Origin of the sequence: Bradyrhizobium sp. LB14.3, assembly GCF_040547985.1 — a bacterium.
Classification (GTDB): Bacteria; Pseudomonadota; Alphaproteobacteria; order Rhizobiales; family Xanthobacteraceae; genus Bradyrhizobium.
The window spans coordinates 443,372-499,335 of sequence record NZ_JBEPQT010000003.1 but is presented as its reverse complement, the minus strand read 5'-3'; the positions used below and the strand labels follow the sequence as shown (position 1 = coordinate 499,335).

Here is a 55,964-nt window from a genome sequence, read left to right as displayed (position 1 = left end):
TTGCGGATCGCCTCAGGCACTTCGCGCGCCTTGCCGTGACCGAAGCCGGCGCGGCCCTTCTGATCGCCGATCACGACCAGCGCTGCGAAACCGAAGCGCTTGCCGCCCTTGACGACCTTGGCGACGCGGTTGATGTGGACGAGCTTGTCGACGAACTCGCTGTCGCGCTCTTCCCTGCGTTCACGTCCGCCGCCGCGTTGATCGCGTCCACCACGTTGTTCGCGTTCTGCCATGGTTTTTCCAGTCCTTCAGAGGCTTACGCCTCAATCCTCAAATTCTGTTAGAAGCTCAGCCCGCTCTCACGCGCCGCGTCGGCAAGAGCCTTGACGCGCCCGTGATAGAGATAGCTGCCGCGATCGAACACGACTTCCTTGACACCCTTCTCGGCGGCGCGCTCGGCCAGCAGCTTGCCGACCGCCTTCGCCGCATCGATATCGGCGCCGGTCTTGCCGCCATCGCGCATCGACTTCTCGAGCGAGGAGGCAGAGGCCAGCGTCTCGCCCTTCAGGTCGTCGATGACCTGGGCGTAGATGTGCTTGGACGAGCGGAACACCGACAGGCGCGGACGGCCGCCACCGGAGCGGCGAAGCTTCAGCCGTACACTGCGCTTGCGCCGGGCATTCGTAACCTTGGCTTTCGACATGACCGGCTCCGTTACTTCTTCTTGCCTTCCTTGCGGAAGATGAATTCGCCAACATACTTCACGCCCTTGCCCTTGTAGGGCTCCGGCGGACGATAGGAGCGAATCTCGGCGGCGACCTGGCCGACGCGCTGGATATCGCTGCCCGTCACCGTGATCTCGGTCGGCTTCGGCACGGTGATCGTGATCCCTTCCGGGATCGCGTAGACCACGTCGTGGCTGTAGCCGAGCGCGAGCTGCAGGTTCTTGCCCTGCAGCGCGGCGCGGTAACCGACGCCGGTGATTTCGAGCTTCTTCTCGAAGCCCTTGGTAACGCCTTCGACCAGATTCGCGACCTGAGCGCGAGCGGTCCCGTACAGGGCCCGTGCGCGGTTGGTCTCGACCCGCGGGTTCACCTTGACCTGGCCGTCCTCGAGCTTCACCTCGACGTCGCTATGGACGACGAATTGAAGCTGGCCCTTCGGCCCCTTCATCTTGACGGTCTGCCCGTCGACGGCCGCGGTCACACCCGACGGCACCGCTACCGGCCTTTTGCCAACTCGTGACATGGATCAAAAATCCTTCTCAGAACACCGTGAAGAGAACTTCGCCGCCCACATTCGCTTCGCGCGCACTGTGGTCAGCCATGATCCCCTTCGGCGTCGACAACACCGAAATGCCGAGCCCGTTGTTGACCCGCGGCAGAGCCTTCACCGAGGCGTAGACACGACGCCCGGGCTTGGAGACTCGTTCGATCTCGCGGATGACGGGCTCGCCGTCGAAATACTTCAGCTCGATCTCGATCTCGCTGCGGCCCGAGGAGTGCTCGAGCGTGGCGTAACCGCGGATGTAGCCCTCGGTCTTGAGAACCTCGAGCACGTTCTCGCGCATCTTCGAACCAGGCGTGGAGACCTTGCTCTTGGAACGCATCTGAGCGTTGCGGATACGAGTGATCAGATCGCTGATTGGATCGTGCGTAGACATCTAAACGACCCTCCTTACCAGCTGGACTTCACGAGGCCCGGGACCATGCCCCTGGAGCCAAGGTCCCGCATTGCGATGCGGGACAGTTTGGTCAAGCGATAATTCGAGCGCGAACGGCCCGACAGCTCGCAACGCAGACGGATGCGGGTGGCCGACGAATTACGCGGCATTTCCGCAAGCTTCAGGGTCGCGGCGAACCGCTCCTCCATCGGCAGCGTCTTGTCGGCGATGATCGCCTTCAACCGCGCGCGCTTCGGGGCGGCGTTCTTCGTCATCCGCTTGCGCCGGTTGTTCTTCTCGACTGAACTCTTCTTTGCCATGCTTGGCTCCTGGGTATCCGCGTTTGAGAGGCTTTACGTCAGCGTCTCACTGCCGGAACGGGAAATTGAAAGCGGTCAACAAGGCCCTCGCCTCGTCGTCGGTCTTGGCCGTGGTGCAGACGGTGATGTCCATACCGCGCGATTCCGTGACCTTGTCGAAGTCGATCTCGGGGAAAATGATGTGTTCCTTGAGGCCGAGCGAATAGTTGCCGCGACCGTCGAAGCTCTTCGGATTCAGGCCACGGAAATCTCGGACGCGCGGCAGCGCGACCGTCACCAGGCGATCGATGAACTCGTACATGCGGGCCTTGCGCAGCGTGACCTTGCAGCCAATCGGCTGGTTCTCACGCAACTTGAAGGTCGCGATCGCGACGCGCGAATAGGTCACGATCGCCTTCTGGCCGGCGATCTGGGTCAATTCGGCAGCGGCGTTCTCGGCCTTCTTCCGGTCGTTGACGGAATCGCCAACGCCCATGTTCAGCACGACCTTGTCGAGACGCGGAACCTGCATGACGTTATCATAACCGAACTTCTCGGTCATTTCCGTCCGGATCTTCGCGTCGAATTCCGCGCGCAGGCGCGGCGTGTAAGCGGCCTCAGCCATCGATCTCAGCTCCCGAGCTCTTGGCGATGCGGACCTTCTTGCCGTCCGCCAGAATCTTGAATCCGACGCGGGTCGGCTTTCCGTCCTTGCCGACATACGCGATGTTGGACAGTTGGATCGGCGACTCTTTCGAGATGATGCCGCCCTCCTGGGCCTGCGTCTGCTTCTGGTGACGCTTGACCATGTTGACGCCACGCACGAGCGCGGTGCCGGCATCGGGGCGCACTTCGAACACCTCGCCGGTGCGACCCTTATCGCGGCCGGTCAGCACGATGACCTTGTCGCCTTTGCGGATTTTCGCGGCCATCACAGCACCTCCGGCGCGAGCGAGATGATCTTCATGTGGTTCTTGGCGCGCAGCTCGCGCGGCACGGGCCCGAAGATACGGGTGCCGACCGGCTCGGACTGATTGTTGATCAGAACGGCAGCGTTCCGGTCGAAGCGGATGACCGAACCGTCAGCGCGGCGGATGTCCTTGCGGACGCGCACCACGACGGCCTTCATCACGTCGCCCTTCTTCACCTTGCCACGCGGAATTGCTTCCTTGATCGAGACGACGATGATGTCGCCGATCGTGGCGTAGCGGCGCTTGGAGCCTCCGAGCACCTTGATACACATGACACGGCGTGCGCCAGAATTGTCGGCCACGTCGAGGTTGGTCTGCATCTGAATCATTGATGCACCTCGTCCTCTTCTCTTTGCGCCAGCCCAGCCGGCGCTCAACATTTCCCTGAAGTCAGTCGGCTAAAGCCAACAGATCAGGCGCTTTTCTTGTGTTCGCCCCGGATCACGACCCAGCGCTTCAACTTCGAAACCGGCTTCGATTCCTCGATCCACACCATGTCGCCCGGCTTGAACTCGTTGCTCTCGTCGTGCGCGTGGTAGTTCTTCGAACGGCGGATCGTCTTCTTGTAGATCGGGTGTGTGAAGCGGCGATCGACGCGCACCACGATGGTCTTGGCTTGCTTGTCGCTGACGACCACGCCCTGCAAAGTACGTTTCGGCATCTTCGTTAGCCTCTTACTTCTTCTTCGCGCGCGTCTGCGCGGCGACGGTCTTGATCCGGGCGATGTCACGGCGGGCCTCGCGCAGGCGCGAGGTGTTCTCGAGCTGCCCGGTGGCGCGCTGGAAGCGCAGGTTGAAACGCTCCTTCTTCAGGTTCAGGATGGCGTCATCCTGCTGATCGGGGCTCAACGCGCGGATGTCTTCGATCTTCATCTGGGCCATGGCCATTACTCCGCAATGCGCTCGACGAAGCGCGTCTTGATCGGCAGCTTGGCTGCCGCCAGGGTCAGCGCTTCACGCGCGGTCTGGGTGTTGACGCCGTCGATCTCGAACAGCACCCGGCCCGGCTTGACGCGCGCGACCCACAGTTCCGGCGCGCCCTTGCCGGAGCCCATGCGGACTTCGGCGGGCTTCTTCGACACGGGAACGTCGGGGAACACGCGGATCCAGACGCGGCCGGCGCGCTTCATGTGGCGGGTCAGCGCGCGGCGAGCGGCTTCGATCTGGCGCGCGGTGACGCGCTCAGGCTCGGTCGCCTTCAGGCCGAACTGGCCGAAGGCCAACGTCGCGCCCGAAGACGCAACGCCGTGGATACGGCCTTTATGCGCCTTCCGGAACTTCGTCTTCTTAGGTTGCATCATGGCTTCAAGCCCTCAAATTCTCTGTGCTGGCCTCAGGCCGCGTTGTCTCGGCGCTGCCGGCCGCCGCGATCGCCGCCGCCACCAGTCTCGCCTTCGGCCATTCTCTTGTCCTGGGCCATCGGATCGTGCTCGAGGATCTCGCCCTTGAAGATCCAGACCTTGACGCCGCAGGTGCCGAAGGTCGTGAACGCGGTCGCAACGCCGTAGTCGATATCGGCGCGCAGCGTGTGCAGCGGCACGCGACCTTCGCGATACCACTCCATGCGCGCGATTTCCGCGCCGCCGAGACGCCCCGAGCAGTTGATGCGGATGCCTTCCGCGCCGAGACGCATCGCCGACTGAACGGCGCGCTTCATGGCGCGGCGGAACGCCACGCGGCGCTCCAGCTGCTGCGCGATCGATTCCGCCACCAGCGTCGCATCGAGCTCCGGCTTGCGGATTTCGACGATGTTGATGACGACGTCGGACGAAGTGATGTCCGCGACCTTCTTGCGCAGCTTGTCGATGTCGGCGCCCTTCTTGCCGATCACCACGCCCGGACGAGCCGAGTGGATGGTGACGCGGCACTTCTTGTGCGGACGCTCGATCACGATGCGGGCGACAGCCGCCTGCTTGAGCTCCTTGTGCAGGATCTCGCGGATCTTGACGTCCTCGTGCAACAGCTTGCCGTATTCCTGCTTGCCGGCGAACCAGCGGGAATCCCAGGTCCGGTTGATGCCGAGACGCAGACCGATCGGATTGATCTTTTGACCCATCGTGTGCTCCTGCGTCCCTTAAGCCGCTGCTTCGGCTTCGACCTGACGAACGATGATCGTCAGCTGCGAAAATGGTTTGTAGACACGGCCCGAGCGGCCACGGCCGCGGGCGGCAAAGCGCTTCATCACCAGGCCGTTGCCGACGAAGGCCTGCGCCACGACGAGATCGTCGACGTCGAGGTCGTGGTTGTTCTCGGCATTCGCGATAGCCGATTCCAGGCACTTCTTCACGTCAACCGCGATCCGCTTGCGCGAAAACTGCAGGTCGGCAAGAGCAGAAGCCGCCTTCCGGCCGCGAATGAGCTGGGCGACCAGGTTGAGCTTCTGCGGGCTCACCCGAAGCATCCGGGCGACCGCCTTGGCCTCGTTCTCGGCGAGGCTCCGTTCGCGCTTAGGTTTGCTCATCGTTTAATCCTCAAGCCCTCTTGGCTTTCTTGTCGCCGGAGTGGCCATGGAAGGTCCGGGTCGGCGAGAACTCGCCGAACTTGTGACCGACCATTTCCTCGTTGACGGCCACCGGCACGTGCTTCTGACCGTTGTAAACGCCGAAGGTCAGGCCTACGAATTGCGGCAGGATCGTCGAGCGACGGCTCCAGATCTTGATGACGTCGTGACGGCCGGACGCGCGCGCGGCATCTGCCTTCTTGAGCAGAGAACCCTCGACGAACGGGCCTTTCCAGACTGAACGAACCATGTCCGGCGATCCTTACTTCTTCCGCTTGTGGCGGCTTAGGAGAATGAATTTGTTGGTCGACTTGTTGGAGCGGGTCTTCTTGCCCTTGGTCGGCTTGCCCCACGGCGTGACCGGGTGGCGACCGCCCGAGGTCCGACCTTCACCACCGCCGTGCGGATGGTCGATCGGGTTCATCGAAACGCCGCGGTTGTGCGGCTTGCGGCCCAGCCAGCGGTTGCGGCCGGCCTTGCCGATCGAGGTGTTCATGTGATCCGGGTTCGACACCGCGCCGATCGTGCCGCGGCAACGGCCGTGCACCAGGCGCTGCTCGCCCGAATTCAGACGGATGATCACGTAGTCCTGGTCGCGACCGACGAGCTGGGCATAGGTACCCGCGGAACGGGCGAGCTGGCCGCCCTTCCCGATCTTGAGCTCGATATTGTGGATGATCGTGCCGACCGGCATGTTGCCGAGCGGCATGACGTTGCCCGGCTTCACGTCAACGTAGTTGCCGGCGATGATGGTGTCGCCCACGGCCAGGCGCTGCGGCGCCAGGATGTAGGCCTGCTCGCCGTCCTGATATTTGATCAGCGCAATGAAGCCGCTGCGGTTCGGATCGTATTCCAGCCGCTCGACGGTCGCGGGAACGTCGATCTTCTCACGCTTGAAATCGACGGTGCGCAGCGTCCGCTTGTGACCACCGCCACGGAAGCGCACGGTGATGCGACCGGTGTTGTTGCGGCCGCCAGAGGAATGCTTGCCTTCGGTGAGCGCCTTGACCGGCTTGCCCTTGTAGAGAGCCGAACGATCGACCATGACCAGCTGGCGCTGGCCCGGCGTCGTGGGATTGAATGTCTTCAGTGCCATCGTCGTGCGACCTTACAGACCGGTGGTCACGTCGATCCGGTGACCCTCTTCGAGAGTCACGATCGCGCGCTTGGAGTTCGACTGCGAGCCGAGATTGCCGCGGAAGATCTTGGTCTTGCCCTTGCGGACCAGCGTGTTGACGCTCTTGACCTTGACGTCGAACAGCTTCTCGATCGCTTCCTTGATCTGCGGCTTGGTCGCCTTCGCGGCCACCTTGAACAGCACCTTGTTGTGCTCCGAGGCGATCGTCGCTTTTTCGGTCACGACCGGCGACAGGATCACGTCGTAATGGCGAGGCTCGATGTTCTTCGTCATTTGAAGCGCGCCTCCAGCGCATCGATGGCGGCCTTGGTCAGAACAAGCTTCCGACGGCGCAGGATGTCATAGACGTTGATGCCCTGGATCGGCAGCACGTCCATGTTTGGGATGTTGCGGGCAGCAGCGGCAAAGCCGTTGTTGAGCTCGGCACCATCGATGATCAGCGCGTTGGTCAAGCCCAAGCCGGAGAAGTGGCCCAGCAGCGCCTTGGTCTTGGCAGCTTCAAGCGCGGCCTTGTCGATCACGACGAGATCGCCGTCCTTGGCCTTGGCCGAGAGCGCATGCTTGAGAGCGAGCGCACGGACCTTCTTCGGCAGGTCGGTGGCGTGCGAACGCACCACCGGACCGAAGGCACGACCGCCGCCGCGGAACTGCGGCACACGGGCCGAACCGTGACGAGCACCGCCGGTGCCCTTCTGCTTGTACATCTTCTTGCCGGTGCGCCAGATCTCGGCGCGGCCCTTGGTCTTGTGCGTACCGGCCTGGCGCTTGTTGAGCTGCCACTGCACGCAACGTGCAATGATATCCTGGCGCGGCTCGAGGCCGAAAATGGTGTCGGAAAGCTGGACCGAGCCGGCTTCCTTACCTTCGAGGGTCGTGACCTTCAATTCCATCTCACGCCTCCTGCGCAGCCGGAGCAGCGTCCGCTTCGCCAGCAACCTTGAACTTGCCGGGCTTCGGAGCTTCCTTCGGCAGCGGCTTCTTGACAGCGTCGCGCACGCGGATCCAACCGCCCTTGGAGCCGGGAACGGCGCCTTCGACGAGGATCAGACCGCGCTCGACATCGAGTTGGACAACTCGAAGGTTGAGCGTGGTGATGCGGTCGACACCCATGTGGCCGGCCATCTTCTTGTTCTTCCAGGTCTTGCCGGGGTCCTGACGGCCACCGGTCGAACCGATCGAACGGTGCGAGACCGACACGCCGTGGGTGGCGCGCAGACCGCCGAAGTTCCAGCGCTTCATACCGCCGGCAAAACCCTTACCGACCGAAGTACCGGTGACGTCGACGAACTGACCGACGACAAAGTGGTCGGCCAGGATCTCGGCACCGACGGGGATCATCTGATCCGCGGAGACGCGGAATTCCTCGACTTGCCGCTTCGGCTCGACCTTGGCGACCGCGAACTGGCCGCGCTCCGCCTTGGGCATGTAAACGGTCTTGCGGCTGCCAGAACCAAGCTGGAGAGCGACATAACCGTTCTTCTCTTCAGTGCGGTGGCCTAAGACCTGGCAATTGCCGAGCTTCAGCACGGTCACGGGGATATGTTCGCCGGCCTCTGTAAAGACCCGCGTCATCCCGACCTTTTGTGCGATCACTCCGGAGCGCATCGGCGTGCTTCCTGTTCTTTCTGTCCGCTAGGTGCGAACGTGATCCAAAAATCTTAGAGCTTGATCTCGACGTCGACACCGGCGGCCAGGTCGAGCTTCATCAAAGCATCAACGGTCTGCGGGGTCGGATCGACGATGTCGAGCAGGCGCTTGTGGGTGCGCATCTCGAACTGCTCGCGGCTCTTCTTGTCGACGTGCGGCGAACGGTTGACGGTGAACTTCTCGATGCGGGTAGGCAGCGGAATGGGTCCGCGGACCTGCGCGCCGGTGCGCTTCGCCGTGTTCACGATCTCGCGGGTCGACGTATCGAGGATACGATGGTCGAACGCCTTGAGACGGATACGAATGTTTTGGCCGTTCATTGCCGTGGTCTCTCTTCAGTGGGGTGGCGAATAGCGAATAGCGAATGTCACATTCGCTATTCGCCGATCCCTATTCTCGTAATTACTCGATGATCGAGGCGACGACGCCGGCGCCGACGGTGCGGCCGCCTTCGCGGATCGCGAAGCGAAGCTTCTCTTCCATCGCGATCGGCACGATCAGGTGCACTTCCATCGCGATGTTGTCGCCCGGCATCACCATCTCGGTACCTTCCGGCAGATGCACGACACCGGTCACGTCGGTGGTGCGGAAGTAGAACTGCGGACGGTAGTTGGTGAAGAACGGAGTGTGGCGACCGCCCTCTTCCTTGGTGAGGATGTAGGCCTCAGCCTTGAACTTGGTGTGCGGCTTGACCGAACCCGGCTTGCACAGCACCTGGCCGCGCTCGACGTCCTCGCGCTTGGTACCGCGAAGCAGCGCGCCGATGTTGTCGCCGGCCTGGCCCTGATCGAGCAGCTTGCGGAACATTTCGACGCCGGTGACGGTCGTCTTCTGCGTGGCGCGCAGACCGACGATCTCGATTTCCTCGCCGACCTTGACGATACCGCGCTCGACACGGCCGGTCACGACGGTGCCGCGGCCCGAGATCGAGAACACGTCTTCAACCGGCATCAGGAACGGCAGGTCGACCGGACGCTCCGGCTGCGGGATGTACTCGTCGACGGCCTTCATCAGCTCGAGGATGGCCTCGTGGCCGAGCTTCTTGTCGGAATCTTCGAGAGCAGCGAGCGCCGAGCCCTTGATGATCGGAATCTTGTCGCCCGGGAAGTCGTACTTCGAGAGCAACTCGCGGACTTCGAGCTCGACGAGCTCGAGCAGCTCCGGATCGTCGACCATATCGCACTTGTTGAGGAACACGACAAGCGCAGGCACGCCGACTTGGCGGGCGAGCAGGATGTGCTCGCGGGTCTGCGGCATCGGGCCGTCAGCAGCCGACACAACCAGGATTCCGCCATCCATCTGGGCGGCGCCGGTGATCATGTTCTTCACGTAGTCGGCGTGGCCGGGGCAGTCGACGTGCGCGTAATGGCGGTTCTTGGTCTCGTACTCGACGTGCGCCGTCGAGATCGTGATGCCGCGCGCCTTCTCTTCCGGCGCCTTGTCGATCTGGTCGTACGCCGTGAACGTCGCACCACCCGCTTCGGCGAGGACCTTGGTGATCGCCGCGGTCAGCGACGTCTTGCCATGGTCGACGTGACCGATGGTGCCGATATTACAGTGCGGCTTGTTACGTTCAAACTTTGCTTTGGCCATTTGACTCTCCGTTCAATCGTCAGTTCGAGACCGACGACAATCAGGCAAACTTCTTCTGGACTTCTGCCGACACGTTGGCCGGCGCTTCTGCGTAGTGGTCGAACTGCATGGTGAAGGTCGCGCGACCCTGGCTCATCGAGCGCAGGTTATTCACGTAACCGAACATGTTCATGAGCGGCACCATCGCGTTGATGACGTTGGCGTTGCCGCGCATGTCCTGACCCTGGATCTGACCGCGCCGGGAATTCAGGTCGCCGATGACCGAGCCGGTGTAGTCTTCCGGGGTCACCACTTCGACCTTCATGATCGGCTCGAGCAGGACGGACTTGCCCTTCTGCAAGGCCTCGCGAAATGCAGCACGCGAAGCGATTTCGAAGGCGAGCGCCGACGAGTCGACGTCGTGATACTTGCCGTCGACCAGCGTCACCTTGACGTCCACGACCGGGAAGCCGGCGACCACGCCCGAACCCATCACGCTGTTGAGGCCCTTTTCGACGCCGGGGATGTATTCCTTCGGCACCGAACCGCCAACGACCTTGGATTCGAACTCGTAGCCCTTGCCGGGCTCGTTCGGCTCGACCACGATCGACACTTCGGCGAACTGGCCGGTACCGCCGGTCTGCTTCTTGTGGGTGTACTTGACTTCGGCCTTCTTGGTGACGCGCTCACGGAACGCCACCTGCGGCGCACCGATGTTCGCGTCGACCTTGTAGGTACGACGGAGGATGTCGACCTTGATGTCGAGATGCAGTTCGCCCATGCCCTTGAGGATGGTCTGGCCGGACTCCTGGTCGGTCGACACGCGGAAGGACGGATCCTCCGCGGCGAGCTTCGCCAGCGCCACGCCCAGCTTTTCCTGGTCGGCCTTCGACTTCGGCTCGATCGCGATCTCGATGACCGGCTCGGGGAATTCCATCTTTTCGAGGATCACCGACTTGTCGGGATCGCACAGCGTGTCACCGGTGCGCGCTTCCTTCAGGCCAGCCAGCGCGACGATGTCGCCGGCATAGGCTTCCTTGATGTCTTCGCGGTTGTTCGCATGCATCAGCAACATGCGGCCGATGCGCTCCTTGCGGTCGCGCGTCGAATTGATGACGCCGGTACCCGACAGCAGCGTGCCGGAATAGATGCGGCAGAAGGTGATGGTGCCGACGAACGGGTCGTCCATGATCTTGAACGCCAACAGAGCCAGCGGCTCCTTGTCGTCCGGCAGACGAACGATCTCGTTGCCGTCTTCATCGACGCCCTTGATGGCGGGCACGTCGACCGGCGACGGCAGGTAATCCACGACCGCGTCGAGCAAGGGCTGCACGCCCTTGTTCTTGAACGCCGAGCCGCACAATACCGGGAAGAACGCGCCAGTCAGCACGGCCTTGCGGATCAAGCGCTTCAACGTCGCCTCTTCGGGCTCCTTGCCATCGAGGTAAGCGGCAAGAACTTCGTCGTCGAGTTCGACGGCGGCTTCCAACAGCTTCTCGCGATATTCCTTGGCCTTCTCAACCATGTCCTCGGGAATATCGATGTCGACGAACTTGGCGTCGAGCTTCTCTTCTTCCCAGACCACGCCCTTCATACGAACGAGATCGACCAGGCCCTTGAAGTTGTTCTCGGAGCCGATCGGAAGTTGGATCGCGATCGGCTTTGCGCCGAGACGATCGATAATGTCCTGCATGCACTTGTAGAAGTCGGCGCCGGTCTTATCCATCTTGTTGGCGAAGACGATGCGCGGAACCTTGTACTTGTCACCCTGACGCCAGACGGTCTCGGTCTGGGGCTCGACGCCCTGGTTGGAGTCGAGCACGCACACGGCGCCGTCGAGCACGCGCAAGCTGCGCTCGACTTCAATGGTGAAGTCGACGTGGCCGGGCGTGTCGATGATGTTGAGACGCTTGCCTTCCCAGAACGCGGTGGTCGCGGCCGACGTAATCGTGATGCCGCGCTCCTGCTCCTGCTCCATCCAGTCCATCGTCGCGGCACCTTCGTGCACTTCGCCGATCTTGTGGCTCTTGCCGGTGTAATAGAGGATGCGCTCGGTAGTCGTGGTCTTGCCGGCATCGATATGTGCCATGATACCGAAGTTGCGGTAATTCTCTATGGCATGAACGCGGGGCATGGAGTGTTCCTTAGATTCCGTGTGTCGCCGTTACCAGCGATAGTGCGAGAAGGCGCGGTTGGCTTCCGCCATCCGGTGCACGTCTTCGCGCTTCTTGACGGCGTTACCCCGGTTGTTCGACGCGTCCAGGAGCTCCGCAGAGAGCCGCTCGGTCATCGTCTTCTCGTTGCGATCGCGCGCAGCCGAGATCAGCCAACGAATGCCCAGCGCCTGACGGCGCACCGTGCGAACTTCGACCGGAACCTGGTAGGTCGCGCCACCGACGCGGCGGGAGCGCACTTCGATCGTCGGCATGACGTTCTCGAGTGCCTGCTCGAACACGCCGAGCGGGCTCAGCTTGGTCTTGCTTTCGATGAGGCCGAACGCACCGTAAACGATGCCCTCAGCGACCGACTTCTTGCCGGCGTACATCACCGAGTTCATGAACTTCGTGACGATGATGTTCCCGAACTTCGGATCGGGAAGGACTTCACGCTTTTCAGCAGAATGGCGACGAGACATGGACTTGGTTCCCGCTTACTTCGGACGCTTGGCGCCGTACTTCGAACGACGCTGCTTACGGTTCTTGACGCCCTGGGTATCCAGAACGCCGCGGAGGATGTGGTAGCGCACGCCGGGCAAGTCCTTGACGCGACCGCCGCGGATCATGACCACCGAATGCTCCTGGAGGTTATGGCCTTCACCGGGGATGTAGCCGATCACCTCGAAGCCGTTGGTCAGGCGCACCTTGGCGACCTTACGAAGCGCCGAGTTCGGCTTCTTCGGGGTCGTGGTGTAGACGCGCGTGCAAACGCCGCGCTTCTGCGGGGACTGCTGCAGCGCCGGCACCTTCTTACGCGACTTCTGCACTTCCCGCGGTTGAGCGATCAGCTGGTTGATCGTCGGCATCCTGGCCTTACCCTTTTGTGTTCGCCGCAGCCCCTTTCGGGTCCGCTGTCTTGCCGCGGCCCGTCACCGGGTCCGCAAATTCTCCGGACTACCCGCCCGAGGGGCCGCCTTCCGCGGACAAACCGCACAAAGCGAAATCGCGCCAACCACTCATCACTGAGCGGAAAGCGCTTCGACGCCACAGAGGACCGCGACATTTGGACCGGTCAGCTTAAAGCTGCGGCCCGCGCATCGAGGTCATGCATCCGAATTCGATCTCGAGAGAACATGCTCAAGAGACCTAAAATCGCACTGGCATTGCCTAGCTATGATCGACAGCGTTTGAGCGGCATTCGTCGAGGTTGGTGCCCGCCTTGGTAACCCCAGAGGGATCAAGTGGGTGGCCCGTTCCGACGCTGGCGATGCTCACCGCCTGTCGTTAAGTGGCCGCTTTCTATAAGTGGGTGTCGGTCAAGTCAAGACGAAACGACAGTCAGAAGCGCTTCCCGCGCCTGTCGAAAACGCTTTCTGGCCGCCTCGCTGCGTCCTCCCGATATGGGAACGAAGAGCATGCTCCGCTACTGGAACCTATTTACATCCGGGTCAAATATACTTTTATAACCCTCGCTAAGGCTTTTTTTTCTGTTGGAGCGTCAATGTGCCGCCTTCGGCAGAGATTTGCGCCATGCGGTACACGGACATTGCCATTATCGGCGAGGGATTGTCCGGCTCGACCGCCGCCGCGATGCTCGGCCGTAGCGGCATGTCGACCGTCTTGATTGATCCGCATGAGAGCTATTCGGCGGACTTTCGAGTCGAAAAAATCAGCGGTCACACGCAACTCGAGCGATTCTTGCGGACTGGAATCGCCGAATCGGTGCTGCGCCGCGCGACCTTCGTGGGCGAGAACTGGATCGCGCGATTCGGCCGCCTCCTCGACAAGGCGCCAAGCCGGCAGTTCAACATCCTCTACGATTCGCTCGTCAACGCCGTCCGCGACGAAATTCCTGCCGGCGTCGAGCGCATCTGCGCCAAGGCCGTTTCGGTCGAGACGAGCGCGGAGCGGCAGAAGATCACTCTCTCCAACGACGAGCTGATCTCCGCCCGGCTGGTCGTGCTCGCCAACGGCCTCAACGTCGGCCTGCGCCATCAGCTGGGAATCGCGCGGAAAATCGTTAGTGCCTGCCATTCGATTTCGATCGGGTTCGACGTGGTGCCCGCGGGACGGGATTCGTTCGACTTCCCGGCGCTGACCTATTTCTCGGAACGGCCGAGCGACCGCATCCCCTACCTCGCTGTTTCCGATCGGCACGCGGATGCGCGCCAATCTGTTCGTCTATCGTGGCTTCGACGATCCTTGGCTACGTGAGCTGCGCCGCGCGCCAGCCGAGACGCTGAACGTCGCGCTGCCACGGCTCAAGCGCATCACCGGCCCATTCGAAATTCCCGGTGAGCTGAAAATCCGCCCGGTCGATCTCTATGTGAACGATGCAAGCGGCCAGCCCGGCCTGGTGCTGGTGGGCGATGCCTTCTCGACCTCCTGCCCCGCCGCCGGCACCGGCTGCGACAAGGTCTTCACCGACGTCGAGCGGCTCTGCAACGTCTACATCCCGCAGTGGCTGGCCTCCGACGGGATGGATACAAGCAAGATCGCGGCCTTCTACGCAGATCCGGTCAAGCGGGAGTGCGATGAATGGTCGGCGGCGAAGGCGTTCGACTTCCGCTCGGTCTCGATTGCGACAAGCCCCTACTGGACGGCGCAGCGCTGGGCACGCTTCATTGCCTGGTCGGTTCAGGGGCTATTGCGGCCGCTTGGAGGCGCAGTTCATCTGGAGCCGAACTTCCTCGGTCACTCCTCGTCGTCGTCCTCATCATCCTCGTCGAGGTCGTCTCCATCCTCGTCGCTGTCCTCGTCGACGTGAGCCGCCGCGCCATGCGGCTGGTGGGTCTGGTCGTTCCACAGCTTGCGATAGGTGCCGTTCGTGGCCAGCAGCTCGGCATGCGAGCCGCGCTCGATCGCCCTGCCCCCTGAAATCACGATGATCTCGTCCATCTCGACCACCGAGGACAGGCGGTGGGTCGACCAGATCATGGTGCGGCCCTTGGCGACCTTCAGCAGCGTGCGGTTGATCGCGGCTTCCGTGGTCTGGTCGAGTGCCGAGGTGGCTTCGTCCAGCAGCAGCACGGAGGGATTACGGATGACCGCGCGCGCGATCGCGATACGCTGGCGCTGGCCGCCCGACAAGGTATCGCCGCGCTCGCCCACCGACGTGTCGTATCGCTGCGGCAGGCTCATGATGTAGCGGTGGATCTCGGCCTTCCTGGCCGCCTCCTCCACCTCCTCGTCGGTCGCGCCCTCCTTGCCGAGCCGGATGTTCTCGCGGATCGACATGTTGAACAGCATGTTCTCCTGGAACACCACCGCCATGCTCCGGCGCAGCGAATCCAGTGTCACCTTGCGGACGTCGACGCCGTCGATGGTGACGCGCCCCTCGTCCGGCACGTAGAGCCGCAGGATCAGGTTCAGCAGCGTGCTCTTGCCGGAGCCCGAGGGGCCGACGATGGCGATGCGCTTGCCGACATTGAGCTTGAGGCTGAGATTGTCCAGCACCGGCGTCTGGCTGCCTTGGTACTGGAACGACACGTGGTCGAAGGTGATGTCGTTGGTGATGCGCGGCAGGTCGGGCGCGCCAGCACGATCGGCGCTGCGCGTCGGCTCGTCGAGCAGCTCCTGCATGTGACGGATCGCGGCTGCCGAGGAGATCGACACGGGAATGAAATGCATCACATGGGCGATGTTGTAGGACACCTCCCAGAACGCGCTCTCGAAGGTGACGAAGGTGCCGATGGTGATCTGGCCCTTGGTCGCCAGATACGCACCGATCGCGAGCACGACGATATGCAAGAGCAGCACCGAGATGGTGACCGTCCGCTCCACCATGGTCGACAGGAACGCCGCCGAGGCCATCCTGTTTCGTGTCTCGTCGTTGCGGAACTTGAAGAAGCCGAACATCCGGCGCTGCAGGCTGAAAGCCTTGATCACGGCCTGCGCCGCCACGTTCTCCTGCACCATGCCGAGCAGCGCGGACTCGTTGAGCTTCTGCTCGTAGTTCGCCTGAACAGCCTTCGGCGTGAGCATGCGCGGACCGATCAGCGTGATCGGAAACACCAGCAGCGCAACCACCGCGAGCTGCCAGTTCAGGAACACCATCAGGATGATCCCCGCGATCAACTCCAGGAACGGCAGTGCCGCGCTGTTGGCAAAGGTCTTGACCGAGCCCTCGAAGGCCGCGAGGTCGACGGAGAAGCGCGACAGGATTTCGCCGCGCTTGGTGCGGCCGAAATAGGCCGCCGGCAGGTCCTGGACATGCTCGAACAGCCGTTTGCGGACGTCGGAGATGATGCAGGCCGCGAGCCGCGCATCCCAGCGCTCGTACCAGATCGCGACGATCGAGGTGAAGATGCCGGCGACCGCGAGCACGCCGAGGATCTTGTACAGCGCCTGGAAATCCTCCTCGCCGAGCGCATCGTCGATCAGGAACTTCAGGCTGAGCGGCATGATGACGTTGAACAGCGTCTCGACGAAGACGCCGAACGCCACGAATGACAGCATCCGCTTGTAGTTCGTCAGATAAGGTTTGACGAAACCCAGGATGGTCGCGAGCGCGCCGGCGGCTTCGCGCGCGGTAAAGACGACGAGATCCTCGTCCTCATCGTCGTCATCGAGCTCCAGCTCGTCATCCTCCTCTTCTTCATCGTCCTCGTCTCCTTCGAGATCCGGCTTGGCAGTGGAGGCGAGCTTGTCGTCGAGCTCGGCCGCGTCTTCCGCGGCAAGCTTCTGGTTGTCGGGCGAGAGAGGCTTGGATGCCATGAAACCAACCGATGCTGACGGCCGGCATGACCGCAGAGAAAGCAGAAAATAGCGGCAACCGCCATTGCACCGATTCTATGCGATCAAGATGAATTCGGCAAAACAATTGGCGAAGGCGCCCGCTCGAAGCGGCTAGTCGTCTTCCTCGTCCTCGACCTTGTCGAAAAAGGAATAGCGCAAGGAGTCGGCGTCGGCATACCACTGACCCGGGCCCTTGTTGGCGGCGAGCGTCGCCTCCCAGAGCGCGTCGCTGCAGTCCTTGCGGTGCATCGACAGGTCGAAGCCGTTGCCGAAGAACAGCTCGGACCATTCCCACCAGGTGCCGAGCTTCTTGACACCGCGCAACAGGTCATAGCGGTCGATCACCACTGAAGCCATGTCCGAGGTGATCGAGCCGAACACGAGGCCGGTCTTGACCACGCGGTTCAGCTCCCGGATCGCGCGGACCACCTGCTTCGGGGAAACGTGGCAGAGGCTGGTCTCGAACACGAAATCGAACGCGCCGTTCTTGAACGGCATGTCGGTGATCGAGCCGAGCTTGTTGTATTTCTTCAGCGCCTTCGGCGTTTTGGCGTGGATGGCGCGGTTGTTCTCGATGCCGAAGGCGTCGATGCCGCGATCGCGCAGCGCACCGACCAGCTCACCGCTGGCCGAGCCCGCGACCAATAGCTTGGCGCCCTCGGTCTTGCCCCAGACGATGCCGATCAGCTTGGCCAGGTAATCGGGATCGGTGAAGTGACGCCACGCCTCGCCGTAGGGGCCGAGGCCGCGATAGTTCTCGAAATACTCGCGATCGACCTTGTCGGAGAGCGGCTTGTCGTCCTGCGCGCGCTCGCGGCGCAGGCGCATCATCTCGGTCAGGATGATGTCGGTCGCCGCGTCGGAGGAATCGAGCAGGCCATTCAGCGTCGAGTCGAACAGATAGTCGCCGACCACCACGATGCCGGGGTGCTCCTTCGGCTCGGGCCGGTGATTGGTCATGACGTCGCGCACGGGCAGACCGCCCGGAATCGCGTTCACCGACGACAGCCAGCGGTGGATCTTGCCTTCCATGCAATGCGCGCGCGCGTCGCCGAGCGAGGCCGGCAGCGATTTCAGCGCGGCATCGATCAGCTCCTGGTCCGACAAATTGGCGAAGGCCAGCGCATCGGAGCCGGGAATCAGCCAGTTCAAGACGCCGTGCTTGCCGACGTCGTGGCGCGCGCCCTCGTTGTAGACGCAGCAGCCACCGAAGGCCTCCGACATGAACCACGCGCCGACGATCTTGTCGCCCCAGAACGGCGTGTCGAACAGGATCGAGACGCGGAGGTAGTGCGCGGGACGGTCGAAGTAGGAGACGTGCTTGACCATCGACTTGCGGAGCTGCTCGCCTTCCCAGCCGACGGTGGAAAGCCAGGAATGCGGCAGGCACATCAGCACGAGATCGAAGTCCCGCGTCTCCGGTCCCTTGCCGTTCATCATCTTGAGCTGGTAGCGGCCGGTCGGCGCCTTGCCGACGGTGAGCACGCGGTGATTGAGCTGGATATTGGCGTTGACCTCCGACTGCAGGCATTCGATCAGCTGCTCGTTGCCGTTCTGGATGGAATAGAGGCCGATATAGCCGTCGACATCCATCAGATAGTTCTTGAGCGCGTTGAGGCCGTTGGTGTTGTGACTCTCGGTAGCGAGGTCCGAGCGCGCCATCACCTTGAAGAAGCGCTTTGCTGTTTCGTCCTCAACCTCCTCGTCGAGCACCTGCTCGGCGGTCTTGTAGGCCCAGGGGTTCTCGTTGTCGTGCGCGCCGACACCCTCGTAATATTCGATCGGCGTCATCGTCTCGGCGCAGCGCTTGCGGAACGATTCGATCGCGTCCGCGGTCTTGGCGCCGTATTTGCGGCGCATGCCCGGCACGTCGTCGAGGAGTTCGCCGCCGAACTGCACCTGCTCGGCATCCATGGGAATGGTCTGTAGTCCGAAATGTTGGATCAGCTCGCGCAGCGGATCCGGCCCGGTCATCGAGTAGTCGTAGATCTCGGCGACGCCAGCCTCGTACATCGCGGGCGCGGAATCGAATTTGCGCGTGACGATCTTGCCGCCGAGCCGATCGGACGCCTCGTAGATGGTGACGCGGCAGAGGTCCCCGAGCTTGCGTTTCAGGTACCAGGCGCTCATCAGCCCACCGGGGCCGCCGCCTACGATTGCGAGATCAAGCATGTCAGATCCGTGGTCTCCGGCCCCGCCCCCGTCACGGGACCCCACCGGTCTAAACTCCCCTAGCAGAAGCGCTTTTGCGGCTGAAGGAAAGATGAACAAATGTTGATCCTGCACCGCAGCAGGCAAACAAAGCAGCAAAAAGGCCGGCTTGCGCCGGCCTTTTCATTGTTCTCGGTAGTCCTACGGATGAACGATCATTCCGCGGGCGGCAGCGCCATCGGCTCGACTTCCGGCGCGGGCGACACGACGGCCGCCTGCTTCTCGCGCTCGTCGAGGATCATCTTGTCGCGCTTCACGGCGACTTCGCGGATCTTGGCCATGGAGGCGCCGGTGCCTGCCGGGATCAGCCGGCCGACGATAACGTTCTCCTTGAGGCCTTCGAGCGGATCGACCTTGCCGTTGACCGCCGCTTCCGTGAGGACGCGGGTGGTCTCCTGGAACGAGGCCGCCGAGAAGAAGGAGCGGGTCTGAAGGCTCGCCTTGGTGATGCCGAGCAGAACCGGCGTTGCCGTGGCGATCTTCTTGCCCTCTTCCTTGGCCTTCGCGTTGATCTGGTCGAACTCGATCTTGTCGATCTGTTCGCCCGAGATCATGTCCGTGTCGCCCTGGTCGGTGACTTCCACCTTCTGGAGCATCTGACGGACGATCACCTCGATGTGCTTGTCGTTGATGAGCACGCCCTGGAGCCGGTAGACTTCCTGGATCTCGTTGACCAGATAGGCCGCGAGTTCCTCGATGCCCTTGACCGCCAGAATGTCGTGCGGCGCCGGATTGCCTTCCACGATGAAGTCGCCCTTTTCGACGACGTCGCCGTCCTGAAGGTGGATGTGCTTGCCCTTCGGGATCAGGTACTCGCGTGCCTCTTCGGTCTTGTCCATCGGCTCGATCGAGATGCGACGCTTGTTCTTGTAGTCGCGCCCAAACCGGATGGTGCCCGCGATTTCGGCGATGATCGCCGCATCCTTCGGACGCCGTGCCTCGAACAATTCCGCCACCCGCGGCAGACCGCCGGTGATGTCACGCGTCTTGGCGCTTTCGGTCGAGACACGGGCGAGGATGTCGCCCGCCTGGACCTTGGCTCCGATGTCGACCGACAGAATGGCGTCGACCGACAGCATGTAGCGAGCATCGCCGCCACGGGCGAGCTTGAGCACCTTGCCGTCCTTGCCCTTGATCACGATGGCCGGACGCAGGTCCGCGCCGCCGCGCATCGAGCGCCAGTCGATGACCACGCGCTTGGCGATACCGGTGGCCTCGTCGAGCGTTTCCGAGATCGACTGTCCCTCGACCAGATCCTCGAAGCCGATGGTGCCTTCGACCTCGGTGAGGAGCGGACGGGTGTAGGGATCCCACTCGACGATACGCTGGCCGCGCTTGACCATGTCGCCCTCGTCGATGTGCAGGCGCGAACCGTACTGAATACGGTGCGTCGCACGCTCGGTGCCGTCGGCATCGACGATCGCGATCACCATGTTGCGGACCATTGCGACCAGGTGGCCGTCGCTGTTGCGGGCGATGGCCTTGTTCCTGATCACGATCTTGCCGTCGAAGTTGGATTCGACGAACGACTGCTCGTTGAGCTGCGCCGCACCACCGATGTGGAAGGTGCGCATGGTCAGCTGGGTGCCGGGCTCGCCGATCGACTGCGCCGCGATGACGCCGACGGCTTCGCCGTGGTTGACCGGCGTACCGCGGGCGAGGTCGCGTCCGTAGCACATGCCGCAGATGCCGTTGACGAGCTCGCAGGTCAGAGCCGAACGGATCTTCACCTCCTGCACGCCACCCTGGTGGATGGCATCCAGATGGCTCTCTTCCATCAGCGTACCGCGCTTGAAGATCACCTTGCCCGAGCTGTCACGCACGTCTTCGCAGGCCGTGCGGCCCAGGATGCGCGAGCCGAGCGAGGCGACCACGGTGCCGGCATCGACGATGGCGCGCATCTTGATGCCGAGCTTGGTGCCGCAGTCGTTCTGCGTGATGATGCAGTCCTGCGCGACGTCGACCAGACGACGGGTCAGATAGCCGGAGTTCGCGGTCTTCAACGCGGTGTCCGCGAGACCCTTACGGGCGCCGTGGGTCGAGTTGAAGTACTCGAGCACCGAGAGGCCTTCCTTGAAGTTCGAGATGATCGGCGTCTCGATGATCTCACCCGACGGCTTGGCCATCAGGCCGCGCATGCCGGCGAGCTGGCGCATCTGGGCCGGCGAACCGCGGGCACCGGAGTGAGCCATCATGTAGATCGAGTTGATGTCGGCATCCGCCCCGCTCGCCGTCTTCTTGGTCGAGGAGATCTCCTTCATCATCGCCTTGGCGATTTCTTCCGTGGCCTTCGACCAGGCGTCGACGACCTTGTTGTACTTCTCGCCATGGGTGATCAGGCCGTCGTTGTACTGCTGCTCGAAATCCTTCGCCAGCGTACGGGTGGTGTCGACGATCTTCCACTTGGAGTGCGGCACGACCATGTCGTCCTTGCCGAACGAGATGCCGGCCTTGAACGCGTTGTAGAAGCCGAGCGCCATGATGCGGTCGCAGAAGATCACCGTCTCCTTCTGGCCGCAGTGGCGGTAGACCTGGTCGATGACGCCGGAGATTTCGCGCTTGGTCATCAGCTTGTTGATGATCTCGAACGGAACCCGCGGATTCCGCGGCAGCAGGTTGCCCAGCATGACTCGGCCAGCGGTGGTTTCGATCCAGCGCTTGGAAATCTTGCCGGTCTCGTCAATGCCTTCCCACCGGTACCTGATCTTGGTGTGGAGGTGGATGACCTTCGCGTGCAGTGCGTGCTCGAGCTCAGCCATCTCGCCGAAGATCTTGCCCTCGCCGGGCAGGCCTTCGCGCATGATGGAGACGTAGTAGAGACCGAGCACGATGTCCTGCGACGGCACGATGATCGGCTGGCCGTTCGCCGGATGCAGGATGTTGTTGGTCGACATCATCAGGACGCGCGCTTCCAGCTGCGCCTCAAGCGACAGCGGAACGTGCACTGCCATCTGGTCGCCGTCGAAGTCGGCGTTGAACGCGGCGCAGACCAGCGGATGGAGCTGGATCGCCTTGCCCTCGATCAGCACGGGCTCGAACGCCTGAATGCCGAGGCGATGCAGCGTCGGCGCGCGGTTCAGCAGCACCGGGTGCTCGCGGATGACCTCGTCCAGGATGTCCCAGACCTCGGGCCGTTCCTTCTCGACCAGCTTCTTCGCCTGCTTCACCGTGGTGGACAGGCCCTTGGCATCAAGCCGCGAGTAGATGAACGGCTTGAACAGCTCGAGCGCCATCTTCTTCGGCAGGCCGCACTGATGCAGGCGCAGCTCGGGACCGACCACGATCACCGAACGGCCCGAATAGTCGACGCGCTTGCCGAGCAGGTTCTGACGGAAGCGGCCCTGCTTGCCCTTGAGCATGTCGGCGAGCGACTTCAGCGGACGCTTGTTGGCACCGGTGATGACGCGGCCGCGGCGGCCGTTGTCGAACAGTGCGTCGACGGCCTCCTGAAGCATGCGCTTCTCGTTGCGGATGATGATGTCAGGCGCGCGCAGCTCCATCAGCCGCTTCAAGCGGTTGTTGCGGTTGATGACGCGGCGGTAGAGGTCGTTGAGGTCCGAGGTCGCGAAGCGGCCGCCGTCGAGCGGCACCAGCGGACGCAGGTCCGGCGGGATCACCGGGACCACGGTCATGATCATCCATTCCGGCTTGTTGCCGGAGTGGCGGAACGCTTCCACGATCTTCAGGCGCTTGGCGAGCTTCTTGTGCTTGATGTCGGAGTCGGTCTCCTGCATCTCCGCGCGCAAGGTCAGTTCGAGCTTCTCGAGATCCATGCCCTTGAGCAACTCTCGGATCGCTTCCGCGCCGATCATGGCGGTGAAGGAATCCTGGCCGTACTCGTCCTGCGCCTTCAGATACTCGTCTTCCGACAGCAGCTGACGGTCCTTCAGCGCGGTGAGGCCCGGCTCGAGCACGACGTAGTATTCGAAGTAGAGAATCCGCTCGAGATCCTTGAGCGTCATGTCGAGCAGGAGGCCGATGCGCGAGGGCAGCGACTTCAGGAACCAGATGTGGGCAACGGGGGCTGCGAGCTCGATATGGCCCATGCGCTCGCGCCGGACGCGCGACAGCGTGACCTCGACCGAGCACTTCTCGCAGATGATGCCCTTGTACTTCATGCGCTTGTACTTGCCGCACAAGCACTCGTAGTCCTTGATCGGCCCGAAGATGCGGGCGCAGAACAGGCCGTCGCGCTCGGGCTTGAAGGTACGGTAGTTGATGGTTTCCGGCTTCTTGATCTCGCCGTACGACCAGGACAGAATCTTCTCAGGGCTCGCGATCGAGATCCGGATCTGGTCGAAGACCTGAGCCGGCGTCGTCGGATTAAAGAGATTCATAATTTCTTGGTTCATCGTCTTCTCCTCGCGTGCCGGTCGCCTCCGGCAGCAAATTCGAAAATCACTATGCGGGGCGCCCTGCCCTCGCGACTCGGGGACTAGGCGCCGATGCCCGGCCGTTCAGGCCGGGCATGAGGGTCGTCTTACTCGGCCGCTTCCGCCGTCCCCGGTCCGACCTTGGAATTGTGCAGGTCGACGTTGAGGCCGAGCGAGCGCATTTCCTTGACCAGCACGTTGAACGATTCCGGAATACCGGCCTCGAAGGTGTCGTCGCCACGCACGATCGCCTCGTACACCTTGGTACGGCCGGCGACGTCGTCCGACTTCACGGTCAGCATTTCCTGGAGCGTGTACGCCGCGCCGTAAGCCTCGAGCGCCCACACTTCCATTTCGCCGAAGCGCTGGCCGCCGAACTGCGCCTTGCCGCCCAGCGGCTGCTGGGTGACGAGCGAGTACGGACCGATCGAACGCGCGTGGATCTTGTCGTCGACGAGATGGTGCAGCTTGAGCATGTAGATGTAGCCCACCGTCACCTTGCGATCGAAGGCATCGCCGGTGCGGCCGTCATAGACGGTCGACTGACCCGAAGCGTCGAGACCGGCAAGCTTCAGCATCTCCTCGATGTCCGCTTCCTTGGCGCCGTCGAACACCGGCGTCGCGATCGGCACGCCGCGGCTCAGATTGTGGCCGAGCTCGATCAACTCGTTGTCGTTGAGCGACTTGATCGTCTCGTCCTCGCCGTAGACCTTCTTCAAGGTTTCCTTCAGCGGCTTGATGTCCTGCCTCGACAGGTAGGCATCGACCGTCTGGCCGATACGCTTGCCGAGGCCGGCACAGGCCCAGCCGAGATGGGTCTCGAGGATCTGTCCAACGTTCATGCGCGAGGGCACGCCGAGCGGATTGAGCACGATGTCGGCATGCGTACCGTCTTCGAGGAACGGCATGTCCTCGATCGGCACGATCTTCGACACCACGCCCTTGTTGCCGTGGCGGCCGGCCATCTTGTCGCCGGGCTGGATCTTGCGCTTCACCGCGACGAAGACCTTGACCATCTTCATCACGCCGGGCGGCAACTCGTCACCGCGCTGAAGCTTTTCGACCTTGTCGAGGAAGCGCTGTTCCAGCCCCTTCTTCGACTCGTCGTACTGCTTCCGCATGGCCTCGATCTCGGCCATCAGCTTGTCGTTCGGCGAAGCGAACAGCCACCACTGCGACTTCGGGTACTCCTCGAGCACCGCACGGGTGATCTTGGTGTCCTTCTTGAAGCCCTTCGGACCGGCGATGCCCTGCCGTCCCTCGAGCAGCTCGGCAAGACGGTTGTAGACGTTGCGGTCCAGAATCGCCTGCTCGTCGTCGCGGTCCTTGGCCAGACGTTCGATCTCTTCCCGCTCGATCGCCAGCGCACGCTCGTCCTTGTCGACGCCGTGACGGTTGAACACGCGCACTTCGACGATGGTGCCCTGCACGCCCGGAGGAACGCGCAGCGAGGTGTCGCGAACGTCGGAAGCCTTTTCACCGAAGATGGCGCGCAGGAGCTTTTCTTCCGGCGTCATCGGGCTTTCGCCCTTCGGAGTGATCTTGCCGACCAGGATGTCGCCGGCGCGCACTTCCGCGCCGATGTACACGATACCGGCTTCGTCGAGGTTCTTCAGCGCTTCTTCCGACACGTTCGGAATGTCGCGGGTGATCTCCTCGGGCCCGAGCTTGGTGTCGCGGGCCATCACCTCGAACTCCTCGATGTGAATCGAGGTGAAGACGTCTTCCTTCACGATCCGCTCGGAGAGCAGGATCGAGTCTTCGAAGTTGTAGCCGTTCCACGGCATGAACGCGACCAGCACGTTGCGGCCGAGCGCGAGCTCGCCGAGATCGGTCGACGGGCCGTCGGCGATGATGTCGCCCTTCTTGACGATGTCGCCGACCTTCACCAGCGGACGCTGGTTGATGCAGGTCGATTGGTTCGAGCGCTGGTACTTCATCAGCCGGTAGATATCGACGCCCGACTTGGTCGGATCGAGATCTTCCGTGGCGCGGATGACGACACGGGTTGCGTCGATCTGGTCGATCACGCCCGAACGGCGCGCCGCGATCGCAGCACCCGAGTCACGCGCAACCACGCCTTCCATGCCGGTGCCGACGAACGGCGCCTCGGCACGAACCAGCGGCACCGCCTGGCGCTGCATGTTCGAGCCCATCAGCGCGCGGTTGGCGTCGTCGTTCTCGAGGAACGGGATCAGCGCGGCTGCGACCGAAACGAGCTGCTTCGGCGACACGTCCATGTAGTCGACCTTGTCCGGGGTCACCGGCAAGACTTCGCCGGCGTGACGGCAGACCACGAGATCTTCGGTGAAGCGGCCCTTCGGATCGAGCGGCACGTTGGCCTGCGCGACCGTGTAGCGACCCTCTTCCATCGCCGAGAGGTACACGACCTCGTCGGTGACGCGCCCGTCCTTGACCTTGCGGTAAGGCGTCTCGACGAAGCCGTACTTGTTCACGCGCGCGAAAGTCGCGAGCGAGTTGATCAGGCCGATGTTCGGACCTTCCGGCGTCTCGATCGGGCAGATGCGGCCGTAATGCGTCGGATGCACGTCGCGCACCTCGAAGCCGGCGCGCTCGCGGGTCAGACCGCCCGGTCCAAGCGCCGAGAGACGGCGCTTGTGGGTGATCTCCGACAGCGGGTTGGTCTGGTCCATGAACTGCGAGAGCTGCGAAGAGCCGAAGAACTCGCGCACGGCGGCGGCCGCCGGCTTCGCGTTGATCAGGTCCTGCGGCATGACCGTGTCGATGTCGACCGAGGACATGCGCTCCTTGATCGCGCGCTCCATGCGGAGCAAGCCGATGCGGTACTGGTTCTCCATGAGCTCGCCGACCGAACGCACACGGCGGTTGCCGAGATGGTCGATGTCGTCGATCTCGCCCTTGCCGTCGCGCAAATCCACCAGCGTCTTGATGACGGAGAGGATGTCTTCCTTGCGCAGCGTGCGCTGGGTGTCGGGCGCATCGAGGTCGAGGCGCATGTTCATCTTGACGCGGCCGACCGCGGAGAGGTCGTAACGCTCGCCGTCGAAGAACAGCGACTGGAACATTGCCTGCGCCGAATCCAGCGTCGGCGGCTCGCCCGGACGCATCACGCGGTAGATGTCGAACAGCGCGTCCTCGCGCGTCATGTTCTTGTCGGCCGAAAGCGTGTTGCGGATGTAAGCGCCGACATTGACGTGGTCGATGTCGAGCAGCGGCAGCTCCTTGTAGCCGTGCTCATTGAGAGCCTTCATCGACTTGTCGGTGATCTCTTCACCGGCTTCCGCGTGGATCTCGCCGGTCTTCGGATTGACGAGGTCCTCGGCGATGTAGTTGCCGACGAGCTCCGCATCCGACAGGCGCAGCGCCTTCAGGCCCTTCTCCTGCATCTGGCGCGCACCGCGCACGGTGAGCTTCTTGCCGGCTTCGAGCACGACCTTGCCGGTATCGGCGTCGATCAGGTCGTTGATGGTCGAGTAGCCGCGGAAACGATTGGCGTCGAACGGAACACGCCAGCCTTCCTTGATCCGCTTGTACTGGATCTTCTTGTAGAAGGTGCTGAGGATCGCCTCGCCGTCGAGGCCGAGCGCGAACATCAGCGACGTCACCGGAAGCTTGCGGCGACGGTCGATACGCGCATAGACGATGTCCTTGGCGTCGAACTCGATGTCGAGCCATGAGCCGCGATACGGGATCACCCGGGCGGCGAACAGCAGCTTGCCCGAGGAATGGGTCTTGCCCTTGTCGTGGTCGAAGAACACGCCGGGCGAGCGGTGCATCTGCGAGACGATGACGCGCTCGGTGCCGTTGACGATGAAGGTGCCGTTCATCGTCATGAGCGGGATGTCGCCCATGTAGACGTCCTGCTCCTTGATGTCCTTGACCGACTTCGCGCCGGTTTCCTCGTCGATATCGAACACGATGAGGCGCAGCGTCACCTTGAGGGGTGCCGCGAAGGTCATGCCGCGCTGGCGGCACTCGTCGACGTCGTATTTCGGCGGCTCGAACTCGTAGCGGACGAATTCCAGCATCGAGGTGCCCGAGAAGTCAGAGATCGGGAACACCGAGCGGAACACTGCCTGCAAGCCCTCATCGGACCGCCCGCCCTGGGGCTCGTCGACCATCAGGAACTGGTCATAAGATGCCTTCTGAACCTCGATGAGGTTCGGCATCTCGGCAACTTCCTTGATGTGTCCGAAGAACTTGCGAACGCGTTTGCGACCGGTGAATGTCTGCTGCGCCATCGTGGCCTCTCATTTTCGGCGCCCGATCTGGGCGCGCCGTCCGGAACGCGGCTACCGCCGCTCCCCGGGTTGAATTTTTCGAACCCGCTTTGGAGGACCGGAGACTCAGTTTCAGGTAGAAATGTCCTGAATCTGTTCTTCAGACCTTCAAAACGCAAAACGACGCGCGGGGCGCAGTAGCGCGCCCGCCCGTCACAACCATTCTCTTCACGGACTGCAAAAGCCCGAAATAGCTTGCTCTCCCAACGGCTTACAGGGAAACCCGGCATCCCTGCCCACCGCGCTTTCGTGCTGTCGACCCGATATGGGACGACAGTAGTGCAGATTCGAGGGGTAAAGCCTCAAATCCCCACACTTTTTCGTGTTCGACCTGCGTCGGGCCGTTCCGTCGCACGCCTTTTGCATCTGGCCCACTCTTTCGGGGAGTGGACCGAGATCCCGGCTTCGCTGATGCTCACCGGGATCTCGTATCAGTAAGCGTTGCTTACTTGAGCTCGACCTTCGCGCCAGCCTTCTCGAGCTGGGCCTTGAGCTTCTCGGCTTCGTCCTTGTTCACGCCTTCCTTGACAGGCTTCGGCGCGCCCTCGACGAGGTCCTTTGCTTCCTTCAGGCCCAGGCCGGTGATGGCGCGGACTTCCTTGATGACCTCGATCTTCTTGTCGCCGGCGGCGGCAAGAACGACCGTGAACTCGGTCTTCTCTTCAACCGGAGCGGCGGCAGCGCCACCACCAGCCGGACCGGCCACGGCGACAGCCGCGGCAGCCGAAACGCCCCACTTCTCTTCGAGGAGCTTCGCGAGTTCGGCAGCTTCGAGCACGGTGAGGCCCGAGAGGTCGTCAACGATCTTCTGCAAGTCAGCCATTGTTCAGTTTCCTTGAATGTAATCTGGTTCGGGTTTGAGTTTTGCGAAGGGCGTCAGGCCGCTTCGCCCTTTGAGGCATAAGCCTGGATGACGCGCGCGAGCTTGCCCGCGGGCGCATTGGCGAGCTGAGCGATCTTGGTCGCCGGGGCCACAAGAAGGCCGACGATCTTGGCGCGCAGTTCGTCAAGCGACGGCAGCGAGGCAAGTGCCTTCACGCCGTCGACATTCAGGACGGTCGTTCCCATCGAGCCGCCAATGATGACGAACTTTTCGTTCGCCTTGGCGAATTCGACGGCGACCTTTGGCGCCGCTACCGGATCGTCCGAAGTGGCGATCACAGTCGGTCCCTTCAACATGGAACCGATGGCAACGACGTCAGTGCCTTCAAGAGCAATTTTGGCGAGACGGTTCTTCGAGACCTTCACCGAGGCGCCAGCCTGCTTCATCTGCATGCGCAGCTTCTGCATCTGGACAACGGTCAGGCCGGAATATTGGGCAACGACCGCGACGCTCGTGGCCTTGAAGATGCCATTGAGCTGTTCGACCGCTTCCTTTTTTGCCGCTCGTTCCACAGCAAGCTCTTTCCGGTTGGCGGTCATCGCGAGAAACGGGACCACCGGGTTGCACCCATCGTCCCACCCAAAACCTGAACCTCTGGGCCAAAACCCTTCGGACACGCGCCGGGCGAGACGACAATTCAAAGCCTGCCCTCCGGGAGCCCATTGGAGCCCACGGCGTGTCGAGGTCCGAACCAAACCCATTCCGCAGCCAACCCTAAGGTGGACACGAAGTGAAATCTGGTCTTCACCCGTCTATGCAGGCCACGCGATTAAGCCGTTGAGAAATCGAGATTCCCCGCAGGCGCCTGCAGTCTTGGACAGGACAAGGTCAGCCGGCGAACCGCCCGACCCCTGCCCGCATTCCACCATCCAACGGGTTTTCTTTCCTTTTCCGGCAAATCCTTGCGGACGTCCTGAAAAGGAATGATCTCCTGTCGTATCGGGTTTTTCGGAATGCGTGCACGAACGCGCCAGCCAAGGCCGGTACGTCCGGAAGCGGTTCTTTAACCGCTCAGGGCCGGCTTGCCAAGAGCAAAATTCACACCAGTTCCAATCCGTTGCCGCTGGCGCTTGACCCGGGCCGACAAGGGTCGATTCGGGCTCATTTGACCCCATAAGGCAGCGGCTTGCCCTCGAAAAACGCGGTCAGGTTCGCCAGCACGCAGCTCTGCATGGCAACATGCGATTCGAGGGTATGGCCGCCGATATGGGGGGCGAACACCACATTGGGCAGCGCCGTCAGCGCGTCGGGCGCGTGCGGTTCCTTGTCGTAGACGTCGAGACCCGCGCCGGCGATGGTCTTCTCGGTGAGAGCCGTCACCAGGGCAGTCTCGTCGATCACCGAGCCACGGGAGATGTTGACGACGTAGCCGTCCGCCCCGAGGCGCCTGAGGATATCGGCGCTGACGGCGTGCTGGGTCTCGGCCCCTGCCCGGACCGCGATAATCAGCACGCTGCTCCAGTCGGCGAGCGCCTCCAGCGTCGGGAAATATTGATAGGGCAGATCGTGTTTGCTGCGGCTGAAATAGCCGATTTCGCTCTCGAAGGCGGCGCAGCGCGCCGCGATCTTGCGGCCGATCTCGCCCATGCCGTAGACGCCGATGCGGCGGCCGGGCATGCCGGCCTGCGGGCGCATCATCGGCGACTGCTTTGAGGCAGCCCAATCGCCGCTGCGGACATATTGGTCGGCAACCAGGATCCGTCGCGTCGTCGCCAGCATCAAGGTCATCGCGATATCGGCGACCGAGGCCGCATTGGCGCCGGGGCTGTGGCCGACCGCAATGTTGCGCGCGGCGGCGGCCTTCAGATCGACGCCGTCATAGCCGGTGCCGTAGCAGACGATGGTGCCGAGCTTTGGAAACAGGTCCATCGCCTCCGCGCCGAGCGGCGTGCCGCCCGCGGTGAGCACCGCGCGGATGCCACCGAGCTCGTCGGCCGAAAACACCTCGCGCGCGGGCTTGCCGCCGGTGTCGAGCAGATCGAACCGCTCGGCGAAGCGCGCCATCATCGTTTTGGGAAAGCGCGAGTAGATCAGGACCTTGTCAGTCATTGTTCTTGTTTCCAGTGAACACCGTCACAAACGACGAGGGGCGGAATCGGTTGCCCGATTCCGCCCCTCGCCTCATGCATTTACAAACCCTAGCCGAGAATGGTGCCCGGCTCGACCTTCACGCCGGGGCCCATCGACGAGGACACCGCAACGCGCTGGATGTAGGTGCCCTTGGAACCAGCCGGCTTGGCCTTAGAGACAGCGTCAGCCAGGGCCTTGATGTTCTCGACCAGTTTCTCCTCGGAGAACGAGGCCTTGCCGACGCCGGCCTGCAGGATGCCGGCCTTCTCGACACGGAACTCGACCGAGCCGCCCTTGGCACCCTTCACCGCGCCAGTGACGTCCATGGTCACGGTGCCGATCTTCGGGTTCGGCATCAGGCCGCGCGGGCCCAGCACCTTACCGAGACGGCCGACCAGCGGCATCATGTCGGGGGTCGCGATACAACGATCGAAATCGATCGTGCCGTTCTGCACCTTTTCGACCAGGTCTTCGGCGCCGACGACGTCGGCACCCGCAGCCTTGGCTTCGTCGGCCTTGGCGCCACGGGCGAACACGCCGACGCGGAGCGTACGGCCGGTGCCGTTCGGCAGGGTCACGACGCCGCGGACCATCTGGTCGGCGTGACGCGGATCGACGCCGAGATTGATCGCGACCTCAATGGTCTCGTCGAACTTCGCTTTCGCGCGTTCCTTGACCATCTTGATGGCGTCCGCGAGCGGGTAAAGCTTTTCGCGATCAACACCTTCGCGGGCTTTGTTCAAACGCTTTCCGATTGCCATGACCGCTTACCCTGCCACTTCCAGACCCATCGAGCGGGCAGAGCCCTCGACCATCTTCATGGCCGATTCGATGGTATCGCAATTGAGATCCTTCATCTTCTTCTCGGCGATCTCGCGCACTTGCGCCTTGGTCACCGCGCCGGCCTTGTCGCGGCCCGGCGCCTTCGAGCCGGACTGGATCTTGGCAGCTTGCTTGAGGAAGAAGGACATCGGCGGCGTCTTCATCTCGAAGGTGAAGGAACGGTCCGCATAGATGGTGATGACCACCGGGATGGGGGTGTTCTTCTCTTCCTTCTGGGTCTGGGCGTTGAACGCCTTGCAGAACTCCATAATGTTGAGACCGCGCTGACCAAGCGCGGGACCGATCGGGGGCGAAGGATTCGCCGCACCGGCCGGGACCTGAAGCTTCAGGTATCCGGTCACTTTCTTTGCCATGTATCACTCCTGTTGTGCCGGCCTGGACCGGCGGTTTCAGGTTCGTGGTCTGGGTCGGATGCGGCTGGCAACCGCCCTCTCCCTCCCACGGCCTCTTGTCGCGCGAGACCGAAGTCTCACGCCTGCCCGATCAGACCTTCTCGACCTGACCGAATTCCAGTTCGACCGGCGTGGCGCGGCCGAAGATCGACACCGCGACCTTCACGCGCGAACGCGCCTCGTCGATTTCCTCGACGACACCCGAGAACGAGGCGAACGGGCCGTCGGCCACGCGCACGTTCTCGCCGATCTCGAACGATACCGACGCCTTCGGCCGTTCCACGCCCTCCTGCACCTGGTGCAGGATGCGCATGGCCTCGGCTTCCGAGATCGGCATCGGCTTGTTTTCCGCGCCGAGGAAGCCGGTCACCTTCGGCGTGTTCTTGATCAGATGAAACGCCTCGTCGGTCAGCTTCATCTTCACCAGCACGTAGCCCGGAAAGAACTTGCGCTCGGCGTCGATCTTGCGGCCGCGGCGCACTTCCGTGACCTTCTCGGTCGGAACCAGCACCAGCTCGAACAGCTCCTCGAGCCCACGCTGCTTGGCCTGCTCGCGGATCGATTCGGCGACCTTCTTCTCGAAGTTCGAATAGGCGTGGACGATGTACCAGCGCTTGTCAGACAATTGAGCCGTTGCTGTTGCCATCAGTGGATGCCCAGAAGGAAGGTGATGAGGTAACGGATGACCTGGTCGGCGGCGAAGAAGAAGATCGAGGCCACGGCGACCATGACGAACACCATGATGGTGGTGATGGTCGTCTCACGGCGGGTCGGCCAGGTGACCTTGGCGGTCTCCGAGCGCACTTCCTGCAAGAACTTGAACGGGCTGACTGCCATCGTTTGATGTCCAACGTCCGTCGATAGACGCGAATGAATTTCAGGGATCCGAACAGCCGCCGTTGGCCCAGCCCTCTGTCTCGAAGGATGAGCCGGAATCCGGGCTCGATTGTTCGGGGATTTCAAAGCCGCGCCGGAAATCCGCGTCTAACGGGCCGGCTGCGAGTGCGCGGTATCTACTGCGGATGAGAGCAAAGGTCAAGATCGAGAGGGTGCCAGCGGGTAAACCGGCCTCCGCGGACGACCGAGCAGAGACCATGCCGATCAAGGGCTTATCGGCCGCCTGCAAAGCGCGGTCCCATGCCCTCCGCCGTTCTTTGAAGAACGACACCTTGGGTTCCCCTCTCCTGGGACCCCTTCTAGCGACCTGGGGCGGTCAATCGGCCCGATCGATCGTCGAGATGCCCGGCAACGGCACAACGAACTTTCCGCCATCGGCGAAATAGCGGGCATGCTTGGCCCGGATCGGATCCACGTAGCGCCATGCGAAAACGACGACGAATGCCGGCTTGCGCTCGTAAAGGGCGGCGGGCGACAGGATCGGGATGTCGTAGCCCGGGCCGGCCATCACGTTCCCCTTCTTGGGGTCGTCGTCCACCAGGAAGTCGATCTTGGTCTCCAGGCCGAACTGCGGCAGCAGGGTCGTGGTACCGACAGACACGCCGTAGCCGGCCACGAGTTGACCGCGCGCATGGGCGGCATCGGCCATCGCGACCAACTCGTCGCGGATGGCGGCGATCCTCTGCGCATAGGGCACATAGTAGGCGGGCTGGTCGACGCCGAGCCGGTCTTCCTCGCCGATGAAGCGCGCGACCTCCGCGGAAGGCTTCTTCGGGCCGCCGGCACGCTGCACCGTCACGCGGATGGAGCCGCCCTTGGTCTCGATGTGCTGGACGTCGATCACTTCCATGCCGAGCCGCGCGAAGAAGCGCGTCAGCGGCTTGAAGTTAAAATACGACAGATGCTCGTGATAGACGGTGTCGAGAAGGTTCTTCTCAGTGACGTCGACGCCGTACTGCGTTTCGAAAACGAACAGCCCGTCCGGCGCCAGCACGTCGCGGACCCCGATCACCAGCGGATCAAGATTGTCGACATTGGCGATCATGTTGTTGGCGATCACGACGCTCGCCGCACCGTGGCTTTGCAGAATGCGATGACCGATGGCATCGGTGAAGAAATCGCCGATGGTCTCGATCCCCGCTTCCGTCGCCCGCCGTGCGATGTCGACGGCGGGATCGACACCCAGCACCCGCATGGCGCGCTCCCTAAAGAAGCCGAGCAGCGATCCGTCATTGCTGCCGAGTTCGACGACCAGCGAGCCCGGCGCGATGGCAAAACGGCTGACGACGTCGTTGGCATAGCACGCGAAATGCTCCCGCAGGCCGAGCGAGAGCGAGGTGGTGTAGACGTAGTTGCGGTACTGGATCTCGGGATTGCCGACATGGAGAATCTGGAGATGGCCGCAGTCTGCGCACAGGTGCAGCGCCATCGGCACAGCGGCACGAAAGACGGGATCGTCGACGCTGGCGTTCGGCACCTGGAAGTTCGGCGTGCCGATGGGCATGCCTGCCATAGGGACGACCAGCTCTTGCTTGTCCGAATGACAGAGGCGGCAGGTATGCCGGACGTAGAACAGGTTTTTCATCGTGGGACCGGAAAACGGAGACATGCGGGCGGATGAGGCAATCTCACCCCGTGAAGATCAGATCGACGGCATTGGTCAGACGGCATTGGTCAAGAGAGTCAAGGGTGGCGCGCCCAATGTACACCGGCACGGCGATCAACAGCAGCAGCTTCACCGAAAATAGGCCGCCTGCTTCAATCGCGACTGCATCGAATTCCCGCCTCAGGATGCCGGATATTCCGCGCGACCAATGACGAGGTCGATCGCGGCCATCATCCAGAACTGGTGCGTGGTCTCGACGATGTTGTAGCTGCGGCTATCGACGTAAAAATCGACGTCGCCGAGATTGCGCAGCGGATTGTCCGCATTCATGCCCGACAGCGTGATCACGTCGAGCTTCATCGTCCGCGCCTGCGCGACCGCATTGAGGATGTTCTTCGAGCGCCCCGACGAGCTGATCGCGACGAGGCAATCGCCGGCGCGAGCGCTCAGCCGCACCGCATGCGCGAGCCAATCCTCGAAACCGTAATCATTGGCAAGGCACGACATCATGCTGGCATCGCTGAAGCAGAGTGCGGGCACTGATGCGTTCTTCGCCAGATCGATAGCGAGATGCGAAGCGATGCCGGCGGAGCCGCCATTGCCGATGAAGATGATGCGACCGCCCTGCTCTCGCGCACGCAACCAGGTCGCGCGGGTGGCGGAGATACTGGCGAAAACCCCGTCGTCAACCTCCGTCGCGCGATGGAGGCGCGCCACATAATCGTCGAGGAAAGCCTTGTGATCGGGATCGACGGACTCGGCAGGCATGGGCTCGCGGCTCGACGGCGACATGACGCCCTGATACCGGCTATCACCAGCGATTGCAAAGGTATAATACCTGCCGAGTGTACTAGCAGCCGATTCGGTTTCCGACTCCACTTAACATTGGCGAGCCTGTTTCGCTGGGCATTCGCATCACGGATGTTCCCATGAAATGCATCGTTACTGGTGGCGCGGGCTTCATCGGCAGTCACCTCGTCGATCGTCTCCTCGACGACGGGCACGAGGTCATCGCGCTCGATAATTTCGTGATCGGACGCGCCGAAAATCTCGCCTCGCGCGCCGATTCGAGTCGATTGAAGATGGTGCGGGCCGACGTCACCGAACTCGAATCGATCAAGCCGCATTTCGACGGCATCGACTGGGTCTTCCATCTCGCGGCGCTGGCCGACATCGTTCCCTCGATCGAGTCCCCGATCCCGTATCATCGCGCCAATGTCGACGGCACGGTCAACGTTCTCGAGGCTGCACGGCAGGCGGGCGTCAGCCGCTTCGTTTATGCCGCGTCGTCGTCCTGCTACGGAATTCCCGACGCCTATCCGACACCGGAGAGCGCCGAGATCCGGCCGATGTATCCCTATGCGCTCACCAAGAATCTCGGCGAGCAGTGCGTCATGCACTGGTGCCAGGTCTATAAATTGCCCGCGGTCGCGCTGCGCCTGTTCAACGTCTACGGGCCGCGCCATCGCACCACGGGCACCTACGGCGCCGTGTTCGGCGTGTTCATGGCGCAGAAACTCGCCGGCAAGCCCTTCACGGTGGTCGGCGACGGCGGGCAGACCCGCGACTTCACCTTCGTCAGCGATGTCGCCGACGCCTTCGTGACCGCCGCGCGCTCCGAGGTCTCGAACGAAGTTTTCAACGTCGGCTCCGACAACACCTACAGCGTCAACCGGCTGGTCGAACTTCTCGGCGGCGACAAGGTCCACATTCCCAAGCGTCCCGGCGAGCCCGAGTGCACCCATGCCGACATCACCAAGATCAAGCGGATCCTGAAATGGACGCCGAAGGTGAAATTCGAGGACGGCGTCGCGACGATGCTGAAGTCGATGGATCAGTACAAGGACGCGCCGCTGTGGACGGTGGACAAGATCGCGGACGCGACCAAGGACTGGTTCAAGTATCTTGGTGACGACAGCGACGCCGCGTCCGGCACGCCGCAGAAGGCAAGCCAGTGAACAGGTTCGCCGGATATCGTTGCCGCGAATCGATCAATTCCGGGCCGGCCGACTGAGGTCGGCCGGCGCTTTGGGTTATCACATGGGCAATCTTCCGACCGACAATCCCGCGTCAACCGCCCAACTGGCGGCGCACGAAAAGATCAAGACAATCGAGGAACTCGGCGAGATCGCGCGATCTGCGCAAGCGCAGGGCCGGAAGGTCGCACTCTGCCACGGCGTCTTCGACCTCGTGCATCTCGGCCACATCAGGCATATCCAGGCCGCGCACAACGAAGGCGACGTCGTCATGGTGACGATCACCGCCGACCGTCACGTCAACAAGGGGCCGGGGCGGCCGATCTTCCCCGAAAACATGCGGGCCGAGATGCTGGCCTCGCTCGCGAACGTCGATTGGGTCGGCATCAATCACACCTCCAGCGCCGAGCCGATTCTCGACACGGTGCGGCCGGACATCTATGTGAAGGGGTCCGACTACGAGAACCCCGAAGACGACGTGACCGGCAAGATCCGGACCGAGCGCGACGCCGTCGAGCGTCACGGCGGACGCATCGTGTTCACGCGCGACGTGACCTTCAGCTCCTCGTCGCTGGTGAACCGGTATTTCGACATCTACGATCCTCCACTCCGCGACTACCTGCAAAAGGTCCGTGAAGGTGGCGGCGCCGACCGTCTGCTGAAGCTGATCGACAAGGTGCAGGACATGCACGTCGTGCTGGTCGGCGACACCATCATCGACGAATACCAGTACGTCACGGCGCTCGGAAAGGCTTCGAAGGAAAACATCGTCGCCACGCTGTTCAAGAACGGCGAGCAATTTGCCGGCGGCGTCATCGCCGCGGCAAACCATGTCGCGAGCTTCTGCAAATCGGTGGAGATCGTCACGACGCTGGGCGGCAACGACTACCCTGAAGAGTTCATCCGCGCGCATGTCCGCCCGAACGTCACGTTGACGCCGATTCGCATTCAGGGCCGTCCGACGACCCGCAAATCGCGGTTCGTCGAGCTGGGATATCTGCACAAGCTGTTCGAAGTTTACACCATGGACGACACGCCGCTCGACGAGGCCGATCGCAAGGAGATCGACCGTATCACGACGGAGCGCGTGCGCGGCGCCGACGTGGTGATCGTCACCGATTTCGGTCACGGCATGATCGCCTCGAGCACGATCGACGCCCTGATCGCGAACTCCAATTTCCTGGCGGTCAATGCCCAGAGCAATAGCGGCAATCACGGCTACAACCTGATCACGAGATATCCGCGTGCTGATTACATCTGCATCGACGCGCCGGAGGCGCGTCTGGCGGCAACCGACAAGTTCAGCGACATCGCATCCGTGATCGAGGCCGGCTTGCACGGCAAGATCGACTGCGACAACATGATTATCACGCACGGCTCCTTCGGCTGCTACCCGTTCTCTTCGAAAACCGGCGTCGCGCGCGTTCCCGCCTTCACCAAGACCGTCGTCGACACCGTCGGCGCGGGGGACGCCTTCCTGACGATCACCGCGCCGCTGGTCGCCGCCGGCGGCAATATCGAGGACGTCGCCTTCATCGGCAACGCGGCCGGCGCGATCAAGGTCGGGATCGTCGGCCACCGCAGCTCGGTCGAAAAGGTGCCGCTGGTCAAGTTCGTCACTGCGTTGTTGAAGTAGCGCGAACGGCAAATACTGGAGAACGACAGTGATTGGTCAAAAATGGAATGTGATGGTCACCGGTGGCGCCGGCTATGTCGGCAGCGTGCTGGTTCCCCACTTGCTCGCCGCGGGCCACAAGGTCACCGTGCTCGACCTGTTCATGTATGGCGACGATGTCTTCGATGCCGTCCGCAACAATCCAAATCTGCGCCTGATCAAGGGCGACATCCGCGATGAAGCCGCGATCAACGAGGCCCTGCGCGGCAACGACGCCGTGATCCACCTCGCCTGCATCTCCAACGATCCGTCGTTCGAGCTGGATCCGGGGCTCGGAAAATCCATCAATTACGACTGCTTCCGGCCGATGGTGCGCGCCGCCAAGAAGGCGGGCATCAAGCGCTTCATCTACGCCTCCTCGTCCAGCGTCTACGGCATCAAGGACGAGGCCGAGGTGACCGAGGACCTGTCCTGCGAGCCGCTCACGGACTATTCGAAGTTCAAGGCGATGTGCGAGACCGACCTCGCCGACGAGGCGGCGTCCGGGTTCGTCGCCTGCACGGTTCGTCCCGCCACCGTCTGCGGCTACGCACCGCGGCAGCGGCTCGACGTCGTCGTCAACATCCTGACCAATCTCGCGGTCAACACCGGCCGCATCCGCGTGTTCGGGGGAACGCAGCGCCGGCCCAATCTGCACATCGAGGACATGTCCGCGGCCTATCTGTTCCTGCTCCAGCAGGACGACGCGAAGATCGACGGCAAGACCTACAATATCGGCTACGAGAACCACTCGCTGATGAAGATCGCCGACATCGTCAAGTCGGTGGTCGGCAGCAATGTCGACGTCGCCGTTGAGCCGACCGACGATCTCCGCTCCTACCACGTCTCTTCGGAGAAGATCCGCCGCGAGCTCGGCTTTGCGCCGACCCACACGATCGAGCAGGCCGTGTCCGGCCTTGTCAACGCCTTCAAGGGCGGCCGCCTGCCGAACTCGCTCAACGACCCCCGGTACTTCAACATCAAGATGATGCAGAACATCAGCCTGAAGTGAGCGGCGTGCGGATCGGCATCGATTTCGACAACACGATCATCTGCTACGACAAGGTCTTTGCCGCCGTCGCAAGTCAGCGTGGGCTGGTGCCGGAGGGGTGGGAGGGGCTGAAGACCGACGTGCGGGACCATCTCCGCTCCCGCGCGGGCGGCGAGTTGGCCTGGCAAGGGCTGCAAGGCTTCGTCTACGGCAAGGGCATTGGCAGCGCCGAAATCTATCCGGGGGTGCGGGAATTTTTGTCAGCGTGCAAGCAGGCCGGTTCCAAGGTCTCCATCGTCAGCCACAAGACTCGATTCGGTCATCAGGACCCCGACCGCACCGACCTGCGTGACGCCGCGCGCAGCTGGCTACGACGAGCCGGCCTGATCGACGCTGCGGATTCGGCGCTGGCCGTCGGCGACGTCTATTTCGAGGATACACTGGCCGCCAAGGTCGAGAGAATCGCGGGCCTGGGGCTCGACGTCTTCATCGACGATCTCGTCGACGTCTTCGAGCAACCGCATTTTCCCAAGGCCACGCGATCGATTCTGTTCACGCGGTCGCAGCCCCCCCACCCCGAACAGTGCAAGCCGATCGCGACATGGGCCGATATTCGCCGCGAGGTGCTTGCGGCATGAGCGAGACCGACATAACCGCGCCGGTTGCGATCGCGATCGGCAGCCGCCTGGCCGGTGCGCGAGTCGCGGCCGCCCAGCCGGCACGGTCCGGCGGCAACAACAGGGTGTTTCGGCTGGAGATGGCGGAGGGACCGCCCCTTGCCCTTAAGCATTATCCGTCCGACGGACGCGATCGCCTGGGACAGGAATATGCCGCGCTCTCGTTTCTGTCGCGCCACGGCATCATGTCGACACCGCGGCCGGTCGCAAAGGACGCGGATGCGTTCTGCGCGCTGTACCAATGGTTCGACGGCGAGGCGGCGGTGCTGCGCCCGCAGGGCGACGACGCCGACCAACTCGCCGATTTCCTGATAGCGTTGCAGAAACTGCGCGCCGCCGAAGGCGCGCAAAATTTGCGCAACGCCTCAGCCAGCATCTTTTCGCCCGAGGCAGCCATCGCCCAGTACGAGCAGCGCCTGGACGGACTGCGGCGGGTCTCGGATGATCATCCCGACCTGCGCGCGTTCATCGAAGGCAGCCTGGTTCCCAGCACTGACGTCGCGATTCGGCAGCTCCGCCGGCGCTACGCCGAACTGGGCCGGGATCCCGCAGCGGACCTTGCGCCCAACCATCGCGCGCTAAGTCCGTCCGATTTCGGACTGCACAACGCGTTGCGCGCCGAAGGCGGGTGCTTGCGATTCATCGACTTCGAATATTTCGGCTGGGACGATCCGGTCAAGCTCGTGTCCGACACCGCCATTCACCCCGGCAGCGACCTGCCGGAGGCGAGCGCGAATCGCTTGATCGAACGGCTGTCGCGCGCCTTCGAGGCGGGCGATGACGCGTTTGCGATCCGCCGTGACGTACTGTATCCTGTGTTCAAGGGAATCTGGTGCCTGATTGTCCTGAACGCCTATTTGCCGGACAGCCGCTCCCGGCGCGCAATGGCTGCACAAGGTGGCGATGTTACGATCCGCCTCGCTGGTCAGCTCGACAAAGCCCGCCGGCTTCACCAGACGATTAGCCCAACAGATTTACCGAAGTGACCCAGATCTCGCCCCACGCTGAAGCCGCCCTCACCTGCACGCTGGACGAGCGTAGCCTTTATCTGCGCCGACTGGTCCTCGGTTCTGTCCGCTCCGCGGGACGCGGACATGTCGGTCCGGCATTGTCGCTGATCGAGATGGTCCGCGTACTCTACGACGACGTGCTGCGGATCGATCCGAACAACCCGCGCGATCCGGCCCGCGACCGCGCGATCCTCAGCAAGGGGCACGGGTGTCTGGCGCTCTATGCGCTGCTGGCCGATCGCGGCTTCTTTCCCCTGTCGGAGCTCGACGGCTTCTGCGGCCCCGACAGCATTTTGGGCGGACATCCCGAATACGGAATGGTGCCGGGGGTCGAGGCGTCGACCGGCGCGCTTGGACACGGCCTGTCGATCGGTGTCGGCCTTGCGCTCGCCGCGCGCATGCGCGAGCGCAGCTACCGCACCTTCGTCCTGCTCGGCGACGGCGAGATCAATGAGGGATCGGTGTGGGAAGCTGCCATGGGCGCGGCCAAGCACGGGCTCGACAATCTGGTCGCGCTGATCGACTACAATAAGCTGCAAAGCTACGGGCCCACCGACTACGTCCTGCCGCTGGAGCCGCTCGCGGACAAATGGCGCAGCTTCGGCTTTGCCGTGCAGGAGCTCAACGGCCACGACGTCGGCGCCCTGCGCACCGTCCTGAAGCAGGTACCGGCCGTTCCGGGAAAACCCACCGCGGTCATCTGTCATACCGTCAAGGGCAAGGGTCTGCCAGCCGCGGAATCCAACGCCGATTGGCATCACAAGAACAAGCTGACCGACAGCGAGCTCGGCGCCATCCGCGTCGCTGTCGGCGATTTTTGATCGGCTTCCCATGCGCAATACCGCGATGAACATGGTCCACAAGCTCGCCACGCGCGACGAGCGTGTGCTCTACATCGGCTCCGATCCCGGCGCGGGCACCTTGCGCGCGATGAGCAAGGAGTTTCCCAAGCGCCACCTGATCGAAGGCATTTCGGAAGCGCACATCATCGGCATGTCGGCCGGTCTCGCGATGGAAGGCTTCGTGCCCTACGTCAACACCATCGCGACATTCCTCACCCGCCGCTGCTACGAGCAGATCGCTGTCGATCTCTGCCTGCACAATCTACCGGTGCGGCTGATCGCCAATGGCGGCGGGCTGGTCTATGCGCCGCTCGGCCCAACCCACCAGGCGATCGAGGACATCGCCATCATGCGGGCGCTGCCGAACATGACGGTGGTCTGCCCGTGCGATGCCGACGAGGCGGCGCGGCTGATGGAGCAAACGCTCGACTGGACCGGACCGATCTACATCCGGCTCGGCAAGGGTGGCGACGCCGTCGTCTCGAAGGCCGAGCACGGCTTTGAGATCGGCAAGGCCATCCTGATGCGGCGACCGGGCGACGTCGTCATGGTCACGACAGGCATCATGCTCCAGCGCGCACTCGCTGCGGCCGACCTGCTGGCTGTGCAGGGCATTCGCGCCGGCATCCTGCACATGCACACGGTCAAGCCGCTCGACACCGAGGCGCTGCTGCAATCAATCCGGGGCACCAAGCTGGTGGCGACGCTGGAGGAGCACGTGCCCTCCGGCGGCCTCGGCAGCGCGGTCGCGGAGGCGCTGATCGACAAGCTCGGCTTCGGCCTGCCCGCGATGCTTCGGCTGTCGCTGCCGGATCGTTTCATGCACAATTACGGATCGCAGGACTCGCTGCTGAAGAAGCACGGACTTTCCGCCGGCGCCATTGCGACCTCGATCGAGCGCGCGCTCGCCGCCTCGCACACCTCCTCTCCTCAACTTCATTCCACCTGACGGGCCCCATGCACGACGTTCGATATTCCTATCTGCTCGAGCAATTCTCCGATCCTGCCCCGATCCTGGCCGAGATCGGCCGATTGGTGGCGACCGGTGATTTCACCCTGGGCAAGCCGGTCGCCGAATTCGAGCGGCGCTTTGCCGAGCTGATCGGCGTGCGTCACGCCATCGGCGTCGGATCGGGCACCGACGCGCTCAAGCTGCCGCTCAAGGCGCTCGGCATCGGTCATGGCGACGAGGTCATCACCGCCGCTAACACCTTCATCGCCACCGTCGGCGCCATCGCGGAGACCGGCGCGACGCCCGTGCTGGTCGACTGCGACGATTCCTTTTGCATGAACGTCGACTACGTCGAAGCCGCGATCACGGAGAAGACCAAGGCGATCATGCCGGTTCAGTTGACCGGTGAGGTCACCGACATGGGCAAGCTGATGGCGATCGCCCAACGTCACAACATTCCCGTCGTCGAGGATTCCTGCCAGGGCATTCTGTCGGAGTTCGCGGGAAAGCGCTCCGGCACCCACGGTATCGCAGCCGGCTTCTCCCTGCATCCGCTCAAGAACCTCAACGTCTGGGGCGATGCTGGCGTCGTCGTCACCAATGACGACGGGATGAACGAGCGGCTTCGTCTGATCCGCAACCACGGCATGAAGAATCGCGACGAGATCGCGATCCTCGGCTGCAATTCGCGGCTAGATTCCCTCCAGGCGGTGGTCGGCAACTGGCTGATCGGCCAGACCAGCGAGATCACACGCCGCCGGATCGAGAACGCGGCCTATTATGACGCGGGCCTCGCCGGCCTGCCCGGCCTGCGCATTCCGCCGCGCCGGCCCAACGTGAAGCACGTCTATCATCTCTACATGGTGTTCGCCGAGCGCCGCGACGAGCTCTACAAATACTGCCTGGACAACGGCATCGAAGCGAAGATCCACTACCCCATCCCGCTGTATCAGCAGGAAGGCCTCAAGCATCTCGGCTACGGGCCGGGCACCTTCCCGGTCACCGACCGCCACGCCCAGGAAGTCATCAGCTTCCCCGTCGACCAGCATCTGACGCACGCCCAGCAGGACCGCGTCATCGAGATCGTCCGGAAATTCTGCCATGGACGCTGACACCGGCCGCCGGCGCATCGGTTACGTCAATCTTCCCGCGCAATTCGAGGAAGAGCGCGGCGAGATCATGCAGGCGGTCGAGGGCGTATTCCAGCGTGGCGATTTCATCGGCGGCGCGGCCGTTGCGAAGCTCGAAGAGGAGCTCACCACCTATCTCGGCTCGCCGCATGTGGTGACGCTGAACTCCGGCACCGATGCGCTGCTCCTGTCCTTGAGGGCGCTCGACATCGGTCCCGGCGACGAGGTGATTACCCCGCCGAATTCGTTCGTGGCATCGACTGCCGCGATCGTCGCCGTCGGCGCCACGCCGGTGTTTGCGGACGTACTGCCGGACCAGAACATCGATCCGGCCGCAGTCGAGGCCGCCGTCACTCCGCGGACCAGGGCGATCATGCCGGTGCACCTGACCGGACGCATGGCCGACATGAGCCCGCTGATGACGATCGCGGCCAAGCACGCTCTCGCCGTGATCGAGGACAGCGCGCAGGCCATCGGCTCGACCTATGACGGGCGGATGAGCGGGACCATCGGAACGTTCGGCTGTTTCTCTGCCCACCCGCTGAAGAATCTCAATGCCGCGGGCGACGCCGGCTTCGTCGTCACCGCCGACGCCGAGTTGGCCGCGAGAATTCGACGCCTGCGCAATCACGGCCTGATCAATCGCAGTGACGTCCAGGAGTGGGGCATGGTGTCACGCCTCGACACGGTCCAGGCCGAGGTGCTTCGCATTCGCCTGCGTCACCTGCCCTCCGTGATCGAACGCCGGCGCCGCAACGCCGCGCAATACCGCACTGAGCTCGCCGGCCTTTCCCTGTTCATCCCGGTTTGCCGCAACATCGAGTTCAACACCTTCCATACCTTCGTCGTGCAGACGGACCATCGCGACGATTTCCAGAAATATCTTGCCGACAAGGGTATCGAGACCGCGATCCACTATCCGGTACCGATCCACCTCCAGGAGGCGGCGGCGCATCTGGGTCACGGTCGCGGCGCGTTCCCGGTGACTGAGCGGCAGGCGGATCAGATCCTCACGCTTCCCATCAACCAGTTCCTCTCGGCCTCGGACATCAGCTATGTTTGCGCGACCGCCCGGGAGTATTTTGCATGACGGACACGGCTTTCCTCGAGGCCGATGAGCAGGCGCTGGCGCAACGCTTCATCGACGATGGCTTCGTCACCACGCCGGCCGACGATCGCGCCGGGCTCGACCGGATCCAGCGGCGCGCCGCCGAGCTTGCGGCGGACTATCTGAAGCTGCCGCACGGCAACGACCCCTACGCGATGCTCGACACCATCCACACCCGGGTGAGCGTGGAGGATCTCAACGGCCTGCGGCTGCACGTCTTCAACGGCCTCAACGCCGAGCCCTGGTTCCGGCCGACCTATTTCCGCCTGGCGCGCTCGACGATCGAGACCATCGTCGGCAACGAGCTCTGCATGCAGCGCCGCGTCAATCTCAGCATCCAGCTGCCAGGTGACGATTCCTCGCTGCTCGCCACCCATTCCGACGTCTGGTCGGGCGACTCGCCGTTCGAAGTTGTGGTGTGGGTGCCGCTGGTCGACGTCCACCGCTCCAAATCGATGTATCTGCTGCCGCCGTCCCTGAACGGCGACATGCAGGACCGAATGGCCAGCCTGCGCAGCGCCGAGGAGCTGTACAAGACCATCAAGCCGCACGCGACCTTCATCGAGATCCCCTACGGCCACGTGATGCTGTTCAACCAGACCCTGATGCACGGCAATCGCATCAACGAGGAGCCCGGCACGCGCTGGAGCATGAACTGCCGCTTCAAGAGCATCATGTCGCCCTACGCGGACAAGCGCTTCGGCGAGTTCTTCGAACCGATCCTGCTGCGCCCGGCAACACGCGTCGGCATGCAGTACAAGCTGCCGGGAGGCTTCCATGGCTGAGCGAGCCGGCCATCGCGGCTATATCGGCGCCCGGCCGCTGAACGGCAGCCGCACTCCGCAGCACGTCCAGAACATCGTGATCCGCGACTACGCGCGGCGGAAGAACCTGCATTATCTGCTCAGCGCCGCCGAGCACACCATGCAAGGCAGCTACATGGTGCTCGAGGACATCCTGGACGAGCTGCCGCGGCTGCGTGGCCTGATTCTTTACAGCATCTTCATGCTGCCGCCCGACGAGGCGCGGCGGCGGGAGATCTACGACCGCGTGCTGAGCGAAGGCTGCGACTTGCACGCCGCCGTCGAGGAGATCACGCTGTCCTCGCGCGACGCCATCCAGGCCGTCGAGGACATTCTGCTCGTCAACAAATTCGCGACCATCCTGTGACGATGCAGCGGACCGGTTGAGGACAATGACCGAGATCAACTTACTCCAGCCGATGCACGCGTCGACCAAGCGGAACTACGTTCAGCGGGTCGTCGAGCACGACAAGGCGGAATCCGCCACCGTGGCCCGGCAATGGGGACACGACTATTGGGACGGCGACCGCCGCTATGGCTATGGCGGTTATCGTTACGACGGACGGTGGCGCCCGCTCGCCCAGACCCTGATCGACCGCTATGGCATCAAGCCCGGGATGCGCGTGCTCGATGTCGGCTGCGGCAAGGGCTATTTGCTCCATGAGTTCAGCCAGCTCGTGCCCGGCCTCACGATCGCCGGCATCGACATTTCCGACTATGGCATCGCCAATGCCAAGGAGGAGGTGCGGTCGCAATTGAAGATCGGCAGCGCCGTCGAGCTCCCCTATCCCGACCACAGCTTCGATCTCGTGGTGTCGCTCGGCGTGCTTCACAATCTTCCGCTCGAGGACGTCTTCCGCGCCGTGTCCGAGATCGAGCGCGTTGGGCGCGGCGCCTCGAAATATCTGATGGTGGAATCGTTCCGCGACGAGCGCGAGAAGGCGAACCTGCTCTACTGGCAGCTCACCTGCCTGAGTTTCCACGGTCCGGAAACGTGGGCCTGGATCTACGACAAATGCGGATACCGGGGCGACCATGGGTTCATCTTCTTCGAATGAAGCAACGGGCCTGCGCCGGCCGACCTCGTTGCGTGCGCAAAATTCCGAAGTGTATTATTCGGACGATGCCATCGTCACAGCGGACGACGCCACGATCGCCGAGCTGAAGCGCATCGCCGCCGGCAATCCGCGTCTGCGCAGCAGACTGTGCACGCATCCCGATCCCTCGTCCGGCCTGCACGAGATGCTCATCGTGCATCATCGCGAGGCCTATGTGCGGCCTCACAAGCATTTTGGCAAACCCGAGTCGTTCCACGTCATCGAAGGCACCGCGCAGGTCGTGATCTTCGAGGATGACGGGCGGATTCGCGACGTGCTCGAGATGGCGCCTTACGGCCAGGGCCAGCGCTGCTATTACCGGATGCCCGAGCAGGTGTTTCACTCGATCCTGATCACCTCGGAATGGCTGGTGTTTCACGAAACCACCGCCGGTCCGTTCGATCCCTCCCGCACCGCATTTCCTGACTGGGCTCCCGATGGCAGCGATGCCGCTGAAGTCCAGAACTACGTCACGAAGATTGGTGCGCTCGCCGCGGCACGGCAACTTAAGAATTGTGGCAAGACCTCTGGCGCGATATAGGCTTCAACTGCGTCGCGTATCGCCTGGAGCGTCGATGTTTCCTCGCTTTTCCTGCACAGAGCCAAACCCGTGACCGATCATTGCCGCCTCTGCCATTCGACCAATTTGCGCCCGGTCATCGACCTCGGACAGATGCCGATTGCGCATCGGCTTCGGCACAGCCGCGACGAACAGGACGACCGGTATCCGTTCGAGGTGCTGGCGTGTGGCGAGTGCGGCCTGCCCCAGATCGTCAAGCCGATCGATCCCGACATTCTGTACCGGCAGTTCAACTACAATTTCAGCAGCTGGAAGCCGGAGCCGCACCAGGTCGACGAGCTCGATACCATCGCGAAATTCTCGAGCCATCAATCCGTGTTCGAGATCGGATGCAACGACGGCCTGTTCATGGACAGGCTTCGCGAACGTGGCGCGAAAGTTCTGGTGGGCGTCGAGCCCAACCTGGTGTCGGGCAAGATCGCCCGCGAGCGCGGCATCAAGGTCTATGCCGACATGATCAGCCCGGCGCTGTGTCACGACGCGGTCGCAGAGGCCGGCAAGTTCGACCTCGTCGTCTCGCGCCAGGTGCTGGAGCACATCGTCGATTTCGAGAACTTTTTCGACTGCGTGAAGATCGCGCTCAGCGACGATGGGCTGCTGTTCATCGACGTGCCTGATTTCGCACCCGGCTCGACGGCGGGCGACCTCTCGGTCCTGTGGGAGGAGCACGTCAGCTACTTCACCGAACCGACACTGCTCGCGCTGCTGGCGCGCCACGGCTTCGAGGCGGTGTCGGTGAAGAAATACAATTTCAGCGGCGGCAGCCTCGCGATCGCAGCGCGCCGCGCCCCGCACGACGTGACGCCACCGCCCGCCCCTGCCGGAGTCGGCGAGAGGTTCGGCCAGCGCGCAAGGGAGTACGGCGCGCGGCTCCGCCCGATCCTCGCCAAGGCTCGCGCCAACGGCGCCGAGATCGCCATCTACGGCGCCGGTTGCCGCGCCTGCACTTTCACCAATGCCCACGAACTCGCGGATCTCGTCGACCTCTCGGTCGACGACCAGAAGGAGCGCCAGGGCTTGTTCCTGCCCGGCACCGGCATTCCGATCCGTTCGCCGGAGGGCCTCGCAGGCAAGTCGAATCCGCTCGTCTGCCTTCTGGCCGTGAACCAGGAGAACGAAGACAGGGTCAGCAGCCGGCTGCGCGAAACCGTGAAGCGCCCGCTCCACATCGTTTCGATCTTCGCACCCTCGGACATCTGGAGCGAGCTCGATCGCCTCGAGGCGGCCGCAGGGTCGCGGCATGGCTGAGGACAAGCTCTTCAACTACTACGAACGTCAGGAGGTCCTGCCGACGTTCGGGAATTTCAAATCCGCCGCCGAACTCGGAGCCTATGCCGGCCTGCGGCGCGAGTTGTTTTCGGACAAGCTGGTGCTGCCGCCGCGGTTGTTCCGCGACGCCGACGTGCTCGAATTCGGCCCCGATTCTGGCGAGAACGCGCTGGTGTTTGCAGGCTGGGGCGCAAACATGACGCTCGCAGAGCCGAACCGGCATGCGCATGCGAAAATCCAGGCTTACTTCGCGCATTTCAGCCAAGCGGAACGTCTGCGTGAACTCGTATCGTCGGATGTCGAAGGATTTCGCAGCGATCGTCGCTTTGACATCATCGATGCCGAAGGATTCATCTACACGGTGCAGCCGACTGAGAATTGGCTCGGCATCTTTCACCGGCTGCTCAATCCGGACGGTTACGCGGTCGTTTCCTACTACGAGCGCTACGGCGGATTCTTCGAGCTCGCGCTCAAGGCGATTCATGCGGCCGGCAAGGTACTGACGGGCCGTCCCGTGCTCGAAACGGCGAAGATGCTGTTCGACGCGAAATGGAACAGCATTCCGCACACACGCAGCTTCGAATCCTGGCTGATGGACGTGCTCGAAAATCCATTCGTTCGGCACCGCTACTTCCTCGAGGCGGGAGCCTTGTGTAGGGCGGCGCACGAGCAGGGATTCGACATCCATTCGGCGTGGCCCGCCTATCGCGACAGCCTGGACGTCTACTGGCACAAGAAGGTTCTGTCCGACGACGAGAAGCTGCAGCGCGCGACGCGCCATCTCGGCCGCAGCCGTCTGAGCTTTCTCGGCGGACGGAAGCTCTATCTGGCCGGCAAGACCGAAGCGGTCGATGCGATCTCGGCTTCGATCGAGCCACTGGTTCTCGATGTCGATGGGATGATCGACGATCCCTTCGGCGACAGCCTGCCCCGTGTGATCGCGAGCCTCGCCTCGCTGCGCGAGACGATACGGACGACAGAAATTCTCGCCGACGATGCTTCCGACATCGGCGCCATCGTCGCGACGCTCGACAGTTTCCATCGTATCTTTGGCGCGATCGGGCGACGGGATGTGTCCGCGGTCACCGCGCTCACCCAGTCAGACCCGGCCTTCATCAACACCTGGGGACAACCGGCGCATTTCCTCGTCATCCGGAAGCGCTTCGAGGGATCCTAGCAAGTGGCGCCAGGCATTGGCATCATCGGAACGGGCATGGTCGGCCAGATGTGCCACCTCGCCAATTTCGCCGCCAATCCCGCCTGCCGCGTTGTCGCGATCGCCGATCTCCGGCCTGATCTCGCTGCCGCAGCGGCGCAAAAATTCGACATCGCCCGGGTCTACGGCACGCACCGGGAGCTGCTGGCGGACAGCGAGGTGTCCGCCGTCGTCGTGGTGACGAAGCGTCGCGCCACCGGCCCGATCGTGCTGGATGCGTTGAACAGCGGCCGGCATGTGCTGTCGGAAAAGCCGATGGCCTACACCACGGCTCAGGCCGTTGTACTGGCCGAGGCCGCACGGCGGCACAAGCTCGTCTACAGCATCGGCTACATGAAGCGTCACGACGTCGGCGTGGCACGCGCGCTGGCCGAGTTGACGCGCATTCGAGCGGATCAGTCGCTTGGGCGCGTTATCGGGGCGCGAGGCTGGTGCTTCGGCGGCAACACTGGCCGGTCGCAGGACAACTTCATCATGACCGGCGAAGCGCGGCCGGACGGGCTCGAGCTCTGGCAGGATGGCCCGGACTGGATGCCCGGCGCGATGCGACCCGGCTACGACCATTTTCTGAACGTGTTCAGCCATATCATCAATCTCGCGCGCTACGTGCTCGGATCGTCGCCGGCAGTCGCGCAAAGCACCGTCGAGACCTCGGGCGCGGCGACCGTGACGCTCGACTTCGACGGCGTCGCCTGCGCGCTGCAACTCGTAAATGGATCTGAGGGCGGCTGGCGTGAGGGTCTGAGCATCGCGTTCGAGCGCGGCGCAGTGACCATCGAGTTGCCCCCGCCCTTTGCCGAGCAGGAGGCGGAGGTCATCCTCGATCAGCAAGGACAACGCACGCAATTACCGCGCGAGAAGAGTTGGGCGTTTCGGCGTCAGGCCGATGCATTCGTCACCGATATCGTCGAGCAGAGGACGCCCCTGGCTTCCGGCGAAGATTCCGTGGTCGACATCGCCCTCGCGGAGGCGATCTGGAAACGGCAGGTTCCCGCCCCGCCAGCATCTGATCTAAGTATTTGATTTCGCTGGCAGGAGTGGCAGGGCTCGAACCTGCGACCCCCGGTTTTGGAGACCGGTGCTCTACCAATTGAGCTACACTCCTACGGACCCTGCGTTGCCGCGCGGATCAGGCCGCTTTGAAGCACAGGGGGCGGCCGGATTGCAAGGCCGGATTGCAAGGGTGAAGCGCGCTGGCTTCGCTTGTTTGTGCCGCGCCTTCTGGGCCACAGTCGGCCCCGAATAATAATAAGCAACCGGGAGTGCCCATGACTGCGACAGCCTCTGCGACAGCCGCCCCTCGCCCCTCGACCGCGCCGAACACCCCGCCTCTGCCGGAGGGCCGCCCCGAGACGCTCGGGCTGTCGCGCCCGCGCCTCCAGGCCATGTCGGACGCCTTCAAGCGCGAGATCGACAAGGGAACCATTCCCGGCGTCGCCGTGCTGGTGGCACGGCACGGCCAGGTCGGCTGGTTCGAGGCGCTCGGCAAGCAGAGCCCGACGGGCGCGGCGCCGATGGCGCATGATTCGATCTTCCGAATCTTCTCGATGACCAAGCCGATCGTGTCGGTCGGCATCATGGCGCTGGTCGAGGACGGCCATCTGCTGCTTGCCGATGCGGTCGCCAAATTCATCCCGGAGTTCGCCGACCAAAAGGTCGGTGTGGTCAGCGGCGGCAAGCTGGAACTGGTTCCGCCGAAACGGCCGATGACGGTGCAGGACCTGCTCCGCCACACCTCCGGCCTGACCTACGAGCACCAGGGCGACGGCCCCGTGCACAAGCTCTACCAGGACTCGCGGGTGCGCAGCCGCAAGATCACCAATGCCGAGCACGCCGCCTTGGTGGCGAGCTTGCCGCTGGTCTGCCATCCCGGCGACGAGTTCAACTACAGCCGCTCCACCGACATCCTCGGCCGCATCATCGAAATCGTCAGCGGCAAGTCGCTCGGCACATACCTCGCCGAGCGCATTCTCGCGCCCTTGCAAATGGCCGAGACCGGCTTTGCAACCAGCGAAGCCAATGCCGGCCGGCTGGCCGAGCCGTTCGCGGCCGATCCCTGGACCGGCGACAAGGTCGCGCTGTTCAACATGATCGAGCAACCGATCATGGAGTCCGGCGGCGGCGGCCTCGTCTCCACCACCATGGATTATGCCCGCTTCGCGCTGATGCTGCGCAACGGCGGCACCCTCGACGGCAACAGGATCATCGGCCGCAAAACGCTGGAGCTGATGGCGTCCGATCATCTCGGACCTCACGTCGTGACCAACGGCACTCTCCTGTCGCCCGGCCACGGCTTCGGCCTCGGCTTCGCCGTGCGCCGCGAGGCCGGCATCGCGCCCTTCCCCGGCAGCGTCGGCCAGTATTTCTGGAGCGGCATTGCGGGGACGTTCTTCTGGATCGATCCGAAGGAGGATATGTTCGTCGTGTTCATGAGCCAGGGCCCGGGACAGCGCGATTTTACGCGGACGCTGGTGCGGGATCTGGTGTACGCGGCGGTGGATTGAGGCTGCATCGCTTACGCGCGACGCTGCATCCTTCCTCACTGTCATGCCCCGCGCAGGCGGGGCATCCAGTACGCCGCGGCGGTCATTCCTTCACGCCACTACAGCCGCGGAGTACTGGATCGTCCGCCTTCGCGGACGATGACACCTACTGGGGCCTCAACTGATCGTCGCGCCGCCGTCGATCACCATGGTCTGGCCGGTCATGAAGTCGCCGGCCTTCGATCCCAGGAACACTGCGGCGCCCGCGATCTCGTCGGGGATGCCGATACGGAGCAGCGGCGAACGCGCGGTCGAAGCCTTCAAATTCTCGGGATTGTCCCACAATGCCTTGGCGAAATCGGTCTTGATCAGGCCGGGCGCGATGCAGTTGACGCGGATGTTGTGCGGGCCATATTCGCAGGCCAGATTGCGCGCGAGCTGCATGTCGGCGGCCTTGGAGATCGCGTAGGCGCCGAGGATGGTCGAGCCTTTCAATCCGCCGATCGAGGAGACGATGATGATCGAGCCGTCCTTGCGCTCGATCATCTGCGGCACCACCATCGAGATCAACCAGTTGTTGGCGACGATGTTGTTGTCCAGAATCTTCCTGAACTGATCGTCGGAGATGCCGGCGAGCGGACCGTAATACGGGTTCGACGCAGCGTTGCAGACCAGCACGTCGATCTTGCCGAAGGCGCGGTTGCTCTCGTCGATGAGGTTTTGCAGGTTTTCCTTCGACGAGATGTTGGCGGCGATGGCGACCGCGGTGCCCTTGCCGAATCTGTCGTTGATGGACTTGGCGACCTGGTCGCAGACATCGGCCTTGCGCGAGGAGATCACGACCTTGGCGCCGTGCTCGGCCATGCGCTCGGCGATCGCAAGTCCGATGCCGCGCGTCGAGCCGGTGATGACGGCGACTTTTCCCTTCATGTCGAACAAGGTCATGTTTCTCTCCCAAGAGTTATGATTTGAATTGGCCTGGAGCTTACGCCGCGTCCGCGCGACCGGGCAATTGCTCAGGCGAGCTTCTTGACTTCCGGTCCCGCAAGTTGATGCATCGCCGCATGCGCATCGTCCGCGATCCACGGCTGCTGGTTCACCATCGGCAGCCGCCAGACATTGCGCTCGGGGCTTGCGAAATGATCGAGCCGCGTCACCGAGCAATTGTCGATATCGAACGCGAGCCCCCGCTCCGGCTGACCGTCGAGCGCCAGACCCAGCGCAGCCTTGATGGTGCCGCCATGCGCGACCGCGATCACGTCCTGCCCGGCCACCTCATTGTTGATCCGCTCGATGGTGCGGCGGGTGCGGTTGTAGAGGTCCATGAAGCTTTCGCCGCCGGGCGCAGGCTCGTTGATGTCGGCAAACCAGCTCGAGCCGACGGGACGGCTGGCGATGAACTCGGCGCGGTTCATGCCCTGCCAGCGGCCGAGGTTTTGTTCGGCGAGGTCCGCTTCCCATTTCATCGCCGCAGGCCTCGGGAAGCCCGCCGCCCAGATCGCTTCGGCGGTCTGGTGCGTGCGCATCAGATTGCTCGAATACCAGACCGCCTTTCGTGGCAGCACCTTGGCAACAGCATTGAAGACGTAAGTATCGCCGGTGTCGCAGGCGAGATCGGACTGACCGTAGATGTTGCCGCCGTCATTGCGCACCGGCGCGTGACGGACCCACCACCAGCGTGTCGTGACCACATTGGGCTTGTCTGCACCTGCCATCGAAACCCTTCCATCCCGTCTGCTGTCGCTGTACGTCAGTAGCGAACGTGTCTCAAGACACTTTACCGTTTGAAATCTTGTTTGAAATTCCGTCGCGCGGCAAGCGTCGCGTGCGAACCAGAGGGAGAAAACGCATGGGCCGTCTGCAAGGCAAATCCGTCATTATCACCGGTGCCGGCAGCGGCATCGGCCGCGCGGCCGCGCTGCTGTTCACCAGGGAAGGCGCCAAGCTGATCGCGGTCGATCGCACCGAGGCGGTGAAGGAGACGGTCGACGAGGTGAAGAAGGCCGGCGGCATCGCGGAAGCCATGGTGGCGGATGCGGGCTCCGAGAAGGACGTCATGGCCGTGATCGACAAGGCGGTGAAGACGCACGGCCGGCTCGACGTAATCTGGGCCAATGCCGGCGTCTCCGGCGGACTCGTCCCGCTCGGCGAGCAGACCGTCGAGCAATGGCAGGAGGTTTTGCGGATCAATCTGATCGGGCCTTTCCTCGCGGTGAAGCATGCGATGCCGCACATGGTGAAGCAGCAGTCCGGCGCGATCGTGCTGACCGCGTCCGTCGCCGGTCTCAAGGCCGGCGCCAGCGGTCATCCCTATGCGGCGAGCAAGGCCGGCGTGATCTCCCTGGTGCAGACCACCGCCTATTCGCTCACCGGCACCGGCGTGCGCATCAACGCAGTGTGCCCGGGCCTGATCGAGACCGGCATGACCAAGCCGATTTTCGACCGCGCCAAGGAGCGCGGCACCGCCGATAAGATCGGCCAGCTCAATCCGCTCAAGCGCCCCGGCCAGCCGCACGAGCTCGCCGCGATGGGATTGTTTTTGGCCAGCGACGAGGCCTCGTATGTCAACGGCCAGGCATTCCCGGTGGACGGCGGGCTGACAGCGTCGATGCCGTATGCGGGGAAACCGGTTTAATAGCAGTGCTTCCGTGTCCCGGACGCGCTGCAGCGTTCTTACGCTGCTGCGCAGAGCCGGGACCCAGGAAACCACACCGTTCACTGTTGCATCGGCCCCGGCTCTGCAGCGCACCGTCGAAGAGGCGCTGCGCTGCGTCCGGGGCACGAGAGCGTTGTTGAATGCCTGACATGGGATCGCATCCTCGCGGCGTGTTTCGCCCGAGCTTTGCTTCGTCGTCTCACCCTCAAATGAAAGAGAGCGCAGGGAAGACCGGGTGCCGGCTGGCACCCGCGGTCCACTGTGCGAAGTTGTCGTAACAAAATTGCACAGCGGCATACAGGTGAAGCCCAACATCCGGCCTTCCCTGCGCAATGGTTGGAACGGCTTATGTCGTGCTCTCCCCGGGGAGCGATGCACTATTGCCCCCGTCGCCCTGCGGATGGCTGATGCGCGCGGTCCGGTCGGACAGCACACATCACCGCAAGACTTGGCGCACAGACCCCGGGCGCCAGGACGACACGATTTGGCCGTACGCCGATCACACCGGTCGTGCGCGCGACGCCTTCGCTCACGGCTCTCCGCCCTGCGAAACCATTCGCGCCGATGTGATCGGCGTCCACCGCCGCCCGGCCCGCGTTCGTGACGATCGCGATACGCCCCTCTTCCTTGGGCCGGGTTGCGGCGATACATACGCCGTTTCCGAATTTCGGTAAAGCGGAATATCTTTGGTGATGCGGGTTGACCGAGCATTTGGGTGTTTTGCCCGACGGGCCACACAACATCTCGTCGCCCGGACGGATTTGTGCTGGTTTGCCCTAACACCCGCGACATTGGTATGGTTCATGCAAGCTGCGTCAGCTTCCCACCTCCTGACAAGAACGTGAAAATGCCAAGCTCAAGACCCGACCGTATCCGAAAATTGCTCGCCGACCTCGTCGGCTTCGACACGATCAGCGATCGCTCCAACCTGCCCCTGATCGCGCATATCGAGAGCTATCTCGCCGCGCTCGGCGTCAAGGGTGAGCGCATCGTCGACGAGACCGGACAGAAGGCCTCGCTGTGGGTCACCATTGGACCCGAGGACCGCCCCGGCCTGGTGCTGTCAGGACATACCGACGTGGTGCCTGTGGTCGGCCAGGACTGGAGCCACGATCCGTTCAAGCTGATCGAGCGCGACGGCAGGCTCTACGGCCGCGGCACCACCGACATGAAGGGTTTCGTCGCGGTGTGCCTCGCCATGGTGCCTGAAATGCTGGAGGTGAAGCTGGCAACGCCGATCCATCTGGCGATCTCCTATGACGAGGAGATCGGCTGCGTCGGCGTGCGGCCGATGCTCGGCCAGATCGCGAAGAAGAAGGTCAGGCCGCTCGGCTGCTTCGTCGGCGAGCCTACCGAGATGA

Annotated in this window: 58 protein-coding genes, 1 tRNA gene and 1 pseudogene (2 of these 60 running past the window's edge); 20 read left to right on the top strand and 40 right to left on the bottom strand. The window is 63.1% G+C overall.

The features are described from left to right. From rpsE to rpsL, 23 genes are all read right to left on the bottom strand, one after another. Positions 1-233: the start of a 30S ribosomal protein S5 gene (gene rpsE, locus ABIB00_RS09765; RefSeq protein WP_007603037.1), read on the bottom strand. 355 nt of this gene lie to the left of the window's left edge; only the first 233 of its 588 coding nucleotides appear in the window; the start codon lies at positions 231-233; the stop codon falls past the left edge of the window. A gap of 47 nt (positions 234-280) precedes the next feature. Continuing rightward, positions 281-643: a 50S ribosomal protein L18 gene (rplR, locus tag ABIB00_RS09760; RefSeq protein WP_007603036.1), complete on the bottom strand. Its 363-nt coding sequence runs from the start codon at positions 641-643 to the stop codon at positions 281-283. 11 nt (positions 644-654) lie between these two features. Further along, complete coding sequence (gene rplF, locus ABIB00_RS09755; RefSeq protein ID WP_247341181.1) at positions 655-1,188, bottom strand: 50S ribosomal protein L6; 534 nt, start codon at positions 1,186-1,188, stop codon at positions 655-657. 16 nt (positions 1,189-1,204) lie between these two features. After that, on the bottom strand, positions 1,205-1,603 hold the full coding sequence (gene rpsH, locus ABIB00_RS09750) for a 30S ribosomal protein S8 (protein ID WP_008136338.1): 399 nt from the start codon (positions 1,601-1,603) through the stop codon (positions 1,205-1,207). 14 nt (positions 1,604-1,617) lie between these two features. Beyond that, complete coding sequence (rpsN, locus tag ABIB00_RS09745) at positions 1,618-1,923, bottom strand: 30S ribosomal protein S14 (protein ID WP_247341178.1); 306 nt, start codon at positions 1,921-1,923, stop codon at positions 1,618-1,620. 46 nt (positions 1,924-1,969) lie between these two features. After that, positions 1,970-2,527, bottom strand: a complete 558-nt coding sequence (gene rplE, locus ABIB00_RS09740; RefSeq protein ID WP_247341176.1) for a 50S ribosomal protein L5 — start codon at positions 2,525-2,527, stop codon at positions 1,970-1,972. Beyond that, positions 2,520-2,834, bottom strand: coding sequence for a 50S ribosomal protein L24 (gene rplX, locus ABIB00_RS09735; protein ID WP_247341174.1), 315 nt, complete (start codon positions 2,832-2,834; stop codon positions 2,520-2,522). Before rplX ends, rplE begins: the two co-directional genes overlap by 8 nt. Next, on the bottom strand, positions 2,834-3,202 hold the full coding sequence (gene rplN / locus ABIB00_RS09730; RefSeq protein ID WP_007603030.1) for a 50S ribosomal protein L14: 369 nt from the start codon (positions 3,200-3,202) through the stop codon (positions 2,834-2,836). The genes rplX and rplN overlap by 1 nt, the downstream gene beginning before the upstream one ends. Before the next feature lie 83 nt (positions 3,203-3,285). Further along, entirely contained in the window at positions 3,286-3,534 is a 249-nt protein-coding gene (gene rpsQ / locus ABIB00_RS09725; RefSeq protein ID WP_247341172.1) for a 30S ribosomal protein S17, read from the bottom strand. Between the two features lie 13 nt (positions 3,535-3,547). Further along, positions 3,548-3,754: a 50S ribosomal protein L29 gene (rpmC, locus tag ABIB00_RS09720; protein ID WP_007603026.1), complete on the bottom strand. Its 207-nt coding sequence runs from the start codon at positions 3,752-3,754 to the stop codon at positions 3,548-3,550. A 5-nt stretch (positions 3,755-3,759) separates the two neighbouring features. Beyond that, the gene (gene rplP, locus ABIB00_RS09715) at positions 3,760-4,173 is read right to left on the bottom strand and encodes a 50S ribosomal protein L16 (protein ID WP_063982581.1); all 414 of its coding nucleotides are present in this window, start codon (positions 4,171-4,173) and stop codon (positions 3,760-3,762) included. A gap of 32 nt (positions 4,174-4,205) precedes the next feature. Beyond that, positions 4,206-4,928 carry a 30S ribosomal protein S3 gene (rpsC, locus tag ABIB00_RS09710; protein WP_247341170.1) on the bottom strand — a complete coding sequence of 241 codons (723 nt, stop codon included), beginning with the start codon at positions 4,926-4,928 and terminating at the stop codon, positions 4,206-4,208. An 18-nt stretch (positions 4,929-4,946) separates the two neighbouring features. After that, positions 4,947-5,333 carry a 50S ribosomal protein L22 gene (rplV, locus tag ABIB00_RS09705; RefSeq protein WP_092034894.1) on the bottom strand — a complete coding sequence of 129 codons (387 nt, stop codon included), beginning with the start codon at positions 5,331-5,333 and terminating at the stop codon, positions 4,947-4,949. Between the two features lie 10 nt (positions 5,334-5,343). Beyond that, positions 5,344-5,622 carry a 30S ribosomal protein S19 gene (gene rpsS / locus ABIB00_RS09700; RefSeq protein WP_074116739.1) on the bottom strand — a complete coding sequence of 93 codons (279 nt, stop codon included), beginning with the start codon at positions 5,620-5,622 and terminating at the stop codon, positions 5,344-5,346. A gap of 12 nt (positions 5,623-5,634) precedes the next feature. Continuing rightward, positions 5,635-6,468, bottom strand: coding sequence for a 50S ribosomal protein L2 (gene rplB / locus ABIB00_RS09695; protein WP_247341168.1), 834 nt, complete (start codon positions 6,466-6,468; stop codon positions 5,635-5,637). A gap of 12 nt (positions 6,469-6,480) precedes the next feature. After that, positions 6,481-6,783: a 50S ribosomal protein L23 gene (locus ABIB00_RS09690; RefSeq protein ID WP_007603019.1), complete on the bottom strand. Its 303-nt coding sequence runs from the start codon at positions 6,781-6,783 to the stop codon at positions 6,481-6,483. Next, positions 6,780-7,400 carry a 50S ribosomal protein L4 gene (rplD, locus tag ABIB00_RS09685; RefSeq protein ID WP_247341166.1) on the bottom strand — a complete coding sequence of 207 codons (621 nt, stop codon included), beginning with the start codon at positions 7,398-7,400 and terminating at the stop codon, positions 6,780-6,782. Before rplD ends, ABIB00_RS09690 begins: the two co-directional genes overlap by 4 nt. Before the next feature lies 1 nt (position 7,401). Next, entirely contained in the window at positions 7,402-8,115 is a 714-nt protein-coding gene (gene rplC, locus ABIB00_RS09680) for a 50S ribosomal protein L3 (RefSeq protein WP_247341164.1), read from the bottom strand. Between the two features lie 53 nt (positions 8,116-8,168). Next, positions 8,169-8,477: a 30S ribosomal protein S10 gene (gene rpsJ / locus ABIB00_RS09675; protein WP_002712302.1), complete on the bottom strand. Its 309-nt coding sequence runs from the start codon at positions 8,475-8,477 to the stop codon at positions 8,169-8,171. Positions 8,478-8,559: 82 nt separating this feature from the next. Continuing rightward, on the bottom strand, positions 8,560-9,750 hold the full coding sequence (gene tuf, locus ABIB00_RS09670; protein ID WP_247341162.1) for an elongation factor Tu: 1,191 nt from the start codon (positions 9,748-9,750) through the stop codon (positions 8,560-8,562). A 40-nt stretch (positions 9,751-9,790) separates the two neighbouring features. Continuing rightward, on the bottom strand, positions 9,791-11,863 hold the full coding sequence (gene fusA, locus ABIB00_RS09665; RefSeq protein WP_247445972.1) for an elongation factor G: 2,073 nt from the start codon (positions 11,861-11,863) through the stop codon (positions 9,791-9,793). 30 nt (positions 11,864-11,893) lie between these two features. Beyond that, on the bottom strand, positions 11,894-12,364 hold the full coding sequence (rpsG, locus tag ABIB00_RS09660) for a 30S ribosomal protein S7 (RefSeq protein ID WP_247341158.1): 471 nt from the start codon (positions 12,362-12,364) through the stop codon (positions 11,894-11,896). A gap of 15 nt (positions 12,365-12,379) precedes the next feature. Next, positions 12,380-12,751, bottom strand: a complete 372-nt coding sequence (gene rpsL / locus ABIB00_RS09655; RefSeq protein ID WP_007603006.1) for a 30S ribosomal protein S12 — start codon at positions 12,749-12,751, stop codon at positions 12,380-12,382. A gap of 664 nt (positions 12,752-13,415) precedes the next feature. Here rpsL and ABIB00_RS09650 point away from each other — a divergent pair. After that, positions 13,416-14,652 (top strand): annotated as a pseudogene (locus ABIB00_RS09650) (FAD-dependent oxidoreductase). On the opposite strand, the gene ABIB00_RS09645 reads toward ABIB00_RS09650, so the two are convergent. The 14 genes from ABIB00_RS09645 to ABIB00_RS09580 all read right to left on the bottom strand — a co-directional run bounded on the left by ABIB00_RS09645 (position 14,580) and on the right by ABIB00_RS09580 (position 34,927). Beyond that, positions 14,580-16,601, bottom strand: coding sequence for an ABC transporter ATP-binding protein (locus ABIB00_RS09645; protein ID WP_354104157.1), 2,022 nt, complete (start codon positions 16,599-16,601; stop codon positions 14,580-14,582). The pseudogene ABIB00_RS09650 and the gene ABIB00_RS09645 sit on opposite strands and share 73 nt — an antisense overlap. A 132-nt stretch (positions 16,602-16,733) precedes the next feature. After that, positions 16,734-18,794 carry an FAD-dependent oxidoreductase gene (locus tag ABIB00_RS09640; protein ID WP_354104156.1) on the bottom strand — a complete coding sequence of 687 codons (2,061 nt, stop codon included), beginning with the start codon at positions 18,792-18,794 and terminating at the stop codon, positions 16,734-16,736. A 194-nt stretch (positions 18,795-18,988) separates the two neighbouring features. Then, on the bottom strand, positions 18,989-23,185 hold the full coding sequence (gene rpoC / locus ABIB00_RS09635; protein ID WP_247445977.1) for a DNA-directed RNA polymerase subunit beta': 4,197 nt from the start codon (positions 23,183-23,185) through the stop codon (positions 18,989-18,991). 128 nt (positions 23,186-23,313) lie between these two features. Then, a complete protein-coding gene (rpoB, locus tag ABIB00_RS09630) occupies positions 23,314-27,429 on the bottom strand; it encodes a DNA-directed RNA polymerase subunit beta (RefSeq protein ID WP_354104155.1) in 4,116 nt (1,371 codons plus the stop codon). A 484-nt stretch (positions 27,430-27,913) separates the two neighbouring features. Continuing rightward, entirely contained in the window at positions 27,914-28,291 is a 378-nt protein-coding gene (rplL, locus tag ABIB00_RS09625; protein ID WP_247445978.1) for a 50S ribosomal protein L7/L12, read from the bottom strand. A 53-nt stretch (positions 28,292-28,344) separates the two neighbouring features. Beyond that, positions 28,345-28,863 (bottom strand): 50S ribosomal protein L10, encoded by a 519-nt coding sequence (gene rplJ, locus ABIB00_RS09620; RefSeq protein ID WP_354050965.1) that lies wholly within the window; start codon positions 28,861-28,863, stop codon positions 28,345-28,347. Between the two features lie 589 nt (positions 28,864-29,452). Beyond that, on the bottom strand, positions 29,453-30,400 hold the full coding sequence (locus ABIB00_RS09615) for a 2-hydroxyacid dehydrogenase (protein ID WP_354104154.1): 948 nt from the start codon (positions 30,398-30,400) through the stop codon (positions 29,453-29,455). 89 nt (positions 30,401-30,489) lie between these two features. After that, positions 30,490-31,182, bottom strand: a complete 693-nt coding sequence (gene rplA, locus ABIB00_RS09610) for a 50S ribosomal protein L1 (RefSeq protein ID WP_092034881.1) — start codon at positions 31,180-31,182, stop codon at positions 30,490-30,492. Between the two features lie 6 nt (positions 31,183-31,188). Further along, positions 31,189-31,617, bottom strand: coding sequence for a 50S ribosomal protein L11 (rplK, locus tag ABIB00_RS09605; RefSeq protein WP_045008228.1), 429 nt, complete (start codon positions 31,615-31,617; stop codon positions 31,189-31,191). Between the two features lie 130 nt (positions 31,618-31,747). Continuing rightward, positions 31,748-32,302, bottom strand: coding sequence for a transcription termination/antitermination protein NusG (nusG, locus tag ABIB00_RS09600; RefSeq protein ID WP_007602985.1), 555 nt, complete (start codon positions 32,300-32,302; stop codon positions 31,748-31,750). Continuing rightward, positions 32,302-32,493 carry a preprotein translocase subunit SecE gene (gene secE, locus ABIB00_RS09595; RefSeq protein WP_045008229.1) on the bottom strand — a complete coding sequence of 64 codons (192 nt, stop codon included), beginning with the start codon at positions 32,491-32,493 and terminating at the stop codon, positions 32,302-32,304. Before secE ends, nusG begins: the two co-directional genes overlap by 1 nt. 40 nt (positions 32,494-32,533) lie before the next feature. After that, positions 32,534-32,824: a hypothetical protein gene (locus tag ABIB00_RS09590; protein WP_354104153.1), complete on the bottom strand. Its 291-nt coding sequence runs from the start codon at positions 32,822-32,824 to the stop codon at positions 32,534-32,536. A gap of 45 nt (positions 32,825-32,869) precedes the next feature. Next, complete coding sequence (locus ABIB00_RS09585) at positions 32,870-34,138, bottom strand: methyltransferase domain-containing protein (RefSeq protein ID WP_354104152.1); 1,269 nt, start codon at positions 34,136-34,138, stop codon at positions 32,870-32,872. Between the two features lie 201 nt (positions 34,139-34,339). Continuing rightward, complete coding sequence (locus tag ABIB00_RS09580; protein ID WP_354104151.1) at positions 34,340-34,927, bottom strand: SIS domain-containing protein; 588 nt, start codon at positions 34,925-34,927, stop codon at positions 34,340-34,342. 161 nt (positions 34,928-35,088) lie between these two features. Here ABIB00_RS09580 and ABIB00_RS09575 point away from each other — a divergent pair, with 161 nt between their 5' ends. The 16 genes from ABIB00_RS09575 (at position 35,089) to ABIB00_RS09500 (ending at position 50,487) form a co-directional block, all read left to right on the top strand. Continuing rightward, positions 35,089-36,117, top strand: coding sequence for an SDR family oxidoreductase (locus ABIB00_RS09575; RefSeq protein WP_354104150.1), 1,029 nt, complete (start codon positions 35,089-35,091; stop codon positions 36,115-36,117). An 82-nt stretch (positions 36,118-36,199) separates the two neighbouring features. Beyond that, complete coding sequence (locus ABIB00_RS09570; protein WP_354104149.1) at positions 36,200-37,771, top strand: PfkB family carbohydrate kinase; 1,572 nt, start codon at positions 36,200-36,202, stop codon at positions 37,769-37,771. Positions 37,772-37,799: 28 nt separating this feature from the next. After that, the gene (locus ABIB00_RS09565; protein WP_247445982.1) at positions 37,800-38,801 is read left to right on the top strand and encodes an NAD-dependent epimerase/dehydratase family protein; all 1,002 of its coding nucleotides are present in this window, start codon (positions 37,800-37,802) and stop codon (positions 38,799-38,801) included. Positions 38,802-38,806: 5 nt separating this feature from the next. Further along, the gene (locus ABIB00_RS09560; RefSeq protein WP_247341129.1) at positions 38,807-39,418 is read left to right on the top strand and encodes an HAD family hydrolase; all 612 of its coding nucleotides are present in this window, start codon (positions 38,807-38,809) and stop codon (positions 39,416-39,418) included. 119 nt (positions 39,419-39,537) lie between these two features. Further along, positions 39,538-40,443: a phosphotransferase gene (locus tag ABIB00_RS09555; RefSeq protein WP_247445983.1), complete on the top strand. Its 906-nt coding sequence runs from the start codon at positions 39,538-39,540 to the stop codon at positions 40,441-40,443. Continuing rightward, the gene (locus tag ABIB00_RS09550) at positions 40,440-41,288 is read left to right on the top strand and encodes a transketolase (RefSeq protein WP_247445984.1); all 849 of its coding nucleotides are present in this window, start codon (positions 40,440-40,442) and stop codon (positions 41,286-41,288) included. The genes ABIB00_RS09555 and ABIB00_RS09550 overlap by 4 nt, the downstream gene beginning before the upstream one ends. Before the next feature lie 10 nt (positions 41,289-41,298). Then, positions 41,299-42,258, top strand: coding sequence for a transketolase family protein (locus tag ABIB00_RS09545; RefSeq protein WP_247445985.1), 960 nt, complete (start codon positions 41,299-41,301; stop codon positions 42,256-42,258). An 8-nt stretch (positions 42,259-42,266) separates the two neighbouring features. Beyond that, complete coding sequence (locus ABIB00_RS09540; RefSeq protein WP_247341120.1) at positions 42,267-43,373, top strand: DegT/DnrJ/EryC1/StrS family aminotransferase; 1,107 nt, start codon at positions 42,267-42,269, stop codon at positions 43,371-43,373. Next, positions 43,363-44,481: a DegT/DnrJ/EryC1/StrS family aminotransferase gene (locus ABIB00_RS09535; protein WP_247445986.1), complete on the top strand. Its 1,119-nt coding sequence runs from the start codon at positions 43,363-43,365 to the stop codon at positions 44,479-44,481. Before ABIB00_RS09540 ends, ABIB00_RS09535 begins: the two co-directional genes overlap by 11 nt. Further along, the gene (locus ABIB00_RS09530) at positions 44,478-45,284 is read left to right on the top strand and encodes a sporadic carbohydrate cluster 2OG-Fe(II) oxygenase (protein ID WP_247341115.1); all 807 of its coding nucleotides are present in this window, start codon (positions 44,478-44,480) and stop codon (positions 45,282-45,284) included. Before ABIB00_RS09535 ends, ABIB00_RS09530 begins: the two co-directional genes overlap by 4 nt. Further along, positions 45,277-45,669, top strand: coding sequence for an LIC12192 family sporadic carbohydrate cluster protein (locus tag ABIB00_RS09525; RefSeq protein ID WP_247341113.1), 393 nt, complete (start codon positions 45,277-45,279; stop codon positions 45,667-45,669). Before ABIB00_RS09530 ends, ABIB00_RS09525 begins: the two co-directional genes overlap by 8 nt. 25 nt (positions 45,670-45,694) lie before the next feature. Then, positions 45,695-46,360, top strand: a complete 666-nt coding sequence (locus ABIB00_RS09520; RefSeq protein ID WP_354104147.1) for a class I SAM-dependent methyltransferase — start codon at positions 45,695-45,697, stop codon at positions 46,358-46,360. Further along, positions 46,338-46,940: a WbuC family cupin fold metalloprotein gene (locus ABIB00_RS09515; protein ID WP_354104146.1), complete on the top strand. Its 603-nt coding sequence runs from the start codon at positions 46,338-46,340 to the stop codon at positions 46,938-46,940. Before ABIB00_RS09520 ends, ABIB00_RS09515 begins: the two co-directional genes overlap by 23 nt. A gap of 69 nt (positions 46,941-47,009) precedes the next feature. Further along, positions 47,010-48,227, top strand: coding sequence for a class I SAM-dependent methyltransferase (locus ABIB00_RS09510; protein WP_354104145.1), 1,218 nt, complete (start codon positions 47,010-47,012; stop codon positions 48,225-48,227). Further along, positions 48,220-49,425 (top strand): class I SAM-dependent methyltransferase, encoded by a 1,206-nt coding sequence (locus tag ABIB00_RS09505; RefSeq protein ID WP_354104144.1) that lies wholly within the window; start codon positions 48,220-48,222, stop codon positions 49,423-49,425. The genes ABIB00_RS09510 and ABIB00_RS09505 overlap by 8 nt, the downstream gene beginning before the upstream one ends. A 3-nt stretch (positions 49,426-49,428) precedes the next feature. After that, positions 49,429-50,487, top strand: a complete 1,059-nt coding sequence (locus ABIB00_RS09500; protein WP_354104143.1) for a Gfo/Idh/MocA family protein — start codon at positions 49,429-49,431, stop codon at positions 50,485-50,487. 6 nt (positions 50,488-50,493) lie between these two features. On the opposite strand, the gene ABIB00_RS09495 is transcribed toward ABIB00_RS09500, so the two are convergent. Further along, positions 50,494-50,569, bottom strand: a tRNA-Trp gene (locus tag ABIB00_RS09495). Between the two features lie 163 nt (positions 50,570-50,732). Here ABIB00_RS09495 and ABIB00_RS09490 point away from each other — a divergent pair. Next, entirely contained in the window at positions 50,733-51,968 is a 1,236-nt protein-coding gene (locus tag ABIB00_RS09490) for a serine hydrolase domain-containing protein (protein WP_354104142.1), read from the top strand. Between the two features lie 156 nt (positions 51,969-52,124). Here ABIB00_RS09490 and ABIB00_RS09485 read toward each other — a convergent pair whose 3' ends face one another. Together ABIB00_RS09485 and ABIB00_RS09480 are read right to left on the bottom strand one after the other, a co-directional pair. Further along, positions 52,125-52,892 carry an SDR family NAD(P)-dependent oxidoreductase gene (locus ABIB00_RS09485; protein WP_354104141.1) on the bottom strand — a complete coding sequence of 256 codons (768 nt, stop codon included), beginning with the start codon at positions 52,890-52,892 and terminating at the stop codon, positions 52,125-52,127. Positions 52,893-52,963: 71 nt separating this feature from the next. Continuing rightward, the gene (locus ABIB00_RS09480) at positions 52,964-53,662 is read right to left on the bottom strand and encodes a histidine phosphatase family protein (RefSeq protein ID WP_354104140.1); all 699 of its coding nucleotides are present in this window, start codon (positions 53,660-53,662) and stop codon (positions 52,964-52,966) included. Positions 53,663-53,796: 134 nt separating this feature from the next. On the opposite strand from ABIB00_RS09480, the gene ABIB00_RS09475 reads away from it, so the two are divergent. Together ABIB00_RS09475 and argE are read left to right on the top strand one after the other, a co-directional pair. Beyond that, positions 53,797-54,582: an SDR family NAD(P)-dependent oxidoreductase gene (locus ABIB00_RS09475; RefSeq protein WP_354104139.1), complete on the top strand. Its 786-nt coding sequence runs from the start codon at positions 53,797-53,799 to the stop codon at positions 54,580-54,582. 868 nt (positions 54,583-55,450) lie between these two features. Further along, on the top strand, positions 55,451-55,964 hold the beginning of the coding sequence (gene argE / locus ABIB00_RS09470; RefSeq protein ID WP_354104138.1) for an acetylornithine deacetylase. It continues 659 nt past the right edge of the window; 514 of the gene's 1,173 nt are visible here — the first part of the coding sequence; its start codon is at positions 55,451-55,453; the stop codon falls past the right edge of the window.

Excerpts from the sequence above, each read along its gene's own strand:
- rplR (WP_007603036.1), bottom strand. The coding sequence starts at position 643 with ATGTCGAAAGCCAAGGTTACGAATGCCCGGCGCAAGCGCAGTGTACGG.
- rplF (WP_247341181.1), bottom strand. The coding sequence starts at position 1,188 with ATGTCACGAGTTGGCAAAAGGCCGGTAGCGGTGCCGTCGGGTGTGACC.
- rpsH (WP_008136338.1), bottom strand. The coding sequence starts at position 1,603 with ATGTCTACGCACGATCCAATCAGCGATCTGATCACTCGTATCCGCAAC.
- rpsN (WP_247341178.1), bottom strand. The coding sequence starts at position 1,923 with ATGGCAAAGAAGAGTTCAGTCGAGAAGAACAACCGGCGCAAGCGGATG.
- rplE (WP_247341176.1), bottom strand. The coding sequence starts at position 2,527 with ATGGCTGAGGCCGCTTACACGCCGCGCCTGCGCGCGGAATTCGACGCG.
- rplX (WP_247341174.1), bottom strand. The coding sequence starts at position 2,834 with ATGGCCGCGAAAATCCGCAAAGGCGACAAGGTCATCGTGCTGACCGGC.
- rplN (WP_007603030.1), bottom strand. The coding sequence starts at position 3,202 with ATGATTCAGATGCAGACCAACCTCGACGTGGCCGACAATTCTGGCGCA.
- rpsQ (WP_247341172.1), bottom strand. The coding sequence starts at position 3,534 with ATGCCGAAACGTACTTTGCAGGGCGTGGTCGTCAGCGACAAGCAAGCC.
- rpmC (WP_007603026.1), bottom strand. The coding sequence starts at position 3,754 with ATGGCCCAGATGAAGATCGAAGACATCCGCGCGTTGAGCCCCGATCAG.
- rplP (WP_063982581.1), bottom strand. The coding sequence starts at position 4,173 with ATGATGCAACCTAAGAAGACGAAGTTCCGGAAGGCGCATAAAGGCCGT.
- rpsC (WP_247341170.1), bottom strand. The coding sequence starts at position 4,928 with ATGGGTCAAAAGATCAATCCGATCGGTCTGCGTCTCGGCATCAACCGG.
- rplV (WP_092034894.1), bottom strand. The coding sequence starts at position 5,333 with ATGAGCAAACCTAAGCGCGAACGGAGCCTCGCCGAGAACGAGGCCAAG.
- rpsS (WP_074116739.1), bottom strand. The coding sequence starts at position 5,622 with ATGGTTCGTTCAGTCTGGAAAGGCCCGTTCGTCGAGGGTTCTCTGCTC.
- rplB (WP_247341168.1), bottom strand. The coding sequence starts at position 6,468 with ATGGCACTGAAGACATTCAATCCCACGACGCCGGGCCAGCGCCAGCTG.
- ABIB00_RS09690 (WP_007603019.1), bottom strand. The coding sequence starts at position 6,783 with ATGACGAAGAACATCGAGCCTCGCCATTACGACGTGATCCTGTCGCCG.
- rplD (WP_247341166.1), bottom strand. The coding sequence starts at position 7,400 with ATGGAATTGAAGGTCACGACCCTCGAAGGTAAGGAAGCCGGCTCGGTC.
- rplC (WP_247341164.1), bottom strand. The coding sequence starts at position 8,115 with ATGCGCTCCGGAGTGATCGCACAAAAGGTCGGGATGACGCGGGTCTTT.
- rpsJ (WP_002712302.1), bottom strand. The coding sequence starts at position 8,477 with ATGAACGGCCAAAACATTCGTATCCGTCTCAAGGCGTTCGACCATCGT.
- tuf (WP_247341162.1), bottom strand. The coding sequence starts at position 9,750 with ATGGCCAAAGCAAAGTTTGAACGTAACAAGCCGCACTGTAATATCGGC.
- fusA (WP_247445972.1), bottom strand. The coding sequence starts at position 11,863 with ATGCCCCGCGTTCATGCCATAGAGAATTACCGCAACTTCGGTATCATG.
- rpsG (WP_247341158.1), bottom strand. The coding sequence starts at position 12,364 with ATGTCTCGTCGCCATTCTGCTGAAAAGCGTGAAGTCCTTCCCGATCCG.
- rpsL (WP_007603006.1), bottom strand. The coding sequence starts at position 12,751 with ATGCCGACGATCAACCAGCTGATCGCTCAACCGCGGGAAGTGCAGAAG.
- ABIB00_RS09645 (WP_354104157.1), bottom strand. The coding sequence starts at position 16,601 with ATGGCATCCAAGCCTCTCTCGCCCGACAACCAGAAGCTTGCCGCGGAA.
- ABIB00_RS09640 (WP_354104156.1), bottom strand. The coding sequence starts at position 18,794 with ATGCTTGATCTCGCAATCGTAGGCGGCGGCCCCGGTGGGCTGATGAGC.
- rpoC (WP_247445977.1), bottom strand. The coding sequence starts at position 23,185 with ATGAACCAAGAAATTATGAATCTCTTTAATCCGACGACGCCGGCTCAG.
- rpoB (WP_354104155.1), bottom strand. The coding sequence starts at position 27,429 with ATGGCGCAGCAGACATTCACCGGTCGCAAACGCGTTCGCAAGTTCTTC.
- rplL (WP_247445978.1), bottom strand. The coding sequence starts at position 28,291 with ATGGCTGACTTGCAGAAGATCGTTGACGACCTCTCGGGCCTCACCGTG.
- ABIB00_RS09615 (WP_354104154.1), bottom strand. The coding sequence starts at position 30,400 with ATGACTGACAAGGTCCTGATCTACTCGCGCTTTCCCAAAACGATGATG.
- rplA (WP_092034881.1), bottom strand. The coding sequence starts at position 31,182 with ATGGCAATCGGAAAGCGTTTGAACAAAGCCCGCGAAGGTGTTGATCGC.
- rplK (WP_045008228.1), bottom strand. The coding sequence starts at position 31,617 with ATGGCAAAGAAAGTGACCGGATACCTGAAGCTTCAGGTCCCGGCCGGT.
- nusG (WP_007602985.1), bottom strand. The coding sequence starts at position 32,302 with ATGGCAACAGCAACGGCTCAATTGTCTGACAAGCGCTGGTACATCGTC.
- secE (WP_045008229.1), bottom strand. The coding sequence starts at position 32,493 with ATGGCAGTCAGCCCGTTCAAGTTCTTGCAGGAAGTGCGCTCGGAGACC.
- ABIB00_RS09585 (WP_354104152.1), bottom strand. The coding sequence starts at position 34,138 with ATGAAAAACCTGTTCTACGTCCGGCATACCTGCCGCCTCTGTCATTCG.
- ABIB00_RS09580 (WP_354104151.1), bottom strand. The coding sequence starts at position 34,927 with ATGCCTGCCGAGTCCGTCGATCCCGATCACAAGGCTTTCCTCGACGAT.
- ABIB00_RS09575 (WP_354104150.1), top strand. The coding sequence starts at position 35,089 with ATGAAATGCATCGTTACTGGTGGCGCGGGCTTCATCGGCAGTCACCTC.
- ABIB00_RS09570 (WP_354104149.1), top strand. The coding sequence starts at position 36,200 with ATGGGCAATCTTCCGACCGACAATCCCGCGTCAACCGCCCAACTGGCG.
- ABIB00_RS09555 (WP_247445983.1), top strand. The coding sequence starts at position 39,538 with ATGGCGGAGGGACCGCCCCTTGCCCTTAAGCATTATCCGTCCGACGGA.
- ABIB00_RS09545 (WP_247445985.1), top strand. The coding sequence starts at position 41,299 with ATGCGCAATACCGCGATGAACATGGTCCACAAGCTCGCCACGCGCGAC.
- ABIB00_RS09540 (WP_247341120.1), top strand. The coding sequence starts at position 42,267 with ATGCACGACGTTCGATATTCCTATCTGCTCGAGCAATTCTCCGATCCT.
- ABIB00_RS09535 (WP_247445986.1), top strand. The coding sequence starts at position 43,363 with ATGGACGCTGACACCGGCCGCCGGCGCATCGGTTACGTCAATCTTCCC.
- ABIB00_RS09530 (WP_247341115.1), top strand. The coding sequence starts at position 44,478 with ATGACGGACACGGCTTTCCTCGAGGCCGATGAGCAGGCGCTGGCGCAA.
- ABIB00_RS09525 (WP_247341113.1), top strand. The coding sequence starts at position 45,277 with ATGGCTGAGCGAGCCGGCCATCGCGGCTATATCGGCGCCCGGCCGCTG.
- ABIB00_RS09520 (WP_354104147.1), top strand. The coding sequence starts at position 45,695 with ATGACCGAGATCAACTTACTCCAGCCGATGCACGCGTCGACCAAGCGG.
- ABIB00_RS09515 (WP_354104146.1), top strand. The coding sequence starts at position 46,338 with ATGGGTTCATCTTCTTCGAATGAAGCAACGGGCCTGCGCCGGCCGACC.
- ABIB00_RS09505 (WP_354104144.1), top strand. The coding sequence starts at position 48,220 with ATGGCTGAGGACAAGCTCTTCAACTACTACGAACGTCAGGAGGTCCTG.
- ABIB00_RS09490 (WP_354104142.1), top strand. The coding sequence starts at position 50,733 with ATGACTGCGACAGCCTCTGCGACAGCCGCCCCTCGCCCCTCGACCGCG.
- ABIB00_RS09485 (WP_354104141.1), bottom strand. The coding sequence starts at position 52,892 with ATGACCTTGTTCGACATGAAGGGAAAAGTCGCCGTCATCACCGGCTCG.
- ABIB00_RS09480 (WP_354104140.1), bottom strand. The coding sequence starts at position 53,662 with ATGGCAGGTGCAGACAAGCCCAATGTGGTCACGACACGCTGGTGGTGG.
- ABIB00_RS09475 (WP_354104139.1), top strand. The coding sequence starts at position 53,797 with ATGGGCCGTCTGCAAGGCAAATCCGTCATTATCACCGGTGCCGGCAGC.